Source organism: Nonomuraea sp. NPDC000554 (genome assembly GCF_040300065.1).
GTDB lineage: Bacteria > Actinomycetota > Actinomycetes > Streptosporangiales > Streptosporangiaceae > Nonomuraea.
Genome location: NZ_JBEPDC010000006.1, coordinates 34158 through 90515, shown reverse-complemented (window position 1 = coordinate 90515; position 56358 = coordinate 34158). Strand labels below are relative to the sequence as shown.

At 71.1% G+C, this 56358-nt stretch carries 53 protein-coding genes (1 of these 53 cut by a window edge); 35 read left to right on the top strand and 18 right to left on the bottom strand.

All coding sequences use genetic code 11. The features are described from left to right. Positions 1-2075 carry the 5' portion of a tyrosine-type recombinase/integrase gene (locus ABT294_RS13750; protein ID WP_350805799.1) on the bottom strand. It extends 346 nt beyond the left edge of the window, so the window shows 2075 of its 2421 coding nt (coding positions 1-2075); it begins with the start codon at positions 2073-2075; its stop codon lies beyond the left edge, outside the window. After that, positions 2072-3322: a tyrosine-type recombinase/integrase gene (locus ABT294_RS13745; RefSeq protein ID WP_350805798.1), complete on the bottom strand. Its 1251-nt coding sequence runs from the start codon at positions 3320-3322 to the stop codon at positions 2072-2074. The genes ABT294_RS13750 and ABT294_RS13745 overlap by 4 nt, the downstream gene beginning before the upstream one ends. Before the next feature lie 78 nt (positions 3323-3400). Here ABT294_RS13745 and ABT294_RS13740 point away from each other — a divergent pair, with 78 nt between their 5' ends. Beyond that, entirely contained in the window at positions 3401-3736 is a 336-nt protein-coding gene (locus ABT294_RS13740; protein ID WP_350805797.1) for a DNA polymerase beta superfamily protein, read from the top strand. Positions 3737-3813: 77 nt separating this feature from the next. Here ABT294_RS13740 and ABT294_RS13735 read toward each other — a convergent pair whose 3' ends face one another. Beyond that, entirely contained in the window at positions 3814-4737 is a 924-nt protein-coding gene (locus ABT294_RS13735) for a GNAT family N-acetyltransferase (protein WP_350805796.1), read from the bottom strand. A gap of 128 nt (positions 4738-4865) precedes the next feature. Here ABT294_RS13735 and ABT294_RS13730 point away from each other — a divergent pair, with 128 nt between their 5' ends. Both ABT294_RS13730 and ABT294_RS13725 read left to right on the top strand, forming a co-directional pair. Then, positions 4866-5798: a hypothetical protein gene (locus ABT294_RS13730; protein ID WP_350805795.1), complete on the top strand. Its 933-nt coding sequence runs from the start codon at positions 4866-4868 to the stop codon at positions 5796-5798. Between the two features lie 11 nt (positions 5799-5809). Further along, positions 5810-6328: a hypothetical protein gene (locus ABT294_RS13725; protein WP_350805794.1), complete on the top strand. Its 519-nt coding sequence runs from the start codon at positions 5810-5812 to the stop codon at positions 6326-6328. Positions 6329-6392: 64 nt separating this feature from the next. On the opposite strand, the gene ABT294_RS13720 is transcribed toward ABT294_RS13725, so the two are convergent. Beyond that, on the bottom strand, positions 6393-7190 hold the full coding sequence (locus ABT294_RS13720) for a class I SAM-dependent methyltransferase (RefSeq protein ID WP_350805793.1): 798 nt from the start codon (positions 7188-7190) through the stop codon (positions 6393-6395). Positions 7191-7336: 146 nt separating this feature from the next. Between ABT294_RS13720 and def the strand changes: the two genes are divergently transcribed. The 6 genes from def (at position 7337) to ABT294_RS13690 (ending at position 11803) form a co-directional block, all read left to right on the top strand. Beyond that, a complete protein-coding gene (def, locus tag ABT294_RS13715) occupies positions 7337-7861 on the top strand; it encodes a peptide deformylase (RefSeq protein WP_350805792.1) in 525 nt (174 codons plus the stop codon). A gap of 28 nt (positions 7862-7889) precedes the next feature. Continuing rightward, positions 7890-8537, top strand: coding sequence for a helix-turn-helix domain-containing protein (locus tag ABT294_RS13710; RefSeq protein WP_350805791.1), 648 nt, complete (start codon positions 7890-7892; stop codon positions 8535-8537). After that, the gene (locus ABT294_RS13705) at positions 8537-9964 is read left to right on the top strand and encodes a pyridoxal phosphate-dependent decarboxylase family protein (protein ID WP_350805790.1); all 1428 of its coding nucleotides are present in this window, start codon (positions 8537-8539) and stop codon (positions 9962-9964) included. The genes ABT294_RS13710 and ABT294_RS13705 overlap by 1 nt, the downstream gene beginning before the upstream one ends. 219 nt (positions 9965-10183) lie before the next feature. Beyond that, entirely contained in the window at positions 10184-10600 is a 417-nt protein-coding gene (locus ABT294_RS13700) for a CBS domain-containing protein (protein ID WP_350805789.1), read from the top strand. Positions 10601-10609: 9 nt separating this feature from the next. Then, complete coding sequence (locus ABT294_RS13695) at positions 10610-10960, top strand: MmcQ/YjbR family DNA-binding protein (protein WP_350805788.1); 351 nt, start codon at positions 10610-10612, stop codon at positions 10958-10960. A gap of 225 nt (positions 10961-11185) precedes the next feature. Further along, on the top strand, positions 11186-11803 hold the full coding sequence (locus tag ABT294_RS13690) for a TetR/AcrR family transcriptional regulator (RefSeq protein WP_350805787.1): 618 nt from the start codon (positions 11186-11188) through the stop codon (positions 11801-11803). 67 nt (positions 11804-11870) lie between these two features. Here ABT294_RS13690 and ABT294_RS13685 read toward each other — a convergent pair whose 3' ends face one another. Then, positions 11871-12770 (bottom strand): D-alanyl-D-alanine carboxypeptidase family protein, encoded by a 900-nt coding sequence (locus ABT294_RS13685; protein ID WP_350805786.1) that lies wholly within the window; start codon positions 12768-12770, stop codon positions 11871-11873. A gap of 108 nt (positions 12771-12878) precedes the next feature. Here ABT294_RS13685 and ABT294_RS13680 point away from each other — a divergent pair, with 108 nt between their 5' ends. The 8 genes from ABT294_RS13680 to ptsP all read left to right on the top strand — a co-directional run bounded on the left by ABT294_RS13680 (position 12879) and on the right by ptsP (position 19497). Next, a complete protein-coding gene (locus tag ABT294_RS13680; RefSeq protein WP_350805785.1) occupies positions 12879-13640 on the top strand; it encodes a DeoR/GlpR family DNA-binding transcription regulator in 762 nt (253 codons plus the stop codon). Positions 13641-13677: 37 nt separating this feature from the next. Continuing rightward, positions 13678-14613, top strand: coding sequence for a 1-phosphofructokinase (gene pfkB, locus ABT294_RS13675; protein WP_350805784.1), 936 nt, complete (start codon positions 13678-13680; stop codon positions 14611-14613). A 101-nt stretch (positions 14614-14714) separates the two neighbouring features. Further along, complete coding sequence (mtlA, locus tag ABT294_RS13670) at positions 14715-15902, top strand: mannitol-specific PTS transporter subunit IIC (protein WP_350805783.1); 1188 nt, start codon at positions 14715-14717, stop codon at positions 15900-15902. A gap of 4 nt (positions 15903-15906) precedes the next feature. Further along, positions 15907-16215, top strand: coding sequence for a PTS sugar transporter subunit IIBC family protein (locus ABT294_RS13665; protein ID WP_350805782.1), 309 nt, complete (start codon positions 15907-15909; stop codon positions 16213-16215). Next, positions 16208-16633, top strand: coding sequence for a PTS mannitol transporter subunit IIA (locus ABT294_RS13660; RefSeq protein WP_350805781.1), 426 nt, complete (start codon positions 16208-16210; stop codon positions 16631-16633). The genes ABT294_RS13665 and ABT294_RS13660 overlap by 8 nt, the downstream gene beginning before the upstream one ends. Next, a complete protein-coding gene (locus ABT294_RS13655) occupies positions 16630-17634 on the top strand; it encodes a zinc-dependent dehydrogenase (protein WP_350805779.1) in 1005 nt (334 codons plus the stop codon). Before ABT294_RS13660 ends, ABT294_RS13655 begins: the two co-directional genes overlap by 4 nt. An 11-nt stretch (positions 17635-17645) precedes the next feature. Continuing rightward, positions 17646-17918, top strand: coding sequence for an HPr family phosphocarrier protein (locus tag ABT294_RS13650; protein ID WP_350805778.1), 273 nt, complete (start codon positions 17646-17648; stop codon positions 17916-17918). Next, positions 17911-19497 (top strand): phosphoenolpyruvate--protein phosphotransferase, encoded by a 1587-nt coding sequence (gene ptsP / locus ABT294_RS13645; protein WP_350805777.1) that lies wholly within the window; start codon positions 17911-17913, stop codon positions 19495-19497. Before ABT294_RS13650 ends, ptsP begins: the two co-directional genes overlap by 8 nt. Positions 19498-19520: 23 nt before the next feature. Here ptsP and ABT294_RS13640 read toward each other — a convergent pair whose 3' ends face one another. Next, a complete protein-coding gene (locus tag ABT294_RS13640; protein ID WP_350805776.1) occupies positions 19521-20162 on the bottom strand; it encodes an NAD(P)H-binding protein in 642 nt (213 codons plus the stop codon). 23 nt (positions 20163-20185) lie between these two features. Here ABT294_RS13640 and ABT294_RS13635 point away from each other — a divergent pair, with 23 nt between their 5' ends. Further along, on the top strand, positions 20186-20878 hold the full coding sequence (locus ABT294_RS13635) for an HAD family hydrolase (protein WP_350805775.1): 693 nt from the start codon (positions 20186-20188) through the stop codon (positions 20876-20878). A 69-nt stretch (positions 20879-20947) separates the two neighbouring features. Beyond that, on the top strand, positions 20948-22372 hold the full coding sequence (gnd, locus tag ABT294_RS13630; protein ID WP_350805774.1) for an NADP-dependent phosphogluconate dehydrogenase: 1425 nt from the start codon (positions 20948-20950) through the stop codon (positions 22370-22372). Here the strand turns inward: gnd and ABT294_RS13625 are convergent. After that, positions 22369-23316, bottom strand: coding sequence for a helix-turn-helix transcriptional regulator (locus ABT294_RS13625; RefSeq protein ID WP_350805772.1), 948 nt, complete (start codon positions 23314-23316; stop codon positions 22369-22371). The genes gnd and ABT294_RS13625 overlap by 4 nt on opposite strands. Before the next feature lie 62 nt (positions 23317-23378). On the opposite strand from ABT294_RS13625, the gene ABT294_RS13620 reads away from it, so the two are divergent. Beyond that, positions 23379-24458 (top strand): epoxide hydrolase family protein, encoded by a 1080-nt coding sequence (locus tag ABT294_RS13620; RefSeq protein WP_350805771.1) that lies wholly within the window; start codon positions 23379-23381, stop codon positions 24456-24458. A gap of 83 nt (positions 24459-24541) precedes the next feature. On the opposite strand, the gene ABT294_RS13615 is transcribed toward ABT294_RS13620, so the two are convergent. Beyond that, positions 24542-24889, bottom strand: a complete 348-nt coding sequence (locus tag ABT294_RS13615; protein WP_350805769.1) for a VOC family protein — start codon at positions 24887-24889, stop codon at positions 24542-24544. 270 nt (positions 24890-25159) lie between these two features. Here ABT294_RS13615 and ABT294_RS13610 point away from each other — a divergent pair, with 270 nt between their 5' ends. From ABT294_RS13610 to ABT294_RS13590, 5 genes are all read left to right on the top strand, one after another. Beyond that, entirely contained in the window at positions 25160-25999 is an 840-nt protein-coding gene (locus ABT294_RS13610; RefSeq protein ID WP_350805768.1) for a helix-turn-helix domain-containing protein, read from the top strand. A gap of 81 nt (positions 26000-26080) precedes the next feature. Continuing rightward, complete coding sequence (locus ABT294_RS13605) at positions 26081-26512, top strand: type II toxin-antitoxin system PemK/MazF family toxin (RefSeq protein ID WP_350805767.1); 432 nt, start codon at positions 26081-26083, stop codon at positions 26510-26512. Between the two features lie 327 nt (positions 26513-26839). Continuing rightward, the gene (locus ABT294_RS13600; RefSeq protein ID WP_350805766.1) at positions 26840-28063 is read left to right on the top strand and encodes an NAD(P)/FAD-dependent oxidoreductase; all 1224 of its coding nucleotides are present in this window, start codon (positions 26840-26842) and stop codon (positions 28061-28063) included. 177 nt (positions 28064-28240) lie between these two features. Next, positions 28241-28972 carry a DUF3152 domain-containing protein gene (locus ABT294_RS13595; protein ID WP_350805765.1) on the top strand — a complete coding sequence of 244 codons (732 nt, stop codon included), beginning with the start codon at positions 28241-28243 and terminating at the stop codon, positions 28970-28972. A 13-nt stretch (positions 28973-28985) separates the two neighbouring features. Further along, on the top strand, positions 28986-30416 hold the full coding sequence (locus ABT294_RS13590; RefSeq protein ID WP_350805763.1) for a carboxylesterase/lipase family protein: 1431 nt from the start codon (positions 28986-28988) through the stop codon (positions 30414-30416). 89 nt (positions 30417-30505) lie between these two features. Here the strand turns inward: ABT294_RS13590 and ABT294_RS13585 are convergent, their stop codons facing one another. The 6 genes from ABT294_RS13585 to ABT294_RS13560 form a co-directional block, all read right to left on the bottom strand. Next, the gene (locus ABT294_RS13585; RefSeq protein WP_350805762.1) at positions 30506-31435 is read right to left on the bottom strand and encodes an aldo/keto reductase; all 930 of its coding nucleotides are present in this window, start codon (positions 31433-31435) and stop codon (positions 30506-30508) included. A gap of 40 nt (positions 31436-31475) precedes the next feature. Continuing rightward, entirely contained in the window at positions 31476-32660 is a 1185-nt protein-coding gene (locus ABT294_RS13580) for an MFS transporter (RefSeq protein ID WP_350805761.1), read from the bottom strand. A 68-nt stretch (positions 32661-32728) separates the two neighbouring features. Continuing rightward, on the bottom strand, positions 32729-33742 hold the full coding sequence (locus ABT294_RS13575) for a TauD/TfdA family dioxygenase (protein WP_350805760.1): 1014 nt from the start codon (positions 33740-33742) through the stop codon (positions 32729-32731). Beyond that, complete coding sequence (locus ABT294_RS13570; RefSeq protein WP_350805759.1) at positions 33739-35136, bottom strand: glycosyltransferase family protein; 1398 nt, start codon at positions 35134-35136, stop codon at positions 33739-33741. Before ABT294_RS13570 ends, ABT294_RS13575 begins: the two co-directional genes overlap by 4 nt. Next, entirely contained in the window at positions 35133-36626 is a 1494-nt protein-coding gene (locus ABT294_RS13565) for a hypothetical protein (RefSeq protein ID WP_350805758.1), read from the bottom strand. Before ABT294_RS13565 ends, ABT294_RS13570 begins: the two co-directional genes overlap by 4 nt. Further along, positions 36623-38362: a glycoside hydrolase family 36 protein gene (locus ABT294_RS13560; RefSeq protein ID WP_350805756.1), complete on the bottom strand. Its 1740-nt coding sequence runs from the start codon at positions 38360-38362 to the stop codon at positions 36623-36625. Before ABT294_RS13560 ends, ABT294_RS13565 begins: the two co-directional genes overlap by 4 nt. Positions 38363-38790: 428 nt before the next feature. On the opposite strand from ABT294_RS13560, the gene ABT294_RS13555 reads away from it, so the two are divergent. The 3 genes from ABT294_RS13555 (at position 38791) to ABT294_RS13545 (ending at position 40678) form a co-directional block, all read left to right on the top strand. Further along, positions 38791-39306, top strand: coding sequence for an SDR family oxidoreductase (locus ABT294_RS13555; RefSeq protein WP_350805755.1), 516 nt, complete (start codon positions 38791-38793; stop codon positions 39304-39306). Further along, positions 39233-39466 (top strand): SDR family oxidoreductase, encoded by a 234-nt coding sequence (locus tag ABT294_RS13550; RefSeq protein ID WP_350805754.1) that lies wholly within the window; start codon positions 39233-39235, stop codon positions 39464-39466. The genes ABT294_RS13555 and ABT294_RS13550 overlap by 74 nt, the downstream gene beginning before the upstream one ends. Before the next feature lie 90 nt (positions 39467-39556). Beyond that, positions 39557-40678: an MBL fold metallo-hydrolase gene (locus ABT294_RS13545; RefSeq protein ID WP_350805752.1), complete on the top strand. Its 1122-nt coding sequence runs from the start codon at positions 39557-39559 to the stop codon at positions 40676-40678. A 209-nt stretch (positions 40679-40887) separates the two neighbouring features. Here ABT294_RS13545 and ABT294_RS13540 read toward each other — a convergent pair whose 3' ends face one another. Continuing rightward, entirely contained in the window at positions 40888-41538 is a 651-nt protein-coding gene (locus ABT294_RS13540) for a response regulator (RefSeq protein ID WP_350805751.1), read from the bottom strand. Beyond that, positions 41528-43621, bottom strand: coding sequence for a sensor histidine kinase (locus ABT294_RS13535; RefSeq protein ID WP_350805749.1), 2094 nt, complete (start codon positions 43619-43621; stop codon positions 41528-41530). Before ABT294_RS13535 ends, ABT294_RS13540 begins: the two co-directional genes overlap by 11 nt. A 163-nt stretch (positions 43622-43784) precedes the next feature. Here ABT294_RS13535 and ABT294_RS13530 point away from each other — a divergent pair, with 163 nt between their 5' ends. From ABT294_RS13530 to ABT294_RS13510, 5 genes are all read left to right on the top strand, one after another. Continuing rightward, entirely contained in the window at positions 43785-44447 is a 663-nt protein-coding gene (locus tag ABT294_RS13530) for a hypothetical protein (RefSeq protein ID WP_350805748.1), read from the top strand. A 42-nt stretch (positions 44448-44489) separates the two neighbouring features. Then, positions 44490-46739 carry an ATP-binding protein gene (locus tag ABT294_RS13525; protein ID WP_350805747.1) on the top strand — a complete coding sequence of 750 codons (2250 nt, stop codon included), beginning with the start codon at positions 44490-44492 and terminating at the stop codon, positions 46737-46739. A gap of 326 nt (positions 46740-47065) precedes the next feature. Further along, the gene (locus ABT294_RS13520) at positions 47066-48604 is read left to right on the top strand and encodes a beta-N-acetylhexosaminidase (protein ID WP_350805745.1); all 1539 of its coding nucleotides are present in this window, start codon (positions 47066-47068) and stop codon (positions 48602-48604) included. Beyond that, the gene (locus ABT294_RS13515) at positions 48601-51147 is read left to right on the top strand and encodes a glycoside hydrolase family 2 protein (protein ID WP_350805744.1); all 2547 of its coding nucleotides are present in this window, start codon (positions 48601-48603) and stop codon (positions 51145-51147) included. The genes ABT294_RS13520 and ABT294_RS13515 overlap by 4 nt, the downstream gene beginning before the upstream one ends. A gap of 142 nt (positions 51148-51289) precedes the next feature. Next, positions 51290-51637 (top strand): VOC family protein, encoded by a 348-nt coding sequence (locus ABT294_RS13510; RefSeq protein WP_350805743.1) that lies wholly within the window; start codon positions 51290-51292, stop codon positions 51635-51637. 19 nt (positions 51638-51656) lie between these two features. On the opposite strand, the gene ABT294_RS13505 is transcribed toward ABT294_RS13510, so the two are convergent. Continuing rightward, positions 51657-52610, bottom strand: coding sequence for a zinc-binding dehydrogenase (locus tag ABT294_RS13505; protein ID WP_350805742.1), 954 nt, complete (start codon positions 52608-52610; stop codon positions 51657-51659). Positions 52611-52699: 89 nt separating this feature from the next. Between ABT294_RS13505 and ABT294_RS13500 the strand changes: the two genes are divergently transcribed. Further along, positions 52700-53614, top strand: a complete 915-nt coding sequence (locus tag ABT294_RS13500; protein ID WP_350805741.1) for a pirin family protein — start codon at positions 52700-52702, stop codon at positions 53612-53614. 54 nt (positions 53615-53668) lie between these two features. On the opposite strand, the gene ABT294_RS13495 is transcribed toward ABT294_RS13500, so the two are convergent. Further along, the gene (locus ABT294_RS13495; RefSeq protein ID WP_350805740.1) at positions 53669-55864 is read right to left on the bottom strand and encodes a serine/threonine protein kinase; all 2196 of its coding nucleotides are present in this window, start codon (positions 55862-55864) and stop codon (positions 53669-53671) included. 164 nt (positions 55865-56028) lie between these two features. Between ABT294_RS13495 and ABT294_RS13490 the strand changes: the two genes are divergently transcribed. Next, the coding region (locus tag ABT294_RS13490) for a hypothetical protein (protein WP_350805739.1) at positions 56029-56358 on the top strand (330 nt) is incomplete at its 3' end.

The following is a 56358-nucleotide window of genomic DNA, read 5'->3' as shown; positions in this document are numbered from 1 at the left end:
TCGGTGGGTTCCCGGTATTCGGCCATGGGACGGGAGGCCCGCCGTTTGTCGAGGAAGGTCCGGTAGGACCGGATCAGGTCGTCTTGGAAGACCGCCAGGTAGGCCTGAGTCGTGCTCAGGCTATGGTGACCGAGGATCCGGGCAGCGATGTGGACAGGTAGCCCGCCGGTGACCGCTTCCGTGACGAACATCCGGCGGAAGTCGTGCGGGGTGTAGCGGAGCGGCGCGCCAGCTCGATCTTCGAGTTTGGCTCGCGAGAGCGTGTCGTTGAGGAGCCGGACGACTACCTTTGTGCTGATGATCTCCCGGCGCCAGCCGACTCGGCGTTGGAACAAGTGCGGAAGGAGCGGACCGGTCGTTCGCTCGTGAGCGTCGTAACGAGCCGTCAATGGCACCCGGCCGTCGGCCTCTCTCACTCGGCTGATGACTGCGGCCAAGACACTGGCAAGTTCGGGCGTCACGAGCAGCAGGCGTTCCTCATTGCTCTTGGATGGCACGATCTGCAGCAACGGGACGATCTCCTTGGTGTCGGGCAGACGGTAGGAGATCAGCGCCAGATGAGTCAGCTCCAGTAGTTCTTCGATGCGGATGCCGGTGTGACGCAGCGTCTCGATGATCGCCCAGGCCCAGAAGGCGTCTTCTTCTGCCCGGAGTAGGTTGGTCTCTTCGCTGGTTTCCATGTTCTCGGCCAGCACGGCAGCGGGACCTCGCTGGGTCTCGCTGCGGTGGTTCGCGGTCTTGTGTGCGGTTCGCCGGAAGGTCGTCTCGTTGTGCTCGAAGGTCTCTCCAACCGATACCTGCTGGGCGGCCATCAGCAAGGCGGCTTGATCGTCGCGATGCCGTTCCGCGGCGTCGACCAAGGTCAGTAGATGTGGAAGGCGTTCTCGGACGCGCTGGTGCATCTCCGCGGTCCGAGCCCGGTTGCGCTTGGCGATTCCTTCGAGTTCGGTGCGTTTGATAGGGCAGCGGACGGCCCAGGCAGCCCACTGGGCCGGGTCTTGGTGAGCCCACTCCTGGATATCAAGATAGAAACTGCGGACTCGGCTCAAGATCTCCAGCCGTCCTTTCCTCGGCCGCCCCGCAGCGCCTTTCTTGGTGGTGAAGGCCACGCGTTCTTTCCACGTTGCCGCAATCTCGGGAGGTAGATCGAGGCTGTTGATGCCGGGGTGATGGGCTTCCATGTCGGCCCAAAAGGTGCCGGCCAGGGTGGTGACGAGTTGACGGAAGGAACTGAAGTCCATGCCGGGTCGTCGTTCGTCGAGGTAGCGGATCAGTACCTCACGAACGTCGTCGCATTCGAGCCGGAAGCGCGCGACCAGCTCCCGGGTAGGAGATTGGCCGGTGCGCAGAGCAGCTCGCAGGCTCTCGTCGACATCGAGCACGCCGATATCGCGGAGCACGTCCCATGCACCGTGGATTCCCGAGGTCTGCCGCCCGTAGCGCCCGATATTCCAGGCCCGGTAACCGAGCAGGTCATCGGCTGTCAACTGGTCGAGCTCCTTGCCGGTATAGAGAACCAGCTTGGCGAGCAGGGTGAGAGTCTGAGCGACTTGCCGTCCAACCATGCCGAGCCGCCTGGTGGCGGCCTCGGCTTCCTCGAAGCGTTCGGGTGATATCTCGGTCCGGACGTCGGTGAAGAGCCTGACGGCGTAATAGTCGACCAGGAATCCGTAGCTGGGACGTATGAGGCGCCCCAGCAGCAGCCCGGACAGTCCGTAGACGACCTCGCCCCTGAGCGATGCCGCAGATCGCTGCTTGGCCACAGCGAGGTCGTTGACCCAGCTGAGGGTCTCCCTGCCTGCCTCGCAGAAGCGCCAGCGAGCCTGCCAGCCGTCTCCCGGCTGTTCATTGAGCCAGATCAGCAGGTGTTCGGCGCCACTGAGTCTGCGCCGCAGTTGAGAAGCTGGGAGTGCGCTCCAGGCGCGCAGGAGGGTCAGCGACGACAGGACTTGCTGGATGGGGAGGTGATCGAGCAGCCCGCCGTCGAGCGGGATGGAAGGTGGCTCGGCGGGGAGGAGAAACGCTGGCACCGAAGACGTCGTGCTGTCGGCGATGATCGGTGACGTCGGTGTCATCGAGCGTCCCTTCCGAAGAGAATGTCCAGGTCCGTCGCGTTGTAGCCGATCGCCGGCGAGGCGGCAGTTTGTGGGGGTTGAGCGGTCTGCTGGCGCGTGGACAGGTACTCATGCACCCGGCGAATGACTACCTCCGGCTCCTCTTCGAGGTAGAGCTGAGTGGTTGTGAGGTGTGCGTGACCGAGTACGACTTGGATGTCACGCAAAGACAAGTCGTTGCTGCGCAGCATCCGCAGCGCGCACGTGTGCCGGAAGTCGTGCATGGTCCAGTTGGTGCCGAGCGATTCATTGACGCGGCGCAGAACGGCCCGTAGCGCGTCGTAGGTCAGCGGGCGGTAATGCAGCGGGGGCGTCCCAGGGCTACGACGGCGGAGAGTCCACCAGATTGTCCGGCTGAGATCGCAGCCTCGGAGTTGGTCAAGGTAGAGCCGCAGCCAGATGAAGGCCTCGGCGCTGACGGGAAGCCACTGTTCGGCACCTGTCCCCTTCCGGCGCACCCGCACCAGCTGATCGCCCCAGTCCACGTCAGGGCTGGTGATGCCAAGCAGCTCTCCGGCGCGGATGCCGCTACTGATCATGATGGTCACGATGGCACGATCGCGATCGGAGCGAAAAGCGGTGAACAGATCATCCCACTGCTGGTCGGGCATAGCCCGAGGACGGCGCTTGGGAACCGGCGGGTTGTAACGGAGCCTCCCCTCGGGACGGAACGGTTCCAACGGATTGTGATGAGCGTTTGGTCGCTGGCCTCGTGGGCGCTCTTGTGGCACCGGGTTGACCAGCGGACCCTCACCTCGCTCGATCCAAAATTCGTAGAAGCTGCGCAGCACAGCGTTGCTGTGTCGCACGGTCCGGGGCGCGTACTGATCGCTCGGGTAGTGCTTGCGGGTGATCGGGTTGATCGTCCCTGCGGTCGCGGCCGACGTTGTCCGTGTCGCCTTGGTCGGCTTGGGGGCTCGTTGGAGCCATAAGACGTACTCGCGAACCTCAGCCGAGGTGGCTTTCTCCCAGGCAACGCCGATCGCGTGCAGCCATCGCCACCAGCGCAGGAGAACGTAGGCGTAGCTTCGGACGCTTCCCGCCTTCTGTCCTCGGGCGACGAAATCGCGAAGATAGCGACGGATCGGCTCCACCGGCTGTCCTTCGGGATCGAGGACGTCGTACGGCACGGCATGGGCTGTCGGTACGACCCGTCCCCAATCAGGCAGTCGAATCGCCTCAAGGTCATACTCGTTGTCGTCGGACATCGCCACACGCACCTCCATGAACGAGGGAACGCGCGCTTGTTTACCTTCAAGCAGAGGTATCGAGGGTAGGACACGCCCATGTCGATGCCCGTAGTCCGGTCAATAGGTCTCTACACGTTCAGGGTGCTGGCGACGGGCACGCACCTGATGCGCACCGGCTCGCTCGACGCCGACCTGACGCACCTGTACGCGTACGGCCCGCCGTACCTGCCGGAGCTGGTGGCCGCCAAGCGGGAGGCCGAGCACGGCGAGGCGCCCCCGGTCGCGACCGCGGGCGAGGACGTGGCGCGGCTGACTGCGGCGCTGGAGGCGGCCAGGGACGCCTCGCGGCTGCCCGAGACCGCCTCCGCGCACGAGGGCCTGCACGCGCTGGTCGTCCGCACGCGGCTGCCTCACCTGGACGGTCCTGCCTGACGCCGGGCGAGCCTGGCCGCGGGTCGCCATGGGCGGGCCGCCGTGTGGCGGCGGCCCGCCCGTGCCGGGTGGCGGTGTTACGTGGCCTGTGACAGGACCAGCCTGACGGCGAAGTTGCGGTAGCCCGCCCGTTCGAAGGCCCTGGCCATCGGGACGTTGCCCGCGTCGGTGTCGGCGACGACGCGCTGGACGCCGCGCGCCGCGTGGATGCGGGTGATCTCGCCGAGCAGCTCGTCCACGTACCCGTGGCCGCGCTGCTCGGGCAGCACGCCGAGGTAGCCGACCACCGGCCCGGCGTTGTTGGCGGACGGCAGCGCGACGCCCACCAGGTCGCCGTCCTTCGTGTGCGCGAGCCGCCACCAGGACCGGTCGCCGGGCATCTCCCGGTACCCGGCGACGTCCTGGCGGGCCTGCTCCTGCGGGGGCGTGGTGGCCAGGGCCTGCCGGGTGTGGAAGTCGAGCGTCCCGACGGCCACGCGGCGGAAGGCGTCCACGAAGACCTCGTCGTCGTCCTCGCCGCTGAAGATCAGCCTGCCCGACGGCTCGGGCACCGGCGTGTCGGCCGTCCACTCGTAGCGGAGCCGTTCCAGTTCCTCGGTCAGCCCGGCGCGTCCGGCGGCCTCCCACCGCCAGGCGACGGCCGCCGACGCCTTGGGGTCGTCGCGCCAGCCGTTCGCGACGAACACGTGGTATTCGGGCGCGTCGCCGTACTGCGCGTGGGCGTGCCGGAGCAGCTCTGCCGCGAGGCCGACGCGGTCCTCGACCGAGGGGTGGACGTAGACGCAGTCGAGCGCGAGCGGGTCGCCGCCGGGGAAGCCCCACCAGACGGCGCGGGCCAGGATCTCGCCGTCGCGTTCGGCGACCCAGATGTGGTCGTGGCGGTAGTGGCCGGACTCCAGGAAGGAGAGCAGCCGTTCGGGGTGGGCCCAGCTGATGGACTCGTCGACGACGCAGCCGAGCAGATGGTCGAGGTCAGCCTCGACCGTGGAGCGGAAAAGCACAGGTCCTCCGAAGAGCGGGGATGGACGCGGTGAGCGTCCAGGAACTACGGAACATCTCAGCGCCTCCTTTCTTCCGACTTTTCGGGGCCACGTGCACCTTAGCGTAAATATCGCGACAGGATGGGGCGGTGGGCTCCTATGACGACGACACCCTGCCACTGCAACCGCCGGTCCGCCTGCCCTCCGAGGCGGAGCTGGCGGCGGCCGTCCGTACCGCGCCGCTCGCCGCGGAGCCGCTGGGGGACGGCGGCGAGATCCCGGCCGACGGCGCGGACGTGCTCGAAGCCTGGTTCAAGCGGCTCGGCGACGAGGAGGGCCTGCTGCTGGAGGTGGTCCGGCGGTTCCTGTCGCCCGAGCCGCCCGAAGGGGACGTCCCCGAGCTCCTCACCGGCCTGGGGCTGGTACGGGAGGCGAAGCCGCACGCCCTGACCCCGCTCGGGCTGTGGGCCGGACGGCGGATCATCGCGGAGACCACCGGGCAGCACATCCCGATCACGGGCTCCCTCGCCGACGCCGACGCCGCCACGCTCCTGCACGGCCTGCGCTCCTACCCCGAGCCGGAACGCGCCGAAGAACTGGCGGGCTGGCTGTCCGGCAGGGACCCGGACGAGGCGGCGGCCGCCATCGCGGCCGTCCTGCCCGAGGTGAGCCCGCTGAGCAGGGCCGTCGGCGTCGAGTTGCTGGCGTCCGACCTGGGCGAAGCGGGGCGCCGGAGTCTCGACGCGCTGATCGGCGAGCCCCGCGTGGGTGCGGTGGTGGCCGCCCGGCTGGGCCGCGACGACCGCCTGCCGTCGGCCGACGAGATCGCCTGGGTGCTCGTCGACATGGCGTCCACGCTGCTGGAGTTCGGCGGCGAGACGGACGAGGTGATCGAGTCGGTCGCGAAGGGCATGGAGCCCGAGGACCAGGCGAGCACGATCGCGATCCTCGCCTTCGGCGACCATCCGTGGACCGAGCGGGTGCTGCGCGTCTTCATCGACCACCACCCGGACGAGCGCGTCTCGGCGGCGGCCCGCAAGGCGCTGCGCAGGCTACACGGCCTGGCGGACGTGCGCGGGTAGAGTCGGCTGCGATGACGAAACATACGATCTCCCCGCAGACCGGCATTCTCGGTGACGCGTTCGCCTGCGACTGCGGCGCCGTCCTGGCCGACAGGATGACGGCCGAGCTGCACGCCTCCGAGAACAACCAGTGCACGGTCTGCCTCGGCTCGGCCGAGGAGCAGGTGGTGCCGGGGCTGACGCGCGGCTGCACGGCCTGCGCGGCGACGGGCCGCCGCAAGGAGCAGATCACCTGGCAGCTCGCGCACGCGGAGGCCACGCAGGTGATCACGCTCAGCGTGGTGCGGGGCGTCGTCGCCGAGCTCGACGGGCCGTTCCACCTGTCGGAGATCGCCGACCTGGTCCGGGACGGGCTCGGCCTCCCGGCAGGCCGCCTCCCGGTGGGGCCCCGGGTCCGCGACCTGCTGCTGGACATGCAGGCGGCGGGCGAGATCACCATGCTGTCCGCTCCCGACGAGCTGCTCGACGGCGCGGACGTGGTCCTCTACCGCGACCCCCAGTGGCAACGGGCCCGCACGCTGGGCCTCTAACGAACGGGCCCCCACGCTGGGCCTCTGACCCGAGGCGCGGGGCGCGGGTGGGCGCGGCGTCGGGTCAGTGGACGCGGCAGAGGATCTCGCCGTGCAGGATCGACAGCCAGCCGTCCTCGCAGGCCGCCCATTCCCGCCATCCGTCCGAGATGCGCCGCAGGTCGTCCTGGGTGGCCGCGCCGGTGGCGAGTGCTTGGCGGGCCATGGCGGAGTGCAGGACCCGGTCCGCCCACATGCCGCCCCACCAGGCCCGGTCGTCGGGAGTGGCGAAGCACCAGGTGGACGAGGTCGCGGTGACGTCCTCGAAGCCCGCGGCCCTGGCCCAGGACAGCAGGCGGCGGCCCGCGTCCGGTTCGCCGCCGTTGCCGCGCGCCACCTTCTGGTAGAGCGCCATCCACTCGTCCAGCGCGGGCAGCCGCGGGTACCAGGCGAACGCGTCGTAGTCGCTGTCGCGCACCGCGACCAGGCCGCCCGGCTTCGTCACCCGGCGCATCTCGCGCAGCGCCCGCACCGGGTCGCCGACGTGCTGGAGCACCTGGTGGGCGTGGACGGCGCAGAAGGCGTCGTCGGGGAAGTCCAGCGCGTGCACGTCGGCGACGGCGAAGGAGACGTTGGGCGTCCCTCTGGCCGCCAGCTCCGCCCTGGCCAGTTCCAGCGCCTCCTCGGTCACCTCGGACGCCGTCACGTGGCTCACCCGCTCCGCCAGGTCGGCGGTGATGGTGCCGGGGCCGCTGCCGACGTCCAGGAGCTTCATCTGCGGTTGGAGGTGGGGCAGCAGATAGCCGGCCGAGTTCTCGGCGGTGCGCCAGCGGTGCGACCGCAGCACTGATTCGTGGTGGCCATGCGTGTATACGGCATCCATCGGAAAACTCCCTCGTTTCTCCTCTGATGCCGGAGACCCTACAACGAGTCTCATCATTCAAGAAGAAATGTCTTAAAATATGAGACACTGGCCAAGCTCGGTACACTTTGAGCCGACAAGTCGGGCTTGAGGAAGGGGAGTTGGTCGTGGGAGAGGTCCGGCCGATCACACGCGTGGGCGATCCGGTGCTGCACAACCCGTGCGAGGCGGTCACCAGGTTCGACGGCGACCTGGAGGCGCTGGTCGACGACATGTTCGCGAGCATGTACGCGGCCGAAGGCGTGGGCCTGGCGGCCAACCAGATCGGCGTCCCGCTGCGGGTGTTCGTCTACGACTGCCCCGACGAGAACGGCGAGCACCACAAGGGCGTCGTCGTGAACCCGTCGCTGGAACTGCCCGCCCTGGGCGAGCGCCACCTCGACCCCGGCGACGAGGGCTGCCTGTCGGTGCCCGGCCAGTTCGCGCCGCTCCCCCGCCCCGACCGCGCCGCGGTCCGCGGCTTCGACGTCAAGGGCGACCCGGTCACCGTCGAGGGCACCGGGCTGCTGGCCCGCTGTCTCCAGCACGAGACCGACCACCTCGACGGCCACCTCTACATCGACCGCCTCCCGGCCAAGCGCCGCAAGCAGGTCCTCGCCGCCTACGAGCAGTCTCACGCCGCATCGCTATAGCGGACATTTCACCGCTATAGTGGAGGACATGGACGGAGTTCTCTCCAGCGGCCTGACGATGGCCGAGCTCGGGTCGCGTGTCAGAGCCGAGCGTCGTTCCCGTGGTTTCTCCGTGGAGCGGCTGGCCGAGCTGAGCGGCATCAGCCGCAGCATGGTGTCCGAGGTGGAGCGGGGGGCCAAGACGCCGAGCGTGCTCGTCCTGGACCGGCTCGCGACGGCGCTGGGCACCTCCATCGCCCGACTGCTGGACGAGCCCGCGCACGCGGTCCCGCGGGTGCTGCGCCGCGCGGAGCAGCGCGTGCTGCGCGACCCGTCCGGGTGGGAGCGGCGCGTCCTGTCGCCCGTGCTGGCGGACGTCGAGTTCGAGTTCATGCGCACCACCCTCGGCCCCGGCGTCGACGCCGGGGAGTTCGCCCCGCACGCGCCCGGCTCGCGCGAGTACCTGGCCGTCGAGTCGGGCACCCTGCGCCTCACGATCGACGACAGGCCGCACGAGCTGCGCGCGGGCGACTCCGCCTACTACCCGGGCGACCGCCGCCACGCCTTCGCCAACGACGGCGACACCGACTGCGTGTACTACCTGGCCATGGAGCTGGGCGGCCCCGAGCCGGGCCACCAGGCGCACCCGGCGAAGACCGACGACGAACACCACGTCTCCCGGAAGGAGGCGTCCTGATGGACGAACTGCGGCAGGCCGCCGCGAAGGCGGCCGACCTCATGGCCGACCACCTCGAGCGGGTCGGCGACGGGCCGGTCTGGCAGCCGGTGCCCGACGGCGACCGCGCCTGGCTCACCACGCAGCAGATGCCCGAGCGCGGACGCCCCCTGGACCAGCTGCTCGACGACGCGCGCAGCCGGATCATGACCCACCCCATGGGCAACGGCCATCCCCGCTTCTTCGGCTGGGTGAACTCCCCGCCGTCGCCTGCGGGCGCCGTCTTCGAGCCGCTGGCGGCGGCGCTGAACCCGAGCTGCGCGGGCGGCGACCACGCTGGCCCCCTCCTGGAACGGACGGTCGTGCGCTGGCTGGCCGGCCTCGTCGGCTTCCCCCATCCGCCCGGCGGCGGGCTGCTGACCAGCGGGGCGTCCATGGCGACCATCGTCTGCCTGGCCGGCGCCCGCCAGCGGGCCACGCTCGCCGACGGCTGGGACGCCCGCGAGGACGGCCTGTCAGGGCACCCGCCGCTCATCCTGTACGTCTCGGCCGAGGGGCACAGCTGCCTGCACAAGGCCGCCCAGCTCCTGGGGCTCGGCGCGCGCCAGGTGCGCACGGTCCCGGTGGACTCCCACTACCGGATGGACGTCGCCGCGCTCCGATCGATGATCGCCGCGGACGCCGCCGCCGGGCTGCGCCCGTTCTGCGTGGCCGCCAGCGCCGGCACCGTCAACTCCGGCGCCGTCGACCCCCTGGACGCGATCGCCGACGTGGCCGCCGAACACGGCCTGTGGTTCCACATCGACGGCGCCTACGGAGCGCTGGGCATCCTCGCCGACGGCGCCGCGCCCGCCTTCGCGGGGCTCGACCGGGCCGACTCGCTGGCGCTCGACCCGCACAAGTGGCTGGGCGTCCCGGTCGGCTGCGGGTGCGCGCTCATCGCCGACCCCGCCGCCACCCGTGCCGCGTTCAGCCTGGTGCCGTCCTACCTGGTGGACGAGAACGCCGACGACCTGGGCTGGTTCGCCGAGTACGGGCCGGAGCAGAGCCGTCCGTTCCGGGCGCTGAAGACCTGGGCGACCCTGTCGCACCTCGGCCGCGACGGCGTGGCCCGCCTGGTCGACCACACGACCGGGCTCGCCCGCACGCTGGCGTCCATGGTCGGGGACGCGGGCGACTTCGAGCTGCTCGCCCCGGTCACCACGTCCATCACTGCGTTCCGCTACCGCCCCGAGGGCGCGCAGGCGCGGGACGGCGACGGGCTCGACGCGCTCAACCGCGCCATCCCCGCCGCCGTCCAGAGGCGGGGCAACGCCTTCCTCACCGGTACCCGGCTCGGCGGCACCGACGCGCTGCGCACCTGCATCCTGCACCCGGACACCACCGAGGGCGACCTGGCGGTGCTGCTCGACGAGATCCGCGCGGCGGCCAAGGACCTCAGCCGCTGACCACTCCCCCGACCGGGACGCGCTGAGCGCCCCGGTCGGCCGGGACCTCTCCCGGACGGGCGAGCCCGTCGCACCGGACGCGACGTCAAGGAATGTGCTCGTCCCGCACTCCGACACGCGGGCCGACCGCAAGTGAACGGTGCGGTGAGACGTTTCCAGGTGAGCAACGCCTCCCCCTGGGTAGGGGGTGGGCCGGGTAGCGGCTAGCAGGAGGACTCCATGGCCGAAACCGTGGCAGAGGTCATGACCACGCACCCCGTGCGGGTCGAGGCGGACCAGCCCGTGTCCGTGGCGGCGGCGCTGATGCGTGACCACGACACCGGAGCGCTGATCGTCAACGACAACGGGCGCATGCTCGGCATCGTCACCGACCGCGACATCACCGTGCGCGTGGTCGCCGACGATCGCGGTCCCGACACGCCCGTGCGCGAGGCGGCCAGCTTCGACGTCGAGGCCATCTGTCCCGACACGAGCATCGACCAGGCAGTCCGGCTGATGCGTTCGCACGCCGTACGCCGCCTGCCGGTCGTCGAGGACGGCCGGGCGGTCGGCATCGTCAGCCTCGGCGACCTCGTGAGGGAGAGCGACCCCACCTCCGCGCTCGCCGACATCTCCGCGGCGGAGGGCACCCACTAGATTGGCCCTGTGGTCACAGTCGAGGACGTGCGGCGGCTCGCCGGCACTCTCCCCCGCTCGTCGGAGCACCTCATCAGGGATCGCGTGAAGTTCCGGGTCGGCCCCATCGTTTATGTGGCCTTTTCGCGCGACGAGTCGATGATGGGCTTCGCGTTCCCGAAAGAGGAACGAGCCGCTCTGGTGGCGGCCGAACCCGACAAGTTCCTGATGCCGCAGGATTCGGACCTGCGATACAACTGGCTGCAAGTCCGGCTGGCGGCCATCGACGAGGCAGAGATGCGCGAGCTGGTGCTGGAAGCCTGGCGGATGGTCGTGCCGCAAAAGGTGCGTTTACTCCAAGAACGGCAGGCGGGCCGCTGAAATTGGCGTGCCAGCCGCGAGCCACCACGCCTCCGGCCCGGTGAGCTCGTAGACACGTGGCCCGGCTCGCGCAGAACGGCGGCTGCGACCCCGGCGTTCCCGTCGGGGTCGATGGTCGGCGGCCCAACGTCTCCGAACGGCGCGATCACCGTGCGGCGGGCGGAGTCAGTTGGTTGGCCGACTCAGAAGAGTCCGTAGCAGACCCCGCCGCCTATAGTTAGTCAGGTGACTGACTCGAAAGGCTCCCGGGTGAAGACGGCGACCGCCAAACGGCAGCGACTGATGTCCGCCGCCGCCCAGGTCGTGCACCAGCAGGGCGCGGAGCGCACCACCATCGCCGACATCGCCCGCGCCGCAGATGTCCCGGTGGGCAACGTGTACTACTACTTCAAGACCAAGGACGAGCTCGTCGCGGCCGCGCTCACCGAACACGCCCGCCAGCTGGAGATCCTCACCGACCGGCTGGATCGCCTTCCCGATCCGGGAGCGCGGCTCAAGGGGCTCGTGGAGGCGTGGATCAGCCAGCGCGATCTCGCGGCCCGCTACGGCTGCCCCACGGGAACGCTGGCCACCGAGCTGGACAAGCGCGACGAGGGCGGCCTGGACGTGGAGGCGGGCAAGGTCATCCGGCTGCTGCTGGACTGGGTCGAACGGCAGTTCCGCGAACTCGGGCAGCCCGATCCCGACGAGCTCGCCCTGACACTGGTGGGCGCCTACCAGGGCATGTCACTTCTGGCCAACGCCCTGCGCGACCCCGCCGTCATGACGCGCCAGGGCACCCGCCTGATCAGCTGGCTGGACTCCCTGTCCGGCCCGCAACGCGCCGCGGCCGGCCACGGGTGAGGCCGGCCACGGGTAAAGCCTGCGACGGGTGAGGTCGGCGACGGGAACGCCGAGCGCGGGACCGCGCTCAGGAGGGCAGGCCGCGGTTCAGGTCCTGGGTGAGCCGGGTGACGCGGTCGACCGAGGCGCTCCACGTCCCCCCTGCCGGGTGCGCCGTCAGCACGGCCATGATCAGGCGCTCGTCCTTGCCGAGGAGCCCGGTCGTGTGCAGGACGGGACGGCCGTAGTCGGGCACGCCTGAGCCGCGGGCGCGGAAGGCGACGGCGGAGATCGCCCCGCCCGACGCCGGGTTGGCCTGGCACCTGGCGGGCGGGACCGTCCCGAACCCGGACCAGCCCTGCTTGACCGCCCACGGCCGCGGCACCGCGCCGGGGATGCCGAAGGACTGGTCGAAGCCGTCGGTGCCGCACCGGGTGGACTCACGCAGGTGCCCCAGGATGGTGTCCCTGACCTTGGGGGCGGCCGTGTCGAGCAGGTAGCGGTAGGTCCTGACGATGTCGTACGCGCTGAGCGAGGTGTAGCCCCAGAAGCCGGGCTTGGACGCGGGCGGCGGCGTGGTGTCGGACAGGCCGAGCTTCCGGGCCATCCGCTGGATGATCGCCCCCTTGCCGCGGCGGTTCCAGAACGTGGAGGCGGCGTCGTCGTCGCTGGAGCGCAGCATGACCTTCAGCAGCCCGGCGTCGGCCGGCGGGACGCTCGCGCCGCTCTCCAGGTAGTCGATCGCGATCAGGATCTTGACGACCGACGCCGAGCGGAACTTCCTGTGCGGGTTCCTGGTCGCGACGATCCTGCCCGCCTTCCTGTCGAAGACCAGCCATGCGGCCGTGGTGCCCGCCGGCACACGCGGCGACTGCGCCGCGCGGGCGGGCGCGCTCGACGGGGCGGCGGACGCCGGGCTCGCCGGGGCTCCGGCGAGGCATCCGGCGGCAAGGGGGACGGCTGCCGCCACGGCGGCCCACGGCTTCATTCGCATCCGCCTATAACTACCAGATTCGGATATGCCTCTCTTGACCATCCCATGGAAACGGGTATAAACACAGAGGAAACCACAGCGAAACGGCGGTGAACCAACATCATGTACGCCGAGGAGCGGCAACAGGAGATCCTCACCAGGGCGCGCGCCGCCGGGCGCGTCGATGTGGTGGCCCTGGCCGGCGAGCTCGACGTGACCACCGAGACGATCCGCCGCGACCTCACCGTGCTGGAACGCGCCGGTGTGCTGCGCAGGGTGCACGGCGGCGCGATCCCCGTCGAACGGCTCGGCTTCGAACCGGCCCTGGCCGCCCGCGACGAGGTGCTGACCGCGGAGAAGGAGCGCATCGCCAAGGCGGCGCTGGCCGAGCTGCCGGAGGACGGCTCGGTCATCATCGACGCGGGCAGCACCACGGGGCGGCTGGTGCAGATCCTGCCCGCCGACCGGGAGCTCACGGTCGTGGTGAACTCGCCGCCGCTGGCGACCGTCCTGGCCGCCCGCGCCAACCTGCACGTCATCATGCTCGGCGGACGGCTGCGCGGCCGCACCCTGGCCACCGTGGACGACTGGGCGCTGCAACCCCTGTCGCAGCTCCACGTGGACGTGGCGTTCATGGCCACCAACGGCTGCTCGGCCGCCAAGGGCCTGACCACGCCCGACCCGGCCGAGGCGGCCATCAAGCGGGCCATGGTCAGGGCCGCCCAGCGCAGCGTGCTGCTGGCCGATCACACCAAGTTCACCAACACCTACCTGGCCAGGTTCGCCGCGCTGAGCGAGATCGACCTGGTGATCACCGACACCGGCCTGGACGTGACGCTCGCCGCCGAGTTGTCGGCGGCGGGCCCGGAGGTGGTACGCGCATGACCGGCATCACTACGGCGAGGCGTCCCCGGTGGCGCCGATGATCCTCACCCTGACCCTCAATCCCAGCCTGGACCGCACGATCGAGATCGCGTCGCTCACCAGGGCGGCCGTCATCCGGGCCGCGGCCGCCCGGCTGGACCCCGGCGGCAAGGGCGTGAACGTCTCGCGGGCCCTGCTCGCCAACGCCGTCACCTCGCGGGCCGTGGTGCCGTTCGGCGGCGACGAGGGCAGGCAGCTCGTCCGGCTGCTCACTCTGGAGGGCCTTGACATGGTGACCGTGCCGGTGGCCGGGACGACCAGGTCGAACGTCACGCTCGCCGAGCCCGACGGCACCATCACCAAGATCAACGAACCGGGCACGGCCCTGTCTCCCGCCGAGCTGGACACGATCGCCGACGCGGTGCTGGCCGCCGCGCACGAGGCCGACTGGGTGGTCGCGTCCGGCAGCCTGCCGCCGGAGGTCCCCGCGGACGTGTACGCGAGGCTGTGCCGCAGGTTCGCCGGGGCGGGCATCCACGTCGCGGTCGACACCAGCGGCCCCGCCCTCGCCTGCGCACTCGCCGCGGGCCCCGCGCTGGTCAAGCCGAACCTCGACGAGCTGACCGCCGCCACCGGCATGCCGATCCGCCGCGTCGGCGACGTGGTGGAGGCGGCGGGCAAGCTCAGGGCGGCGGGCGCGCGGGCCGTCCTGGCCAGCCTGGGCGGCGACGGCGCCGTCCTGGTGGAGGAGGACGGCATCTGGTACGGCGAGGCCGCGGTCACCGAGCCGCGCAGCGCGGTCGGCGCGGGGGACGCGATGCTCGCGGGCTTCCTGGCCGCCGGCGGACGCGGCAGGGACGCCCTGCTGGAAGGGCTGGCCTGGGGCGCGGCGGCCGTCCGCCTCCCCGGCAGCCGGATGCCCGGCCCGGCCGACATCAGCCGCGACGCCGTGCGCATCAGCCCGCCCGACCCGTCCCGCCCCGTCCACAGCTGACCCCACGCACCGACCCCCGACGCTCGCCACTCCACGGAGACCCGCACCACGAGGACCCGCACCACGAAGACCCTGCTCATCCCCCCGAAGGAGCACGTCCGATGGCCGACACCTACACTCCCCCGGTCTACGGGACCGGCGTCAAGGCCACAATCCAGCGGCTCGGCGGCCACCTGGCCGGCATGATCATGCCGAACATCGGCGCGTTCATCGCCTGGGGCCTGATAACCGCGCTCTTCATCCCCACCGGCTGGCTGCCGAACGCGGCGCTGGCCGCGATGGTGAACCCGATCATCACTGCCCTGCTGCCGATCCTCATCGCCTACACCGGGGGCCGGATGGTCCACGGGCAGCGCGGCGCGGTGGTGGGGGCGGTCGCGGTGATGGGCATCGTCGTCGGGTCGGACAGCCCGATGTTCCTGGGCGCGATGATCATCGGCCCGCTGGCCGCCTTGATCCTGAAATATGTGGACAAGTTCACTGAGCAGCGGACCAAGGCCGGGTTCGAGATGCTCGTGGACAACTTCTCCGCCGGCATCGTGGGCGGCGCGATGGCCGTCGCGGGCGTGTGGGGCATCGGCCCGATCGTCCGCACCGTGACCACGGCCGCGGGCGGCGCCGTCGAGTGGCTGATCGGGCACGACCTGCTGCCGGTGGCGTCCGTGCTGATCGAACCGGCCAAGGTGCTGTTCCTGAACAACGCCATCAACCACGGCGTGCTGGGCCCGCTCGGGGTCGCGGAGTCCGTGCGGCACGGCAAGTCCATCCTGTTCATGCTGGAGTCGAACCCGGGGCCCGGCCTCGGGCTGCTCCTGGCCTACCTGCTGTTCGGCCCGCGTCCGCTGCGGCCGAGCACGCCCGCCGCGATGATCATCCACTTCTTCGGCGGGATCCACGAGATCTACTTCCCCTACGTCCTGATGAAGCCGCGGCTCATCCTCGCTGTCATCTTGGGCGGCGCGGCCGGGGTGTTCACGTTCATGGTCACCGGGGCGGGCCTGGTCGCCACGCCGTCGCCCGGCAGCATCTTCGCCTACCTGGCGGTGACCCCGCGGGGCGGCTGGCTGGGCGTGATCGCCGGGATCGTCATCGCCACGGCCGTGACGTTCGCCGTCGCCGCCCTGCTGCTCGGCTTCGGCCGCAGTGAGAAGGCAGGCGAGAAGGCCGAGCCGCCCACGGAGGCCGCCCCCGAAGCGACCGCCGTCACCGACGCGCCCGCCGACGAAGTGACCGAGCCCACCCCCATCGGGGACGACCAGCGAGCCCAGCCCGTCGCCAAGGAGGCCTGACGCCATGACCAGCATCGACAGCAAGGACATCCACAAGATCATCGTCGCCTGCGACGCCGGGATGGGCAGCAGCGTGATGCTCGCCAGTCAGCTGCGCAAGCAACTCAAGTCGACCGGAGTCGCGGTCGAGCACACCCCGGTGAACTCCATCCCGGCCGACGCGGACGTGGTCCTCTGCCACGCCGGCCTGGCGGCCAGGGCCAGGGCCGCCGCGCCCGGGAAGGTGCTGGTGTCGTTCCAGATCTTCCTCGGCGACCCCGCGGTGACCAGGCTGGTCGACACGATCAGGAACGGCGGCACGGTCGATGCGTGACGACCTGCTCGACGCCCGCGCCGTGCTGCTGCACGAGGTCGCCGCCGACAAGGCCGAGGCGATCCGGCGGTGCGGGCGCGCGCTGGTCGAGGTGGGCGCGGTGGACGAGCCGTACATCGAGGCCATGCTCGAACGCGAGCGGACGATCTCCACCTACGTCGGCGAGGAGGTGGCCATCCCGCACGGGACGGCCGCCGCCAAGGAGGTCATCAGGCGCGACGCGATCTGCGTGGTGCGCTTCCCCGACGGGGTCGACTGGGACGGCGAGCGGGTCACGCTCTGCGTGGGCATCGCCGCCAGGGACGGCGGCCAGGTGCCGCTGCTGGCCGCGCTCGCGGACATCCTGCTCGATCCGGACCGTGCCAGGGCCCTGCGCGAGGCGACAGAGGTCCACCAGGTAGTGAAGGAGCTCACGTGAAGGTCGCCAGATTCCACGCTCCCGGGGACATCAGGATCGAGGACGCCCCCGAGCCCGTCGCGGGTCCCGGCGAGCTGAAGATCAGGGTGCGCAACTGCTCGACCTGCGGCACCGACGCGAAGATCTTCCGCTTCGGCCACCACCACATCAGGCCGCCACGGGTGATGGGGCACGAGATCGCGGGCGAGGTGGCCGAGACCGGCGAACGGGTGCAGGTGATCGCGGCGATCCCGTGCGGGACGTGCGAGGAGTGCCGCCGCGGCCGGATGACCGTCTGCCCGCGCCAGGAGTCGATGGGCTACCACTACGACGGCGGCTTCGCCGAGTACCTGGTGGTCCCGGCCAAGGTGCTGGCGGTGAACGGGGTGAACGCCGTCCCCGACGGGGTGGGGTTCGCCGAGGCGTCGGTGGCGGAGCCGCTGGCGTGCGTGCTCAACGGGCAGTCGCTGGCGCGCGTGGGCGCGGGCGACGACGTGGTCGTGATGGGCGCGGGCCCGATCGGCTGCCTGCACGTCCGCATGGCGCGGGCGCGCGGCGCGGCGCGGGTCTTCCTCGTGGACGTCAACGCCGACCGGCTGGCGATGGCCGCCGAGCTGGTGCGTCCCGACACGGTGATCGACGGCGACCCGGTGGAGCAGGTGCTCAAACTGACGGGCGGCAGGGGCGCGGACGTCGTCGTCACGGCGGCGGCCTCGGGCGCGGCGCAGGAGCAGGCGGTGCTGATGGCGGCGAGGCAGGGCCGCATCAGCTTCTTCGGCGGCCTCCCCAAGGACTCTCCGGTCATCCGCCTGGACTCCAACCTCGTGCACTACCGCGAGCTGACGATCGTCGGCGCGAACGGGTCGAGCCCCGCGCACAACGCCGAGGCGCTGCGGCTGATCGCCGAGGGCGCCGTCCCGGTGGCCGACCTGATCACTCACCGGCTGCCGCTGTCCCGGGTGCTCGACGGGATCGACCTCGTCAGCCGGGGCGAGGCCATCAAGGTCACGATCGAGCCGTGAGGAGGGTTTCGATGGCGCGGAGAACGGTGGCCGTCGCGTCGGCCAGCGGGTTGCACGCCCGTGCGGCGAAGCTGTTCGTGCAGGAGGCGTCCCGGCTGGGGGTGCCGGTGCGGGTGCGGGCCGGGGAGCGGTCGGTTCCGGCGAACAGCATGCTGGGGGTGCTGTCGCTGGGCGCCGTCCGCGGCACGGAGGTGACGCTGGAGGCGGACGGGCCGGGCGCCGAGGAGGCCGTGGACACGCTGGCGGCGCTGCTGGCCCGGGATCTGGACGCCGAAGATGGCTGACACGCTGTCGGGGCTGGGCGTCAGCCAGGGCCGGTCGGCGGGCCCCCTGGTGCGGATGGCGCCGCCGCCGGTGCTTCCCGCGCCGCGCCGCGGCCCTGACCTGGCCGAGGAGCTGCCCGCCGTCGCCCGCGCGCTGGAGGCGGTGGCGGCCGATCTCCGCCGCCGCGCCTCCGCCGCCGCGGCGACGGCAGAGGAGGCGGACATCCTGGAGGCCCTGGCGATGATGGCCGCCGACCCGATGCTGCACGAGGACGCCGAGCAGCGCGTCCGTGACGGGATGGACGCCGCGCACGCGCTCGACGCGGCGTTCGCGCAGCACCGCGACGCCCTGGCGGCGCTCGGCGGCTACCTCGCCGAGCGGGCGCCCGACCTGGACGACCTCCGGCACCGGGCGGTCGCCGCCGCCCTGGGCCTGCCGATGCCCGGGATCCCGTCGCCGGGCCACCCGTTCGTGCTGGTCGCGCCGGACCTCTCACCCGCCGACACCTCCGCCCTCGGCCCGGACGTGCTGGCGCTGGTCACCGAGCGGGGCGGCCCCACCAGCCACACGGCGATCCTGGCCCGCGCCCGCGGCCTGCCGGCCGTGGTGGCCTGCGCGGGCGTCACCGCTCTCGCCGACGGCACGATCATCTCGGTGGACGGCGGGAGCGGCGAGGTCGCCGTCGGCCTCACCGCGGAGGCGGCCGAGCGCGTCCGCGACGGCGACCGCGAGGAGCGGGCCCGCCTGGCCGGAAGCAGAGGCCCCGGCAGAACGGCCGACGGCCACCGGATCAGGCTCATGCACAACATCGGCTCCGCCGCCGACCTGCGGCCGGGCGCCGAGGGGGTCGGCCTGTTCCGCACCGAGTTCCTGTTCCTCGACCGTGCCCGGCCGCCGAGCTTCGAGGAGCAGGTCGCCGCCTACGCCGAGGTGTTCGCCCAGGCGGAGACGGTCGTCCTGCGCACCCTGGACGCGGGCACCGACAAGCCGCTGCCGTTCCTCGGGCTGCCGGAGGAGCCCAACCCCGCCCTGGGCATCCGCGGCCTGCGGGTGGACCGCCTGCTGCCGTCCGTGCTCGACACCCAGCTGGACGCCGTCGCCGAGGCCGCCCGCGCCGCCACCGCCGACGTCTGGGTGATGGCGCCCATGGTCACGACGGCCGCGGAGGCGGCGGACTTCGCGGCCCGCGCCCGCACCAGGGGCCTGGCCAGGGTGGGCGTCATGATCGAGGTGCCGGCCGCCGCGCTGCAGGCGAACCGTCTCCTGCGAGAGGTGGACTTCCTCAGCGTCGGCACCAACGACCTCAGCCAGTACGCCTTCGCCGCCGACCGCCAGCACCCCGCGCTGGCGGACCTCCTGGACCCCTGGCAGCCCGCGCTGCTGCGCCTGGTGGCCGAGTGCGCGCAGGCCGGGGCGACCGCCGGGAAGCCGGTGGGGGTGTGCGGCGAGGCGGCGGGCGACCCCCGGCTCGCCCCGGTGCTCGCCGGGCTCGGCGTGACGAGCCTGTCCATGGCCCCGGTCTGTGTGCCGGCCGTCCGCGAGGCCCTGGCGGGGCACACCCTGGAGCAGTGCCGCGAGCTGGCCCGCTCCAGCCTCTAGGGTGGCCCGTCAGCGTGGTGCGGTCACGGGATGGCGCGGATCGCGTCCGGGATCGGGGTGTCGCCCGACACCAGCTCCAGCACCCGGCGGGCACCGGCTCCCTGGAGCAGGGCCGCGATGACGGCCGCCACGTCGTCGCGGGGCACGCTGCCGCGCGGCGCCTCGGGCGCCAGCAACACCCTGCCGCTGCCGGGCTCGTCGGTCAGCGAGCCGGGACGCAGGATGGTCCAGTCGAGGTCGCGGCGGCGCAGGTCCTCCTCGGCCTCGGTCTTGGCCTTGAGGTAGGCGGCCCACACCTCGTCGCTGCCAGGGCTGGGAGGCTTCCCGGCGCCCATGGAGGAGATCTGCACGAACCGCCGCACCCTGGCGCGCTCGGCCGCGTCGGCCATCAGCGCCGAGGCGGCCCGGTCCACGGTGTCCTTGCGCGCGGCTCCGCTGCCGGGGCCGGCGCCCGCGGCGAAGACGACGGCGTCGGCGCCCTCCAGGAGCTCGGCCACCTCCTCGACGTCGGCCCGCTCCAGGTCGCACAGGGCGGCCCGGGCTCCGGTCGCCTGGACGTCGGCGAGGTGCGCGGGATTGCGCACCAGACCGAGCGCCTGCCCCCCGAGCAGCCGCTCCAGCCGCAGGGCGACTTTCCCGTGCCCGCCCGCGATGATGATCCGCATGCTCGTCATGGTGTCATGGACGCATGACCGACTTCGCTGAAGCTCCCACCCCGGCGTTTCTCTTCGACCTCGACGGAACCCTGATCGACAGCGTCTACCAGCACGTCGTCGCCTGGCGGCAGGCCCTGTCGGGAATGGGCATCGACCTGTCGGTGTGGCGGATCCACCGGCGCATCGGGATGAGCGGCGGCCTGTTCGTCAGCGCGCTGCTGCGGGAGACCGGGCTGAAGCTGAGTCAGGAGCAGATCGACGAGCTGCAGACCACCCACGCCGACGCCTACGCCGAGCAGATCGACTCGGTCAGGCCGCTGCCCGGCTCGACCGAGCTGCTGACGGAGTTGACGGCGCGCGGCGTGCCGTGGGCGATCGCCACCAGCGGCTACTCGCGCACGGCCAGGCTCGCGCTGGGCATGCTGGGCCTGCCGGAGGACACTCCGATGGTGACGCGCGACATGGTCCGCCGGGCCAAGCCGGACCCGGATCTGTTCCTTGCCGGCGCCGCGCTGCTGGACGTCGACCCTCGCCATGCGATGGTGGTGGGTGACAGCATTTGGGACCTGCTCGCCGCCCGCCGGGCGGGCGCGCTCGGCATCGGGCTGCTGTCCGGCGGGTACGGCAGAGACGAGCTCGAACGGTCCGGCGCCTTCCGCGTCTACGCCGACCCGGCGGACATGCTGGCCAGGATCGACGAGCTCGGCGTCCGGCTCGGCGACTGACTCCGGGGGAATACCCGGCCGAACCGCCAGGCTTCATCGTGCGTATCCCTCACAGAGGAGAGGCTAGAGATGGATTTGGCAGACATCGGCGTCACGGGGCTGGCCACGATGGGCCGCAACCTGGCCCGCAACCTGGCCAGGCACGGGTACGCGGTGGCCGTGCACAACCGGACGCCCAGCCGCACCCAGCAACTCGTCAAGGAGTTCGGCGGGGAGGGGACGTTCGTGCCCGCTGAGGAGCTCGCGACGTTCGTGGCGTCGTTGAAGCGGCCCCGGCGGGCGATCATCATGGTGAAGGCGGGGGCGGGCACCGACGCGGTGATCGACCAGCTCGCCGACCTGATGGAGCCCGGCGACATGATCGTCGACGGTGGCAACGCGCACTTCGCCGACACGCGGCGGCGCGAGGCGGCGCTGCGCGAGAGGGGGATCCACTTCGTCGGCACCGGCATCTCCGGTGGCGAGGAGGGCGCGTTGAACGGCCCGAGCATCATGCCCGGCGGCTCGGCGGAGTCGTGGGAGGCGCTGGGCCCGATCCTGCAGGACATCTCCGCCAAGGTCGACGGCGTTCCGTGCGCGGTCCACGTGGGCCCCGACGGCTCCGGGCACTTCGTGAAGATGGTGCACAACGGCATCGAGTACTCGGACATGCAGCTCATCGCCGAGTCCTACGACCTGCTGCGCCAGGCGCTCGGCGCCACGCCCGCCGAATTGGCCGAGGTGTTCCGCGAGTGGAACCGGGGCGAGCTGGACTCGTACCTGATCGAGATCACCGCCGAGGTGCTCGACCATGTCGACGCGGCCACCGGCAAACCGTTCCTGGACGTCGTCGTCGACCAGGCCGAGCAGAAGGGCACCGGTCGCTGGACCGTGCAGAGCGCGCTCGACCTGGGCGTGCCCGTCACCGGCATCGCCGAGGCGGTCTTCGCCCGCGCCCTGTCGGGCCACCCGGAGCAGCGCGCGGCGGCCAGGTCGCTGGAGGGGCCGCAGCTGTCGGCCGTGGGCGGGCGCGAGCTGATCGAGGACGTGCGGCAGGCGCTGTACGCGTCCAAGATCGTCGCCTACGCGCAGGGCTTCGACCAGATGGCCGCCGCGTCCAAGGAGTACGGCTGGGACCTCGAGCTGGGGGCGATGGCCACGATCTGGCGCGGCGGCTGCATCATCAGGGCCAAGTTCCTCGACCGGATCCGCGCCGCCTACGACGCCGACCCGAACCTGCCGACGCTGCTGGCCGACCCGACGTTCGCCGACGCGCTGAACACGGCCCAGGACGCGTGGCGCCGGGTGGTCACCACGGCCGTCCAGATCGGCGTGCCCACGCCGGGCTTCTCCTCGGCGCTGGCCTACTACGACGGGCTGCGGCGTGACCGGCTGCCCGCCGCGCTGGTGCAGGGGCTGCGCGACTACTTCGGCGCGCACACCTACCACCGCGTCGACCGGGACGGCGCCTTCCACACCGACTGGTCGGGCGACCGGGTCGAGCGGCCCGCCTAGCCCTTTCTGGAGGAGCGGAGGCGGCGGCCCAGCCTGTCGAGCCACTCCTCCAGCTCCACCGGCTCCAGCACCTCGAAGTCCACGTCCAGGAACGCCACCGTGATCGCGATGAGCCGGAGTTCGTCGCCGCGCAGGGTGAGCACGCAGGTGCCGTCGCTCACCGGTTCGACGACGCCCGTCACGCTGCCGGGGATCTGCTCAGCGGGCGCGTGCAGGAGGACGCGGGCCTGGATCGGCCACATGTCGTAGCCGAGACGCCGCTGGACGAACGCGGCGATGTCGCCTTCCGGGGGCTCGCGCGGGGTGAAGCGGGGGCCGTTCGGGGTGCGCAGCCGGATGCGGTCGGCGCGGTAGGTGCGCCAGCCCTGGCGGTCGGCGTCCCAGCCGACCAGGTACCAGCGGCGGCCCCAGCCGACCAGGCCGTAGGGCTCGGCCTTCCTGGACGTGGTCGCGCCCTCGTGCCCGGTGTAGTCGAAGCGGAGCTGCTCCTGGTCTCGGCAGGCGGCGGTGATGCGGGTCAGCACGTCGGCGTCGACGGTAGGGCCCTCGCGAGTGATCGGCACAGTGTGCGCCTGCAGGGCGTTGACGCGGTGGCGCAGCCGTGACGGCAGGACCTGCTCCAGTTTGGCCAGGGCGCGCAGCGACGTCTCCTCGATGCCGGTCACCGTGCCGCCCGCGGCCGTCCGCAGGCTCACCGCGACCGCGACGGCCTCCTCGTCGTCCAGCAGCAGCGGCGGCAGCTCGGCGCCCGCGCCGAGCCGGTAGCCGCCCGACACGCCGGGCGTGGAGTCCACCGGGTAGCCGAGCAGGCGCAGCCGGTCGATGTCGCGCCGCACCGTGCGCCTGGCCACGCCGAGGCGTTCCGCCAGGTCGGCACCGGCCCAGTCGCGCCGCGTCTGCAGCAGTGACAGGAGGCGTAGCAGTCGCGCGGACGTGTCGAGCATGCGTCCATTGTGGCTCCGATCGCGGCCCGGAACTGGCCGCGATCCTTCCTAGTGTCGCGGGCATGGAGAGATTCGTCATCGACATCCCCCAGGCCCAGCTCGACGACCTGCGCGAGCGGCTGGCCCGTACCCGCTGGCCCGACGCCCTGGAAGGGGTCGGCTGGTCATACGGCGTCCCGCCGGAGACCGTGCGCGAGCTGGCCGCGTACTGGCTGGACGGCTACTCGTGGCGCGAGCACGAGGCCAGGCTGAACGAGCTGCCGCAGTACACGACCGAGATCGACGGACAGCGGGTGCACTTCGCGCACGTCCGCTCGGCCAGGCCCGGCGCGCTGCCGCTGCTGCTGACGCACGGCTGGCCCAGCACGTTCGCCGACTTCTCGCACGTCGCCGGGCCGCTCAGCCAGGACTTCCACCTGGTCATCCCGTCCATCCCCGGGTTCGCCTTCTCCGGGCCCACCACCGCAACCGGCTGGGGCGTGGAGCGGATCGCCGCCGCGTGGGCCGAGCTGATGCGCAGGCTCGGCTACGCCCGCTACGGCGCACAGGGCGGCGACTTCGGCTCGCTGATCTCCCCCGCGGTGGCCAGGCTCGACCCCGATCGCGTCGTCGGCGTGCACCTGAACGCGCTCACCACGATCCCCTCCGACGACCTGGCCGACCTGGCCGACCTGACGCCGGTCGAGAAGGAGCGGGCCGCCAAGATGGACCGCTGGCGAGGCGCGTACTCCGGGTACGCGATGATCCAGGGCACCCGGCCGCAGACGCTCGCCTACGGCCTGGCCGACTCGCCCGCCGGGCAGCTCGCCTGGAACCTCGACGGGTTCGCCTCGTGGGGCGAGGACGTCGGCGGGGTGGCCCGCGACGACGTCCTGACCGACGTGACCATCTCCTGGCTGACCGGCACCGCGGGCTCCTCCGGACGCCTCTACCGCGAGGGCGCCTCCTCCTGGGGGCTGCCGGCCGAGCCCGGCACCACGCCCACCGCCGTGGCGGTCTTCCCCGGCGACAGCAGCGTGCGCAGGTACGCCGAGCGGGTGCACAACGTGGTGCGCTGGACGGAGCTTCCCGAGGGCGGCCACTACGCCGCCCTCCAGGCGCCCTCGCTGCTGGTGGACGACATCCGGGCGTTCTTCCTCTGACCGGTCCGGCCCTCGTCACGTGACGATGCGCCGGCGCGGGCGAGCCGTCCACCACCGTGCATCCGGGGCGGGCGGGCCTGCGGTCAGCCCGCCGCGATACAGAACGGGTGACCTTCCGGGTCGGTGAGCACGATCCAGGAGCCGTCGCCCGGCTGGAAGTCCGGAACGCCCGCGCCCAGCTCGGCCAGTTCCTTCCTGGCGGTGTCGAGGTCCTCGACGCGCAGGTCGAGGTGGACGTGCTTGGCGGCGTCCGGCCAGCCGGGGCCGCGGTAGCCGTCCACCCGCTGGAAGGCGAGCTGGACGGGGCCGCCGTCGACGGTGGCGAAGTCGGCGTCGCTGTGGGAGACCTGCCCGCCGGTGGCCCTGGCGTAGAAGGCGGCCAGCGCGGCGGGGTCGGCGCAGTCGAAGATGATCGAGGAAATCGTTGTCATGCGCCCCAGCCTGCTCCGGGTGGGGCGCCGAGGTCTTGAACATCCTTGCACGCACCGGACACGCTCCTGAGACGGCCGCCGAACAGCCCTTGCCGTCCTGGACCTCCTCACGCCTTCGGGACACACCCTCCCGCCCCCTTGCGCGTGATGGGGATGCCGTTCCGGATCGAACCTTTCGCGCGGTCGGGACGCCCCCCTTGGGGAAAGCCCGTCCGCCGGCCCTCGGTCGGGGCGCGTGGATTGTCGTACCCGGCGCGTAGCGTTCGGCGGGTGCGTTCCGCTGTACGTCTCGGCGCTGGGCCGGGGTTCGCCGTCGACGAGGTGACCTGCGTCGACGACCATCGTGACTGGTCCGCCACGGAGGTGAACTCCGGCTACCGCGTGGTGCTCGTCCAGCGCGGGCGGTTCCGTCGCATGGCCGACGGGCGTCCCGCCGACGTCGACGCGACGGCGGCGTATCTCGGCGTGCCGGGCGAGGAGGAGCATTTCGCCCACCCGTCGGGCGGCGACGTGTGCACGTCCCTGGGCCTGTCGGGCACGCTGTGGCGGGCCTTGGCCGGAGAGTCCCGCCCCACCCGTCCGACCGTCTACGTCGACGCCCGTCTCGACCTGGCCCACCGCCGATTCCTCGCCGCCGCGAGGAGCGGCGATCCGGCCTTCGCGCTGACCGAGTCCCTGCTGCCGCTCATCGGCCTCACCCTCACCCGGTCGTCGCCCACCGAGGGCGCCTCCGGCGGGCCCGCCCCCACGAGGCCCCGCCACCGGTCGCGGACGTCCGCGCCGCACGCGATCGTCGACGCGGCCCGCGAGGCCATCGCCGCCGACCACCCGGCCGCCGACGGGCTGCTGTCCCTGGCCGAGCTCCTGGGCGTCTCGCCGTACCAGCTGAGCAGGGCGTTCACCCGTGAGCTCGGCGTCTCCCTGACGCACTTCCGCAACCGGGTGCGGGTCGGCAGGGCCCTCGACCGCCTGGAATCGGGCGAGCCGAGCCTGGCCACGCTCGCCGCCGACCTGGGCTTCGCCGACCAGGCCCACCTGACCCGGACGGTCCGCCACCACCTCGGCCACACCCCCACCGCGCTCCGCCGCCTGCTCGCCACGGCCACCTGACGCGCGGTCGGCGTCGGACTCCACGGACGGGCGCGCGGTCGGCGGTGGATTTCGCGGGGCCGGGCACCGTAAGCTCCACGGATGCGCGATCTAGGTGAGGACCCCCGGCCCGCTCGGGGCGCGGTACGTGAGATCCACTCGCTCGACGGGGCCGCGACGCTGGCCTACTCTCCCGACCTCGACGGACTCGCCGACCCCGGAGAGATCGTCTGGGCGTGGGTGCCGTACGAGGAGGACCCGGAGCGGGGCAAGGACCGCCCGCTGCTGATCGTCGGCCGCACGGGGCGGAAGCTGCTGGGCATGATGCTGTCCAGCAAAGGCGACGACGGGCCCGACTGGCTGGAGCTCGGCGCGTGGGGCCGCGACGGCAAGGCGTCGTACCTCCGGCTGGACCGCGTGTTCGTCCTGGACGAGGACGACATCAGGCGCGAGGGCGCGATCCTCGACCCCGACCGCTTCGCCCGCGTGGCCGCCCGCCTGATGAAGACCCACGGCTGGGAAGTCGGCCGCTGACCGGTCAACCGAAGACCCGCGGCCGAGGCACCCACCACCGGCCCGCCTGCTGAAGACCCGCGGCCGGGCCACCCACCACCGGCCTGCCTGCTGAAGACCGGCGACCGGGCCACCCACCGCCGGCGCGTCTGACGAAGACGCACGACCGGCCCACCGGTCGGCCCCGGCCGAGGGCGCGACACGCCGGGGACCGGCGGTGCCCGTGCCGATCAGTGCGGGGCACGGCCCAGGTCCGCAGGTGCGGTACGGGCGGGTCTTGTGGCGCGGGCGGCGGTCAGCAGTGGGGCCATCACGCTCCGGTACGGCCACGGCTGCGATCATTGCCTTATGCACGTTGTAGTGATCGGAAGCGGGATAGTCGGAGCCGGTGCCGCCTACCATCTGAGCAGCCGCGGCGTGGCCGTCACCGTGATCGACGGGGCGTATCAGGGGCAGGCGACGTACGCGGGCGCGGGCATCGTCTGCCCGTGGGTGGACCACCCCGACGACGCCGCCTGGTACCGGCTGAACCAGGCGGGCGGCTGTTACTACCCGGAGCTCATCGAGGCCCTGGGCGAGGACATCGGGTACGCCCAGGTGGGCGCGCTGCTGGTGGCCGAGGACCCCGCGGACCTGGAGCCGGTCCGAGCCCTGCTGAACCGCCGCAAGCCCGACGCGCCCGAAATGGGCGAAATAACCGACGTGCACACCCCGTCGGCGCTGTTCCCGCCGCTCGCCGACGACCTGAGCGCCATCCTCGTCCCCGGAGCCGCCCGCGTCGACGGCCTCTCGGTCAGGGACGCCCTCCTCCAAGCCGCCCTCCGCCACGGCGCCGACCTGCGCACCGGCGTCGCGACGCTCACCCCTGACGGCCACGTGCTGCTGGCCTCCGACGCTGCCGCGACCGCTCCCACCGCCGTCCCCCAGACGGAACCACTGGCGCAACCGCAGGCGGGCGACGCGTCGTGGCGCCAGGCGGCCCCCACCGCGGCGGGCGCGGAGCCGCCCCCGCCGCAGCAGGCCCCGCGACCGACCCCTGAGGCCGGCGGCGAGCCAGTCGAGGCGGATCTGGTCGTCGTGGCCGCCGGTGCCTGGGCGGGAGAGGTCTGTCGGCCCCTCGGCGTCGACCTGCCGGTCTTCCCCCGGCGCGGGCAGATCGTGCATGCCACGCTCGACGGCGTCGACACCGGGTTCTGGCCGATCGTGCTGCCCAGGAGCGGCCCGTACCTGCTGGGCTTCCCCGACTCGCGGGTGGTCATCGGGGCGACCGTCGAGGACGTGGGGTTCGCGCCGCGCGTCACCATGGGCGGCCTGAACGAGGTGCTGGGAGCCGGGCTGCGGGTGGCGCCCGGCCTGGCCAACGCGACCGTGACCGAGACCAGGGTCGGGCTGAGGCCCGTGTACGCGCCCGGCCCTGCGGTGCTCGACCGTCTCACCGACCGGGTCCTGGTGGCGACGGGGCTGAGCGCGTACGGGCTGACGGCGGGGCCGTTCGCCGGGAAGGTGGTGGCCGCGATGGCCATGGGCGAGACGCCGCCCATCGACATCGCCCCCTACGCGGTCACGACCTAGCGAACCGCCACAACGTGAAGGGGTCCAGCACGCTCGGCGCCCGTCCCGGCCGCATCCGGCGGGGCGGGGCCTGTCCGACAGCTCGAACAGGCCCGCCACCCGCACCCCTGCGTGGCTGATCTGCTCGACGAGCGTATGATCGATTCCTCCCCACCGTGACCGAGTGGGGGAGGCTCGTTGCGTCCGTCAGTGGTGCTGGTGTCGTTGCTGGTGACGGCCGGGTGCGGCGTGGCGAGAGGGCCCGTGCCCTCACCACCCTCCCCGACCCCGTCGGCCACGTCCCCGCCGCCGTCGGCGGCCCCGGCAGGCCACCCGCCCTCCGGCGCGGCGCGGAAGCCGGAGCACGTGGTGGCGGTGCCGTACGCGGCGTCGGGAGAGTACGAGGTCGTGCCGGGCGACGCCCCTGCCCGGCCCGGCGGCGGCGAGGTGGTGCGGTACCTGGTCGAGGTGGAGCGCGGGCTGCCGTTCGACGGGCAGCGGTTCGCGGCCGCGGTGCACCGTGCGCTGAACGACCCGCGCGGCTGGGCGCGCTTCGAGCGCGTCGACCACGACCCGGTGTGGGTGCGCGTCGCCCTGTCGAGCCCGAGCCTGACGAACCAGCAGTGCCGTCCGCTGAACACCGGTGACGAGCTGTCGTGCTGGAACGGCACCCGCTCGATCATCAACGCGCGGCGCTGGGCGAAGGGGGTTCCCGGGTACGGGCACGACCTGGCGGGCTACCGCGACTACGTGGTCAATCATGAGGTCGGCCACAGCCTGGGGCACGAGCACACCGTCTGCCCCGGCCCCGGGCAGCCGGCGCCGGTGATGGTGCAACAGTCGAAGTCGCTCGGCGGGTGCCTGCCGAATCCGTGGCCGTTTCCGTCACAGGGCCAGGAAAGGAGCGAGACTGAAGATCGTCCACAGTGAAGAGAGGTGCACCATGACGACGATCACCACCGGCAGGATCAGCGGCCTGGACGACGGCGGCATCGCGGTCTTCAAAGGCATCCCGTTCGCGCGCAGCCCGTTCGGTGAGCATCGCTTCGCCGCGCCCGTGCCCCCTGCCCGCTGGGACGGCACCCTGGAGGCGACCGCGTACGGCCCGCGCCCGCCGCAGCCCGAGTTGCCAGGGCTGCAGCTCGGGCCCGGGGCGTCGCCCGCCGACGGGCTCGACATCCTCACGGTCAACGTCTGGACTCCCGACCCCGGCGGCTCCGGCCTGCCGGTGCTCGTGTGGATCTACGGCGGCGCGTACTGGATGGGCTCGGCCGACTGGCCGGAGTACGACGGGGCCAGGCTGGCCCGCCACGGCGTGGTCGTGGTGACGTTCAACCACCGGGTCGGCATGGAAGGCTACGGCCACATCGACGGCGCTCCGCCCAACCGGGCGCTGCTGGACCAGGTGGCGGCGCTGCGCTGGGTCCAGGAGAACGCGGCGGCGTTCGGCGGCGACCCGAGCAACGTGACGATCTTCGGCGAGTCGGCGGGCGCGGGAGCGGTGGCGATGCTGCTGGCGATGCCGTCGGCGGCGGGCCTGTTCAGGCGCGCGATCGCGCAGAGCGTGCCGTGCATGTTCTTCTCCCCCGGCTACGCCGCCCGCGTCACCGATTCGATCATGCGCAGGCTCGGCGGCGGCTCGCCGTACGACAGGTCGCCGGAGGAACTGGTGGCGGCGGCGGGCGAGGTCGCCTACCAGGAGATCGCGGGCGACCCCGGACGCTGGGGGCCGATGGCGTACTCGCCGATGCCGTTCGCGCCGGTGGTCGACGGCGAGGTGCTGCCGGACACGCCGTGGAACGCGCTGGCTGCCGGCGCCGGACGCGACGTGGAGCTGGTCGTGGGGTTCAACAGGGACGAGTTCCGGCTGTTCCACGCGATGCGCGGCGGCCGGCGGTACGACCTGGACACGGCCTTGAAGACGCTCGCCCCCGAGGGCGCCGAGGCCGTGTACCGGTCGGGGGCGTCCGACGAGGAGGGGTACGTGCGGCTGATGTCCGACTGGCTGTTCCGGATGCCCAGCACGCTGCTCGCCGACGCGCACACCGGCAGGACCTACGCCTACGAGCTGACCTGGGCGCCCACCCCGCAGTTCGGCGCCTGCCACGGCCTGGACGTGCCGCTCACGTTCGGCACCACCTCCGGTCAGATGTCGGCGATGATGACGGGCGGCTCGCCGGACATCGAGGGCCTGTCGGAGCAGTTCCGCACGGCCTGGACGCGGTTCGCCGCCACCGGCTCACCCGGCTGGCCGGAGTACGAGCGGCCCACCGCGACCACCCACCTGTTCGACGTCGAGCCCTCCGACGTGGACGACCCCGAGGCCGCCTCCCATGCGCTCTGGTCGGAGCGCGGCTTCCCGGTGATCAGCTGACCGTTGCGACCGGCCGCCTCCCCGGGAGGCGGCCGGCCGAGCCCCTTTCGGTGCCGACGCCAGCCCGTTCTTGCTCTCGATCGGAGCCGCTACAGCAGTCCACGGCGTCGCAGATCGGTCCAGAGGCCGTCTGGGATGGGATGATCGAACATCACGATGTTGTCATCGACCTGTTCGGGAGAGCGGGCCCCGACGATCACCGCCGTAACCGCGGGATGAGTCAGCGGAAACTGGAGTGCGGCGGCGCGCAGCGGCACTCCGTGGCGTTCGCACACGTCGCGAAGGGCCAGTGCCCGGGTAAGCATCGCTTGGGACGGCGGCGCGTAGTCGTAGTGCGAGCCGGGCGTCGGGTTACTCAAGAGCCCGGAGTTGTACACGCCCGCGGCCAGAACGGCAATGCCTCGTTCGAGGCAGAGCGGCAGGAGGCTGTCCAGCCCAGATTGGTCGAGGAGCGTGTAGCGTCCGGCGAGCATGACGCAGTCGAAGCCCGGGCCGTCCACCTCGCGGAGAAAGCGCTCCAACATGGGCGCCTGGCACATGCCCACACTGATCGCGCCGACTACGCCCGCCGCACGCAGTTCGGTGAGCGCTCGATAGCTCCCGGACACCGCCTGCTCGAAGTGGTGATCGGGGTCGTGTATGTGCAGCAGATCCACCTTGTGCAGGCCGAGCCTGGAAAGGCTGTCCTCCAGGGAGCGGTAGGTGCCGGCGTAGGAGAAGTCGAATCTCGGTGTGAGCCCGACATTGTCGCCTTCCGGCCAGCCGTCTTGACCGTCGGGACCATCCGGCTCCAGGACGTACCCGACCTTGGTGGAGAGAACGAACTGGTCCCGGGGACGCGCGGCCAGTGCTCTGCCCGCCCGCTGTTCCGACAGCCCGTAGCCGTAGAGTGGTGCGGTATCGAAGAGCCTCAGGCCTCGCTGCCAGGCCGCGTCGATCGTCGCGACCGCCTGCTGCTCGCCCGTCGTCCGGTAGAGGCCACCGGCCTGCGCCAGGCCCAGGCCCAGGCGGGTGATCATCAGATCGGTCCGTCCCAATCTGGCCGGCGCGCTCGCATTCTCACTCGGCATGAGCACCTACCTTGGCGGGTTCAGGTCTTCGGACGGACGGATTCAACAGTGCGGGCATGGCGGCCATGATCGCCAGGAACGCGCAGAGTCCTACGAGCGCGAATGTGGCGCCCGATCCATAGGCGGTCGCGATGTATCCGCCCAAGGTCACTCCCGCCGCGTGGCCCCCGGTGTTGGCCACCGCGCCCCAGCTCTGCATGCGCATCCAGATCCCTGGCGGGCTCAACAGGTCGAGCATGTGGAAGCAGATGCTCGCCAGCGGCACCGTGCACAGTGCCGCCAGCGTGAGCCCCGTCCAGACGACTCCTAGGGACGGCAGGACCGCCACCACGGTGATCGCCGCCCCTTGACCGAGTACGAGGACGACGAACCGTCTCGCCGGTCCCGTTCGCCATCGGACCGTCCCATAGGCCAGCCCTCCAGCGATGCTTCCCAGGCCGGTGACCGAGAGGATCAGCCCTGTCAGCGAGAGCCCCGTCCCTTGCTCCGTGCCGAACTGCGTCAGGGCGCACTCGATCAGGCCGAACGGCGCGGCGAGGAGCGCCATGGCCAGGACGAAACCACCGGCGGGCAGCCAATGGCGCGAATCGTGCGGGCGAGGTCGGAGGTCCTCCTTGTCCGGGGCCCGCTCAGCTTGGCCGGGATCGGGGCCGAGCCATCGGGCTCCGGTGACCCTGACGAAGAAGATCGTGCCGGCGGCCACGAGCACCGCGCATCCCAGGAACAGCCCCTGCGGCCCCCACGTGGCCGTCACCCCCGCGGCGATCGCCGGACCGGACACGTAGATGACTTCCATGAGGGTGGTGTCCAGAGCGAAGGCCGCGTCCACCTCACCGGCGGAGACCGCCCGTTTGAGTACGAGCCGGGTGCATGACGGGAGCGAGGGGATGGTCATGCCCTGGCACAGGGCGAGGACGGCCAGCGTCCAGGTGGCTGAACCGCCGTTCACCGCCACGGCCAGCGCGACGAAGGTGGCGACCTGCAGGACGGTGAAGCAGACGATCACGACAGGTTTCGCGAACCGGTCCAGCAGCTGACCTTGCAGCGGAGCGCCCGCCGCCATACCGATCATGGCGGCGGCGGAGACCGTGCTGGCCGTCTCCAGCGAGCCCGTGGTCGCCTGCGTGCCGAAGAAGAGCGCCAGCGTCGTGACCCCGAGTGGAAGGCGTCCCACGAAGGACCAGATCAGAGCATGTCGGAGCGTCGGCCTGGCAGCGATCACCCGGACCATCGCAGGGGCGGTCACGAGAACGGGGAGATCGCGCGAACGTCGGCCCCGGCTCGCCGGCCGCGAGAACGACGAAGATCGCGGACCGTCGTCATCTTGCGCAACCAGCGGTCGGTTCCGTCGTAGCGAGCCTGGAAGCGGCGCCGTCCATGCACGGCACGGTGATTGTCGATCAGTAGCAGATCGCCTCTCTCCAGCACGACATCCACCAGGTTGCGGTTGAGCTGGGCGCAGAGTTCCGTGAAGGCTTGCCGTGCTCTCAGGTCGCCGGGCAGCGTCTCGGTGAACGTCGGGTCGACCCGCAGGTAGGGGCTTTCCCTGTGGCCGTAGAGCACGGGCCTGATCCGATCGGCTTCGTCCGCTGAGGGGACGTGATCCCGCACATGTTCCGGGTCCGGATGGATCCGGAACCTCGCCTCGAACAGCACATCGAGGTCAAGAGTGCTCAGGTCCAGCGAGGCGGCCGTCGACACCGTGGTCGGAATCGCGTCGTCGTTGCGCAGGGCCAGCAACGCAAGGGTGTCGCAGCGATCGTCATGGAAGGCGTCCTCGACATGGAACTCCAGCTCGGCTTCGCTTCCGTGCCCCGTCTGCTGGTCCTCCTCACCCTTGATCGGAAGAACGTCAGTGAGCAGCCGGCCATCCTGGAGGCTGGACCAGCAGACCGCATCCCCCAACTGCGCGGAGACCAGCGCCAGCCAGAAATCCTCGATCACAGAGCCGTACGGCGGGCGCTCGCTCCAATGGGCGGGGGTGGCCTGCGGGGCTCCGCTGAGCGGGCCGCCTCTGACGACCAGCACGGAGGCCGATTCGAGGTAGCGCATGTCCCGCACCTGGTCGCATACCTCCGTAGGAAGGAGGTGACCGAGCCCCGCTGCTCGCCTGACGAAATCAGGATTGTCCGCCGAGCCGTACTCGGCTGCCAACCGGCCGAGAACTGCCTCAATCCCGCTCCGTGCGCTGCCGGAAACGATCACCTCGGCGATCTCGTCACGTGTTGATCGCAGGGCTGGCTGGGCGCGCGTCATCGTGTCTCCTGTGTCATCAGTCGGAGCAACTCTCGCCAGGGAGCGGGGGAAAACCGGTGCAGCACTCGCCGGTGGTTGGCCGCCAGCAGGTCCAGGAGCATGGGGTCGCGCCGTCCGAGGGCAGCGAGTTGCCCGGCGAACTCCTGTGCGGCCCCGTTCAGGTCGTCGACAGTCACCTGGACCTGGCCGAAGTCGTCGCCGTACACCTCGTCGAACACCCGATAGGCAGTGGTGGCGCACGGCACTCCGGCCACGGCGGCGAGCGCGGGACCGAGACCGACCGTCTCCACGTCGGGGCGGTTCGGGGTGAAGAAGACGCCACCACCACTCGCCGCGCAGACACGTAGCAAATCGATCTCGTCGAGGTGCCATTGTCCCGATGAGTCCGGGTAGCTGCTCAGCGGCACTCCGTCGAGGAACCTGACAGCGTTGGAGACACCTTCACGTGCCGCGGTGCCGAGCACGTCGCCGGTGTACTCCGGGTCCTCACCGAGGCTGCCGAACACCAACAGATAGGGCGCCGGTTCCCCGCGTTGTTCGGTCACCCTGCTGAGCTCGGCCAGCAGTGACACCGCGATCTCGACGCCCTTCACGCGGAACACCCGAACCGGGCACAGCACGATCGGCCTGCCGGGCTCGAGTCCTTGCTGGGCGAGGAACTCGTGATGCCGCTCTGCCAAGCCGGCCGGAACCTCGGGCAGGATGTTCGGCACCAGATCAGGAACGAGGGTGGTGGGGTACGTGGCCGCGTCCTTGGCCAAGCCCTCGGCCACGACCGCCCAGCGTTGTCCGGCATAGGCGCCAGGGACAGGAGTGAACTCATTGGGTGCCAAGGGATATACGCGCAAGTCGCCCTCGTAGACGGAGGAGCTGGCGAACAGGTCGTGATCCCAGAACAGCAGACCACCTGGGCGCTCACCCGACCAGCGGCGGGCGGCGGCCCGGTGCAGTGCGAGGGTCACGGGCACCGCGTCCGACAGGGTCATGTTGACCGCGCACACCCAATCGACATCATGCTCGTCGAACCATCGGGAGAAGTGATCCTCGTAGGGGCCGCTGACGGCCTCGATCCGGTCACGAAGGGCGGCCCGTTCCTCATCCGAGAGCTTCTCGGCCGTGGCCACCAGGTTCCTGATCTCGGTGATCTCTGCGGCGAACCACTCCGGATCTCCGGCAGGGACGGCGTCCACAACGGAAAGCCATTCCGGGTAGATCTGGCCTTCTCCTCCCGAGGGATAGAACGCCGGTTTGTCGGGGCGCCAGGAGTAGCCCAGATCCGCCGGCACGGGCAGCTCGATCAGCCCCTCTCTGCGCCCGAGATCCACCACGTTGCGGAAAATCGTCAGCAGACCGCTCACGGGCAGGCCGTCGCCCGAGACCAGCGCCATCTTCATGAGCCGTGCTCCTTAACTGCCGTTGTTCTCCTTGCCAGGTGCGCGGCCAACCGCCGAGCCAGCGCGAAGCTCGTCAAGGAGGGATTGGCCGCGCCAGGGCGCGGGAAGGTTGCGGGGCCTGCCGCATAGAGGTTCGAGACGCCGATGAGCTCGTGCTCGGCGGTGAGTCTGGTGCCGAGGGGAAGGGTGGACGCCTCGTGGTATTCCGTCCCGAGCGGGCGGGTCCAGCTCACCGGACGTCCATCCGGTGCCGCGTCAGCCAAGCTGGGCAGGACTTCCTCCAAGATCCGCTCGCAGCTCTCGAAGTGCGGGAACTCGATCACAGATGTGGTGATGCCGACCTCGCCGCAGAACGCGTCCCACAGGCTCTGGAGTTCGGCGCGTTGCGCTGCGACGACCTCGAGATCGGCTTCGGACAGGCCGGCCCGGATGGACACCGACCACCGACTGCTCTCACGAGGGCGGCACATGACCGCGTTGTCCGAGCCAGGCAGCTGCTCCCCCATCGTCCACACGTCCAGGACCACCGAGTCTTTGAGATTGCGGTAGAGCCGCAGGAACAGGTTGGTCCGGGTTGTGGAGTCTCCGACAGAGTGGAAGAAGGAGTCCCGATCCGCCAACTCAATCAGTCGCGCGGGAAGCACGGCAGGATCGAACGGGACGAAGAAGCCTTGGGCGAGATGATCGACGAGCCCGTCGAGCTCCTTGTGAGCGGTGACACCCGCGGCGTGCATGGCTTGGGTGGCCAGCCGTGCGTTCTCGACGGCGCCTGCGGCGAGCACGACGGTCACGCACTCGATCTCGCGCGTCTCCCCCGAGGGGTCACAGACGAGCACACCCGTGACCCGGCCGTCCGTCACGACCACGCTCAGCACGTCGACCCCCATCCGGATCACCGTGGAGCGTGCGTCCAGACCTTCGGCCCAGTGACTGAGCGGGCTGTAGGCTTCCCAGTTCTCTGCTGACCCCCGTGTGGCCTGCGGCGTTTCCTCGAGCTCGTAACGGCCGATCCGCAGCGGCCGAAGCGGGTCTGAGGTCGCTCCCTCTGCCCGCCACACCGCCAAGTCAGCCTGAACCCGGTCGTACAAGGACGCTCCTCCTTGCCAGGATCGGGTGAGATCATGCACGATCTGCTCCGGCCACCAGGGGGCCCGCAGCGCCCACGGCTCCAGCGGTAAGGTCACTCCCTGCCAGTACAGGGATCTGCCGCCCAGCCTCTTCCGCAGTCCTGCCACACCCTCGTAGTGCGGTGCGGACAGCGACGTCCACGGTCGCCAGAAGTACCGATCTCGCTCCGGCTCGAGCCACAGCCGCATGGCTTCGTCCGCGCTGTTCGCCGCATTGACGTGGCGCAAGTCGTCACCAGGGCCGGCTTCCAGGACGAGAACGTCCCGAACGTCGCGCAGGTCGAGCTCCTTGGCCAGCTCCAAGCCCACCAGACCCCCGCCGACAACGACGACGTCAGCCCGCGCGGGCAGCAGGTCACTCATGCGCACTCCTGAAGGACGGCCAGTCCGGAGGGTGGGACGGGCAGGCTGAACAGTCCCGGCCTGAGGGTGAGGAGTCGCTGTTCGACGACCTCGCCGGTCGCGCAGTGAACAGTCAGCTCGGTCGTCCGTTCCGCTCCCGTGACGTCGAGCACCACCCTGCCCACGGCACTCGCGTTGACCACGAAGATCCTGCGATGGGAGGCGACCCGTGCGACCCGCTCGCCGTACATGGAGATCACCGCATCCTCATCCAGCGTGGCGCTGACGGTCGCGTAGAGCTCATCGGGTCGACCCGGTTCGAGTTCACCGTCACGCAGGATCGGGTAGAGCCGCCGATGCTGGTCCAGCCAGAATCGCAGCATGCGCAGATGGCTCTCGGGCAGCATCGTCAGCCGGGTGGAGAGCTGCGGCACCGTGTGGAGCACAGCGAGCAACTGCCGTGCCGCCGTGGCCGGTGTCGCCGCCAGATCCCACATCAGCATGTCGGAGTGAACGGCTCCGCCCGTCGCCATCAGGGAGACGTCAATCGTTCGCACCCTGTTGTCGGTCGCGTCGGCAGGACAGTCGTCGGCCCTGAGCATGTTTCCGAAGCTCGCCATGCCGGGCCCGGTGTAGGGCTGGCGTAGTTCGATGAGAACGTCGGGATGGATCCGTTCCAAGGCGGCGCGCAGTTCTGCCATGAGCAACCGCATGGCCTCACCGACGTCCAAGACATCGACCCGCTCGTCGGATACGTCCCCCGCGTACACCATGGCCTCGTTGAGGAAATCGAACTTCAGTCCGTCCAGCCCGTAGTGCGCTACCAACCGGGCGCAGGTCCGCACGATGTGGGCGCGCACTTCAGGCAGCCGGGGATCCAGCGCGAACGCGCCGGGAGCTCCGGCAGCCTTGCGGGCGTAGGGCGCGAGTTCGGCGAAGCACTCGGCATCCGGCCCTAGGAGCAGCGGCGCGACCCACGCCACGTACTTCAAGCCCAGCGATCTGACCCGTGCCACGTGCGCCGCGAAGTCGGGGAACTTTCGCAGGTCCGGCCGCCAGTCACCGATTCCGGCGTAGCCTCGGCCTGAACCCAGTTCTTGCCACCCGTCGTCCAGCAGCAGGACACCGCAGCCGATTTCGGCTGCCAGCGCCGCCTCGGCCTCGACCGGTCCCGCCTCGACGTCCTGGTTGAAGGCGTACCAGGTGGAATAGACGACCCGGTGCGCCGCTTCGGGAGTCGGCGCGGGCGGTACTTCCACAGCCAGCCGCGCCCGCAGCCGCCGCATCGCCACGGCCACGCTCGGCGCCGACTCGGCGAAGAGCAAACGGTACGGCTCCTGGCCTGCCACGACGTGCAGGTGCACCACATAGTCCTTGTTCTCCTCCGACACCCCGAAGACCGCATGGGTCTCGGCCGCCTGGTTGACGGAGGCGAAGGCCAACATCGTGCGCCCCACGCTGTCGAAGAGACACCCCGCGACAGCGCCGCCAACCAGGGAGGACGTGAACCGCCCAGCCCAGTCGGCGACGATGGTGCGTTCCCAGTGGCCTTCCGGGTGCCAGAAGCCCACCGCGTCCCCGAGGGGAACCGCCAGCCGGATTTCCAGTGCGCCTCCAGGTGGCAGTGAGAGCACCCTGAGCCCGTCTCGTTCAGGAGAAAGGTCCCAGGGCGTTTCGGCACCATTGCGCAGTACGGCAAGCCGAATGCCGTCGAAGAGAGGTTGCATTGACGTGGGGGCCAACCCTGCGGTCACCACAGACACTGTTCACCCTATTTCAATAAAATGTGAAATAGCAGTTACGATTGTGGATCTTGGCGCTCGAGAGTCCATCGTGATATGAACGTTCATATCTGTCAAGATCTTCTGTAGGCAGCAGGATGGCCGAAACGCGCGTACTGCTTTCGCAGCATCACGTAGGACCTGACCTGGCGGCGGCGGGGCGCCTGCGCAAGGGCGCTTGCTGAAGCCGGTCCAGCGGAAGCACGACTACCCGCTCGCCACGGAGACCCGTGATGGACGATCATGGTCGTCGCCCAACACAGGGCGCTCACCGTGGACGTACCCGCCTCGAGCCGAGCGAGCCTTGCCGGCTGGGCTCCCGCATGGTGCTACTCAGCCAGCAGGAAGAGATCGGGAGGCGACCATGCACGCGCGCAGGGAAGCATCGCCGTCGGCCCTCAGCCTTGCGCCTGAGGGCCGGAGCCGCCCTGATCACGGTACCGACGGGCGGATTCCTGCAACCAGCGCTGACCACCGTGCGGCCGCCGCTGCGCCGCATCGCGGACGTGCTCATCCAGCGCCTGCAACGGACCGTCGAGAACGATGCCGTCCCGTCCGCAGGCGTGCCGCTGCCCGGCGAGAGTGTCGTACGCAGCAGATCCGGCGGGCGACCGCGCTGCCCCTTGCTTGCATATGAACGTTCATATATTGCCCCTCCATACCTGACGCTCAGCGCCGTCCGCGCCACCAGGGCCGCCCTGCCCAGCCTGGTCGGGCAGCGCGGGGTCGTCATCTCCCCCCAGAGCGCGCGCATGCCGCACAGCGGGCCGGTCACGTACACCACGGCCAAGTCGGCGCTGACCGTGTTCGGCAAGGCGCTGTCCGAGGAGTTCGAGCCGCAGGGGGGTGCGGGGCAACACGGTCTCGGTGTGCACGTCCCTATGGGAGGGCCCGGACAGTTACGGCCCCGCAGGGGCTGATCTGTTGGCGGGGGTGCCGTCGAGCACCGGGATGACGACGGGTAAGTTCGTCGCACCGGAGGAGGTCGCCCCGTTGGTGACGTATCTGGCCTCGCCGCACGCCGCGAGCGTGACCGGCGCCGACAACGTCATCGACGGCGGGTCGATCAAGACCGTCTGAGTCTATCGCGATATATCGTAGACAAACGAGAGCAACGGGGACATTGCGCTCGTTGAGCTGGATGCTCGGATTTCCAGGGGAGTGTGAGTGATGGCAGCAATGCGGACGGCACGACGGATCCTCGTCGGCGGGGCGGCCCTGGCAGCGGCCGGCTGGGCCCTGCGGAACGTCCCGGCCGAACTGGGCGTACGGCCCTTGACCTCGGGCCCGGCCCGGGCCGACAGGATTCGGCAGTCACCGCAGTTCAGGGACGGCACCTTCGTCAACCCGATGCCGGAACCCACCACCCTGATGAGCGCGCCGCCACCTAAACTGCTGCGCGAGCTGGCCAAAGACAAGGAGCAACGCCGCCCGGCCGGCCCGGTGCCGCTGCGCGTCCCGCCGTCCGACGCCCCCTCACCCGACGGACTGCGCGCCGTCTGGTACGGGCACGCGTCCACGCTGGTCGAGATCGAGGGCAAGCGGGTGCTGTTCGACCCGGTGTGGAGCATGCGGCCCTCGCCGTCCCAGCTCGTCGGGCCGAAGCGGCACCACCCGCTGCCGGTGCAACTGAACCGGCTGCCGCAGGTCGACGCCATCGCGATCTCGCACGACCACTACGACCACCTCGACATGGCGACCGTCCGGTCGCTGACCGCCACGCAGAAGGCACCGTTCCTGGTGCCGCTGGGCATCGGCGCGCACCTGGAACGGTGGGGCGTCCCCACCTACCGGATCATCGAACTCGACTGGAACGAGGAGGTCATGGTCGCCGGGCTGCGGTTCGTCGCGACCGCGGCCCGCCACTTCTCCGGACGCGCGTTCACCCGCAACGACACGCTGTGGGGCTCCTGGGTGGTGGCGGGCAGCACCAAGCGGGTGTTCTACGCGGGCGACTCCGGCTACTTCGAGGGCTACCGGGGCATCGGCTCGGCGCACGGCCCGTTCGACCTGACGCTGATGCCGATCGGCGCCTACAGCCCGGCCTGGCCGGACATCCACATGGACCCGGAGCAGGCCGTCAACGCCCACCTCGACCTGGGCGGCGAGCTCCTGCTGCCGGTGCACTGGGCGACGTTCACGCTGGCGCTGCATCCGTGGGCGGAGCCGGTGGAGCGGCTGTGGCGGGAGGCGAAGGCGCGCGACGTGAAGATCGTGGTGCCGCGTCCCGGCGAGGGGGTCGACACGGCGGCCGCCCCGGCGGTCGACGGCTGGTGGGAGACGCTCGGCTAGGTGTTCCGTCGTGTGAGGTCGGGCACGCGGCTGGCGGGTGGTGCGGTGTGCGCGGCGCAGCGGCCGGCCCTCCTCGACGACGCAGCGGGCCAGGCGCAGACGTCCGAGCTCGGTCAGCGGCGCGCTGCGGTGGGCATGAGGGCCTTTCTGGTTCGGTGCAGATGGCGCAATCCACACCAACCGAAGGCCCTCACCGTCGGCGCCGGGCGTCAGCGGCTGAGGCCGGCGTCGCGGGCGCGCATCATGGCCTCCGTGCGGTCGGCGACGTGCAGCTTGGCGAAGATGTTGGAGACGTTGTTGCGCACCGTCTTCGGCGACAGGAAGAGCTCTGCGGCGATCTGCGGATTCGACCGCCCGGCCGCGATCAACGTGAGGATCTCCCGCTCCCGCAGCGTGAGCTGTGGAAACGCCGTGTGGTCGGAGGGCGGCGGCGCGGTGAAGAACTCGGTCACGCGCCGCGCGATCGACGGCCCGAAGATGGCCTCCCCGTGGGCGACCGCCTGGATGGCGCGGACGATCTCGCCCTGGTTGGCGCCCTTGAGCAGGTAGCCGCGTGCCCCGGCCCGCATCGCCGCGAACAGGGTGGCGTCCTCCTCCGACATGGTCAGCATGACCACCCCGATGTGCGGGCTGTCGGCCACGACCCGGCGAGTGGCCTCGATGCCGTCCATCTCCGGCATGGAGACGTCCATGACGACGATGTCCGGCTGCAGGTCGGCGGCCAGCTCGACGGCCTGCAGCCCGTCCGCGGCGGTGCCCACGACCTCGATGCCGGCGAGGGAGGAGAGGAGCGCCGCCAGCCCGTCCCGGTAGACCGGATGGTCGTCGGCGAGCAGCACGCGGATGGACTCATCGGACACCTGCGACCTCCGTGGCCTGTTCGAGGGGGGTCTGTTCGAGGGGGGTCTGTTCGAGGGGCAGTCTGGCGCGCACGAGCGTCCCGCCGTCGGGCGGGCAGGTGACCTGGCAGTCGCCGCCGAGCTCGGCCGCCCGCTCGCGCAGGGACAACATGCCGACCCCGGCCTCGACGTCCTGGCCGATGCCGCGGCCGTCGTCGCGTACGGTGATCTCGAGCGCCCGCCCGCGCACGCCGAGCGCGATGGTGCAGCGCCCTGCCTGGGCGTGCCGCACCACGTTGGCCAGCGCCTCCGACACGATCCGGTACGCGGCCACCTCCACCGCGGCCGGCAGCGAGCCGAGCGCCTCGTCTCCGGATACGACGACCTCCAAGTCGCCGGAGCGGACGCGGTCGGCCTGCTGCTCCACGGCGCGGAGCACGCCGAGCTCGTCGAGGGCAGGCGGCCGCAGGTCGTGCACCAGGCGGCGGACGTCGGCCAGCACGGCGGCGACCTCCGCCGCGGTCTGCTCCAGGATCCGGTCCGACTCGGCGGGCGCGGTGGCGGCCAGGTTGCGGGCGGTTTCGATGCGTAACGCGACCGCGCCGAGGCTGGGCCCCAGCCCGTCGTGCAGGTCCCGCCGGAGCCTGCGGCGCTCCTCCTCGCGCGCGGTCACCAGCTGGGCGCGGATGCGCTGCAGGTCGGCGCTGAGCTCACTGGCGCGCGCCGCCTGGGCGGCCTGGCGGACGAGGTCGCCGAGCAGGTGCTGGTCGCGCTCGCTCAGGTCGGCCCGGCACAGGACCAGGCGGCCCACGGGCTCGTCGCGGTAGGCGACCGGCAGCGACACATGCGGCCCACGCGGGGTCCCGTGCTCGACCACGGTACGCACCCCGACCGGCCGTTCGATCTCCACCCGCACGTACGGCAGCCGGAACGCCTCGGCCACGGTGTGCGCCAGCGCGGCGAGCTGCTCGCCGGGCTCGGTGGCGAGCTCCAGCCGTTCGGCGAGCGTCGAGACCATCGCGTACGGGTCGTCGCGCGCCCCGCGCACCAGCCGCCGCGCCGCCCGCCACAACCAGGTCCGCAGCGGCGCGTAGGCCACCGCGACGATCGCGATCGCGGCCAGCGCCGACTCGCGCTCGCCGAGCACGCTGCCCGCGACGGTGAACACGGCGACGTCGATCGCAACCACCAGGGCCGCGAACATGCCGTACAGGACGGTCGCCGGCAGGAGCCGGTCGATGTCGTACAGGCGGTATCCGGTCACCGCGATCAGCACCGCGGCGGAGGTGAGCGCGATCCCGATGCACAGGAGCAGCGACGACACCTGCGCCGGCACGATCAGCGGCGGCACCAGGAGCACGAACATGTCGGCCAGCGCGGCCCAGGTCAGCCAGCGGATCTGGGCCCGCCGCCCCGCGTCGGCCCGCCGGTAGCGATGTACCGTGACCGCGAACGGCACCACCAGGCTCACTGCCGCGCCCACGCCCGCGAAGCGGAGCAGCGCCGCCCACACCTCGTAGGGCAGAGCGACGCTGAACGCGTCGATGCCGAGCCGGAGGACCTCGGGCGGGAGCGGGCTGCCCTCGAACCGTGTCAGCGCGGACACCGGCACGAAGACCCACACCAGTGGCAGCAGCCCGGTCAGCGCGAGGCCGGCGACCGACAGCCGCCGCCAGCCCTTGGCGGCAGGGAGCCGCCCGTCGGGGAACAGCAAGATCAACAGCGGCAGTCCGACCAGCAGCGCCGCGCCGAACCGGGCGTAGAACCAGTAGGCGGGCGCCGCTCCGACGGCACCAGGCGAGACGTAGAGCGCGTACACCGACCAGGCGCCGGCGAAGCCGTTCATCGCCCAGTGCACCCCGGACAGGGTCAGCACCCAGGCGACGGGATGGCGGGGCAGCCGCCACAGCAGCAGCGCGCCGGGCACCGCCTGGGCCAGGCCGGACAGCGCGGCCGGCCAACTGGTGGCGTCGATGCCCGCGTTGGGCGGCATGGGAGCCCCGGCGTTGCGGACGTCCAGCAGCACCGTGCCGACCGTGAACACGACCGTGAGCACGACCGCGAGCGCCGCCGGGACCACGGACAGTCGGCTGGCTTTGGTCACCAGAGCATTGTCGCCAGATTTGTGTCCCGTTGTCCCGGGACAGGCTGTCCCGGGACAACGGGACGGCGGTTCGGGACCGGATCAGGGACCGGCGACTCTGCCGGCCCGGGACGCCCGGCCGGGATCGTCGGGGCAGCGCAAGAAGCGAACCGGAAGGCACCCCATGGACGCGCACATCACCAACGAACCGGCTCGGGCCCGCACGGACACCGCCCAGATGCTCGGCTCCTCCCCCACCGGCCCCGCGCCAGTGAACGAGAGCGCGATCCGCCGCGCCGGCACCGGGCTGACAGTCGGCGCCCTGACCTGGGCGACGGCCATCTTCTTCCTCGGCACGCAGGGGGTCGGCACCGGCGAGCGGATCGTCGACCTGACCGGGCTGGTGTTCCAGCTCGGCATCGTCTGCCTGCTCTGGGTGCAGATGAAGACGCAGGCGATCGGCACGTCGCGGGCCGCCACCGTGGCGCTCAGGATCGAGGCGGTGGTCCTCGGCATCGCCGGCGTCTGGTCGCTGCTGCACGGGGTCCTGCCGGACGGCGTCAAAGACGCGACCTGGCTGGCCTTCCTCGACATCTGCTGGCCGCTGTCGATGCTGGGCATGGCCGCGATCAGCGTCAAGCTCGCCTTCACCGCGAGGTGGCGCGGAGCGCTGCGCTGGTGGCCTCTGATCGCGGAGAGCTGGGCGGTCGTGACCGTCCCCTGCTACATCCTGGTCGGCGAGCAGCTGGCGCGGTGGGTCGGCGGCACTCACCTGGTCGTCGGATACGCCGTGCTCGGGCTGCTGCTGGCCCTGCGACCTGCGGATTCGGTCGTCAAGTCGGCTTGAGCAAGCTCGGACGCGTTTACCGCGGGAAGGGTAGGGCTGGCAGTGCAATTTCGAGTTCTCGGGCCCCTGGAGGCCCGCGCCGGCGGCGGGGAGCCCGTCGTCCTGGGCGGAGCGCGCCCGCGCGCGGTGCTGGCGCGGCTCCTCGTCGCACGGGGAGCCGTGGTCTCCACCGACGCCCTGATCCACGACCTGTACGGGGACAGCCCGCCGCCCAGCGCGCTGTCGTCGCTGCACTCCTACGTGTCCAACCTGCGCCGCGCGATCGAGCCGGAGCGCGGCCCGCGAGCCAAGGCCGGCGTGCTGATCACCCGGCCGCCGGGCTACCTGGTCTCCGCCGAGAACGTGGACGCGTTGCGGTTCGAGGAGCTGGTGAGCGGTTCGGAGTTCCGGGCGCCGGAAGAAACCTTGGCCCGCCTGGATGAGGCTCTGACGCTGTGGCGCGGAGCGCCGTACGAGGAGTTCGGCGCGGAGCACTGGGTCGTCACCGAGGCCGGCCGACTGTGCGAGCTGCGGCTGGTCGCCGTCGAGCGGCGCGCCCGCGCGCTGCTCGACCTGGGCCGCCCGCACGTCGTGATCGCGGACCTGGATGCCGAGACGGTCGCCCACCCGCTGCGCGAGCGGCTGTGGTGGCTGCTCGCGCTGTCCCTCTACCGGACGGGCCGGCAGGCGGAGGCGCTGGCGGTGCTCCGCCGCGCGGCCCAGCTGCTGGCCGAACAGCTCGGCCTCGATCTCAGTCCCGAGCTGCGCTCTCTGGAACGTGACATCCTCCACCAATCCGACTCCCTCGAAGCGCCCGCCTCCCCGGCCTCCCTCGTCGTATCGCCTTCGCCCGAGCCTGAGCGCGAGCCTGCGCCCGAGCCTGCGCGGCACGGCCGGGAGGCCGAGCTCGCCGAGCTCATGGCGCTGCCCGCCAGGGCCACGCGGGCCGGGCTGGCGCTGGCCGCGGTGAGCGGCGAGCCGGGGATCGGCAAGACGTTCCTGCTGGAGGCGTTCGGCGAGTGCTGCTCGGCCCGGCTCGGCCAGCTCGTGCTCTGGGGCCGCTGCCCCGACGCCGAGGCGACGCCGCCGCTGTGGCCGTGGGCCCAGGTGCTGCGGGCGCTCGAACACCACTGCCCGCCTCCTGACCGCCAGGCGCTGTCCGGGCTGCTCGACGCGGACCGCCCGGCCGACGCGCGTGCCGTGGCCCGATGGCTGACCGCGGCGGCGCGCACCCAGCCGCTGGTGATCGTCCTGGACGACCTACAGTGGGCCGACCCCGCCTCGCTCATCCTGCTCAGGGAGCTGCTCGTGCTGGTGCGGGAGGCGGCCCTGACGCTGGTGACAGCGTTCCGCACCGGCTTCGACGGCCCGCCGGCCCGCTACGACCTGACGCACCTGCGCATCTCCGGCCTGGAGCCGGAGGCGGTGCAGGCCATGGCGGCCGGCCTGGGGGTGGAGCTGGACGCGGAGGCCGCGCGACGCCTCACCGGCCGGACGGGCGGCAACCCGTTCTTCGTGCGGGAGTGCGTGCGGCAGCATGGGCGCCCCGCGGGCACTGTTCCGTCGGCGGTCGCCGAGTTGGTGCGGTCGCGGCTCGACGCCGAGCTCGCGGAGGCGCTGGCTGTCGCGGCGCTGATCGGGGAGGAGTTCGACCCTGAGGTCGTCGCCCAGGTCGCGGGGCGCGAGGCGTACGACTTGCTGGACCGGGCGGCCCGGGCGGGGCTGCTCGTGTCCCGAGACGGACGGCCGGCGTTCGCCTGCGAGCTGGTCCGCGAGGCGCTGATCGGTGACCTCCCGCCGCTGCGCAGGGCCGCGCTGCACGGCGGCCTGGCCGCCGCACTGGCCGCCCGCCCGTCCACCGACGTGGCCGTCATCGCCCACCACGCCGTGCAGGCCGGTCCACACGGCGAGGCCGTACAGGCGGGTCCACAGGGCGAGGCCGTACAGGCGGGTCCGCGCGGCGAGGCAGTGCGCTGGGCCACCGCAGCGGCCGAGCAGGCCGGCCGGCGCCTGGCATACCGGGAGGCGGCCACCTGGTGGGGCCACGCGGTGGCCGCGCACGACGCCTCCGGCGGCGACCCGGCCGAGCACGTCGAGCTGCTACTGCGCCACACCCGCGCGCTGCTGGCCGCCGGCGACCACCACGCCGCCAGCCAGGCCAGGGCCGCCGCCCTGCGCACCGCCTACCGCGCCGACGCGGACGCCGGTCTGGTGGCAGGTGCCATGACCGCCCTCCACACCCCGGCCGACGCGGTGACGCGCGACCGCGCCGCCGCCACCCGCAGGCCCCTCCGGCTCGTCGCCGAAGCCTGAGCGAGAAGGCGGGCCTCCAGCGCGGCGACGCTCGTCGCGGGGCGCAGGCCCGCTCGCGTCCGGGTCAGGGGCCGGCCGAGCAGGCGGCGGCCCTCGTCCCGGACTCCACGTTTGCCGTGGAAGCCGAAGAGATGGCTCACATCCTGGCCGTCGGGGGCGAGGGCCGGCCGAGCAGGCGGCGGCCCTCGTCGCGGACTCCACGTTTGCCGTGGAAGCCAAGGAGATGGCTCACGTGCTGGCCGTTGGGGGCTCCGATTTGTTAGGAAGGTTATTTACTACTATCTGCCGCGTTCGTATGGTGAAATCAGCTGATCTCGGAGGCCGCCATGCGCATTCGGTTCGCGATCGTGTCCCTCGCCCTGGTCACCTGCGGGATATCCGCTCCCGCCCAAGCCGCTCCCGCCCAAGCCGCTTCCTCCTTCGCCTCGGTGGTGCCCGTCCCGGTGAGCGCGGCGCCCACGTCCGGGGTCACCTACCAGATCACCGCCTCGACCAGCGTCTACTCCGACGTTCCCACGACCGGAAACCTCCTGGCGCAGCAGCTGCGCCGCGCCACCGGCTACCCGGTGCCGATCGCCTCAACCCCGCCCGCCGACGGGATCTCGCTCCGCCTGACCGGCGCGCCCGGCGGTGAGGAGGCCTACCAGCTGGACGTGACCGCCTCGGCGATCACCGTCAGCGCCAACCAGCCCGCCGGGCTCTTCTACGGCGTGCAGACGCTGCGCCAGTTGCTGCCCCCGGCGGCCGACAGCCCGACCGTCCAGCCCGGTCCCTGGCCCGTTCCCGGCGGGCGCATCGTGGACCAGCCCCGCTACGCCTACCGGGGCGCGATGCTGGACGTGGCCCGGCACTTCTTCCCGGTGGCCGCCGTTGAGCGCTACCTCGACCAGATCTCCCTCTACAAGATCAACGTCCTGCATCTGCACCTGTCGGACGACCAGGGCTGGCGCATCGTGATCGACAGCTGGCCGCGCCTTGCCACCTACGGCGGGAGCACCGCGGTCGGCGGCGATCCCGGCGGGTCCTACACCAAGGCCCAGTACCAGGAGATCGTGGCCTACGCCGCGGCCAGGAACGTGACGATCATCCCGGAGATCGACATGCCCGGCCACACCAACGCGGCGCTGGCCTCCTACGCCGACCTCAACTGCGACGGCGTCGCCCCGCCCCTGTACACCGGCACCGACGTGGGCTTCAGCTCGCTGTGCGTGTCCAAGGAGCTCACCTACACCTTCGTGGACCAAGTGCTGGGCGAGCTGGCCGCGATGACGCCCGGGCCGTACCTGCACCTGGGCGGCGACGAGGCGAGCTCCACCTCGGCCACCGACTACAGGACGTTCATGAACAGGGCGCAGGACCTGGCGCACGGCAAGACCGTGATCGGCTGGCACGACATCGTCAACGCCACCCCGCTGCCCGCCACGATCGCCCAGTACTGGGGGACGTCGACCCGCAATACCGCCGTGGCCAACGCCGGGCGAAAAGTCATCATGTCCCCGGCAAGCCGGACGTATCTCGACATGAAATACAACCGGAAGACGCCGCTCGGGCAGACCTGGGCGGGCATCATCGAGGTCCGCGACGCCTACAACTGGAACCCGGCGACGTTCCTGAGCGGGCTGCCCGCCTCGCAGGTGATGGGGGTCGAGGCGCCGCTGTGGACCGAGACGATCCGCACCAGCGCCGACATCGAGTACATGGCCTTCCCCCGGCTGCCGGCGATCGCCGAGCTGGGATGGTCACCGCAGAGCACACACGACTGGACCGCGTTCACGTCACGACTGGCCGCGCAGGGGCCGCGCTGGCACGTCATGGGGGTCAACTACTACCACTCCACCCAGATCTCCTGGCCGGCAGGTTCATGATGAAGAGGCTGATCACCGCGTTACTCCTGCTGATCGCCGTCACGGCCGTCCCTGCCCACACGGCCGCCGCGGCCACGGGTTGGGCGCTCAGGTCCGCGACGGGGCTGTCCGACACCGGCGCCGCCATCTCCCAGGTGGGGTACGCCACGTCCGGGTGGCACCCCGTGGAACTGCCCTCGACGGTGCTCGCCGGGCTCGTCAGGAACAACGTCTACCAGGACATCTACTTCGGGCGGAACCTGCAGAACGTCCCCGACCTGACGGGGCAGGACTGGTGGTACCGGGGCGAGTTCACCGCGGGAAGCGGCCCGGCGTTCTGGCTGCGCTTCAAGGGCATCAGCTACCGGGCCCAGGTCTGGGTCAACGGCGCCCAGGTCGACGCGAACGCGGTCGGCACGCTGGTCCGCCACGAGTACAACGTCACCCCGCTGATCAAGCCCGGCCAGGTCAACGCGATCGCCGTCAAGGTGACGCCGCCCGCGCACGACTGCAAGGACCTGTCGATCTGCACGGTCGACTGGAACCCCGAGGCGCCCGACATGAACGCGGGCATCTGGAACACCATGTCGGTCGACCCCACCGGCACGGTGGCGCTGCGCGACCCCTACGTCAGGACGACGCTCTCGGGCACGACCGCCGACCTCAACGTCTACGTCGACGCGATCAACGCCACGAACGCCCCGGTCACCACAACGATCACCGGGACGATCGCCAAGGCGGGGCAGGCAACCCTCAGCCTCAGCCAGGGTGTCACCCTCGCGGCAGGTGAGCGGCGTGAGGTGGCCTTCGCCCCGATCCACGTGACCGACCCGGTGCTGTGGTGGCCCTACCAGTTCGGCAGTCCCGAGCTCTACAAGCTCACCCTGAACGCGGGCGCCTCGGACACCACGTCGATCGACTTCGGGATCCGGCAGGTCACCGACTACCGCACCACGGTCAAGGGCACGTCATTCGTCGGCTACAAGATCAACGGCAGGCCGATCCTGCTGCGCGGCGGCGGCTACGTCTGGGACCTGCTCCAGCGCTGGGACACCAAGACCAACGCCGCCCACATCGCCTACGTCAAGGGCATGGGCCTGAACACCATCCGCCTGGAGGGCACGCTCGGCAACGAGGAGCTCTACGACATGGCCGACAGAGCCGGGATCCTCATCATGCCCGGCTTCGTTTGCTGTAGCGCCTGGGAGAACGACAGCTCCTGGAACACCGAGCAGACGCAGGTCGCCCAGCAGTCGCTCGACAGCCAGCTGCGCAGCCTGCGCCACCACGCCTCGGTCTTCGTCTGGACCTACGGCAGCGACCAGCCGCCCACGTCCGCCCACCTGACCGCCTACAAGAACATCGCGACCGCCCTGCACTGGCAGAACCCCACCCTCGACAACGTCGCCACCTGGTCCAGCCCCGACGCCGGCGTCAAGATGGACGGGCCGTACGTCTGGGAGCCCCCGGTGCTGTGGTGGGACCAGTCACGCGCGGGCAGCGCCTTCGGCACGACCGCCGAGGAGGGCACCGAGTCGCCTCCGCCGCTGGAGTCGCTCCAGCGCTTCCTCGCCCCCGGCGACATCTGGCCGATCGGCACCACGTTCAACTACCACGGCGGCAAGCCGCGCAGCGTCTTCGACAACATCAACCCCTTCACCGAAGGCATCACCAAGCGGTACGGCACGGCCTCCTCGGCGGACGACTACTCCCGCAAGGCGGAGCTGCAGAGCTACGAGAACGCCCGCGCCTTCTTCGAGGCGTGGAGCGCCAGGCAGCACACCCAGACGTTCGGCACCATCTTCTGGATGCTGAACAACGCCTGGCCCTCGGTCCACTGGAACCTCTACGACTACTACTTCAAGCCCGGCGGCGGCTACTTCGGCACCCGCAAGGCCACCGAGCCGGTGCACATCAGCTACGACTACGCCACCCGCAACGCGTACGTGGTCAACTCCACTCTCACCGACCGCCCCGGCCTGACGGCCACTGCGACGGTCTACAACGTGCCGGACTTATCCGTGAAATACACGACATCGGCCCCCGTTTCAGCGACCGCCAACACGAGCGTCCAGCCCCTGACGCTTCCCGCTGTTTCCGGACTCTCCACGACCTACCTCATCCGCCTGCAGCTGAAGGACTCGGCGGGCGCCCAGGTGAGCAACAACGTGTACTGGTACTCCACCGCTCCCGACACCCTCAGCAACAAGTCGAACTGGTACAGCACGACCCCGAAGGCCTACGCCAACCTGACGGGCCTCAACGGCCTCCAGGCCGACAACGCGGTCACGGCCTCCGCGACCCGCACCACCACGGGCGCCACGATCACCCTCACCAACACCAGCCCGTCGGCGCTGGCCTTCTTCGCCCGCCCGGAGATCACGGCCGGGAACGGCGGACGGGAGGTCGTCCCCATCACCTACTCCGACAACTACGTCACCCTCTGGCCCGGAGAGTCCACCACGATCACCGCCGCCTACGACACGGCCGACCTCGGCGGCCAGCCGCCCTACCTCCGCTTGCGCGGCTACAACCTCCCCACCACCTCCACCCCGGTCTCATGACGGCGTGCGGCTCAGCAGGTCCGGCACCTGCTGAGCCGCTCCTGTCCCCACGCTCAGTCGTCTCCCCCAAAGGGGCGGGGCCGCCGCTCGCCTGTCTGGGAGAATCGGGACACGTGCTCGCAGCTGTGCAGAGGAGTCATCGATGGCCGTTCGCCGTGTCGTCCCCAACATCCCGTCAACGGCCATGCAGGAGAACCGGGAGTTCTACGGTCTGCTGGGCTTCGAAGAGGTGATGAACCACGGCTGGATCATGACCCTCGCCTCACCGTCGAACCCGGCGGCCCAGGCCAGCTTCATGAGCAGCGACAAGACCGCGCCGGTGATGCCCGACATGAGCGTTGAGGTCGATGACGTCGACGCGGCCTACGCGGCGGTGCGTGCCGGCGGCGCGGAGATCGTCCACCCCTTGCAGGACGAGGAGTGGGGGGTGCGCCGGTTCTTCGTCCGCGACCCCAACGGCCGGGTGATCAACGTCCTCGGCCACCGGTGACCGCCGTGTCGTCGGGAGGCTACAGGCGGACCACGACCTTGCCGGTCGCCTGGTTCGCCTCCATGTAGCGGTGCGCGTCGGCGATCTCGTCCAGGGTGAACACGCGGTCGAGGTTGGCGTCGTAGCGGCCTTCCGCGACGCCGTCCACGATCTGCTGGAGAGCCTTGGCTCCAGCCGGTCCGTTGAGGTCGTCGCTGTGGAAGGCGGTCAGCTTCGTCCCCGACGGGATCATGGCGACCGGCTCGAAGTCGGGAATGGTCCACGCGCCGCCGAGCGTGCCGGTGACGCAGACGGTGCCGCCGGGCGCGACCAGCCGCAGCGACTCGGCGACCGTGGACGCGCCGACCAGGTCCAGGATGTAGTCGGGCCTGACAGGCAGCCGGTCCTGGCCGACGACGACGTGGCCGGCGCCCCTTTCGAGCAGCAGCTCCGCCTTGGCCGGGTTTCGGGTGGTGGCGATGGTCCGCAGCCCGTGGTCCCGGGCCAGCGACAGCGCCGCCAGCCCGACCGACGAGCTGCCGCCGCGCACCAGCAGCACGCCACCGTCGGCCGGGGCGAGCGCGGCCAGTGAGCCGAGCGCTGTCAGGTACGCCTGGGGGATCGCGCCGAGCGTGGCCCAGTCGAGGGTGGTGGTCAGCGGGGTCAGCAGCGAGTCGGGCAGCAGTGCGTACTCCGCGTAGCCGCCGTCGAACGCCCGCCCCATCTCCCCCATGACCGCCGCCACCGTGGTTCCCGGACGCAGCGCCACGCTCTCCGCCACGATCCCGACGCACTCGACGCCGAGAATCCTCGGGAAGCGCACACCGGGCGAGTGGCCCTGCCGGGTCATCAGCTCCGAACGGTTCAAGCCGAACGACCTGACCTGCACCAACGTCCACCCCGGGCGCAACCGCGGGAGCGGGACGTCCATGACCCGCAACACCTCGGGCGGCCCGGGACGTTCGGCGACGGCCGCCCTCATCGTGGTGTCCATGAGGGCATTGTTCACCGGCGGTCCCGGCCGTCGCCAGGCTCGCCCTCGCCGGGCCCCGGCCGATGGGCAAGAAGACATACAGTCAGGGGGTGAGCAACCTGGAGCAGGACCCCCGCGAGATTCACTGCCGCTCCGACGCCGGCGCCGACGGCGAACTGCTGACCGGGCGCGAGGTGCCGCTCGGCGGGCCCCGCGCGATGAAGGTCACCCGCACCCTGCCCAACGTACGCCGCCGCATGATCGGCGCGTGGTGCTTCGTCGACGCCTACGGCCCCGAGACCGCGACGATGCGGGTGCCGCCGCATCCGCACACCGGGCTGCAGACCGTGAGCTGGCTGGTGTCGGGCGAGGTGCTGCACCGCGACAGCCTGGGCAGCCTCCAGGCGGTACGGCCCGGCCAGCTCAACCTGATGACGGCGGGGCGCGGCATCTCCCACTCGGAGGAGTCGCGGGAGGGCGTGCTGCACGGCGTGCAGCTCTGGGTGGCGCTGCCCGGCGAGCACCGGCAGACCGGGCCCGGCTTCGAACACCACGCGTCGCTGCCGGTGCTGTCGGGGCCCGGCTTCCACGCCACGGTGATCATGGGCGCGCTTGGCGGGGTGGCGTCGTCCGCGACGGCGTACACCCCGCTGGTGGGGGCGGAGGTGACCGTCGACGGGGACGCCGAACTGCCGCTGGACGAGCGCTTCGAGCACGGCGTGCTGCTGCTCGACGGGACGATCGAGCCGTTGCCACCGGGGCCGCTGCGCTACCTTCCGCCGGGGCGTGCCGGGCTGCGGGTGTCGGGGCGCGGCCGGCTGCTGCTGATCGGCGGCGAGCCGTTCGGCGAGGAGATCGTCATGTGGTGGAACTTCGTCGGACGCAGCCACGACGACATCGTCGCGTACCGCAAGGAGTGGATGGAGGGTGAGGGCTTCGGCACCGTCCAGGGCTTCGACGGCGACCCGCTCCCGGCCCCGATCCTCCCCACCACCCGCCTGCGCCCCCGCGGCCGAACCCGCTGACCCACCCACCACCCACCCACCACCCGCCCGCGCCCCGACGCTCGGGCGGGGGCGCTAGTCGGAGTGCGTGTACGTGTAGAGCAGGTCGATGTTCGCCCCGTTGGACGGCACCTCGGCCAGCAACCGCACCATCGCCCCCGTGAAGTCGAGCACCTGGATCTGCTGCCGCTCCTCGCCGTCGTCCGGTCTGACCCAGCAGACGACGTGGCTGTCGTCGTACCAGGTGGCCAGCCCGGTGCACGGCGACTCGAAGCGGTTGAGCTCGGCGCCCGACTCCGAGTCGTACACGCAGTTGTTGCCGCTCTCCAGCCCGGGACAGTTGGTGAGGAACTTCCCGCCCGACGGCGAGAACAACGACTCCGCGATGCCCGCGCCCACGTTCGGGACGCGGCGGACCCGCTGGCCGGTGTCGGTGAAGAAGCGCAGCGCCTGCTGCTTGGTGTCGTTGGCCAGGGCCACCACGCCCGTGCCCGTGCGGTCGAAGCCGTAGCGGACGCCGCGCAGCGCCCCCTCCCGTAGCGAGGAGACCGTGGCCTGCCGGGTGGCCACGGTCACGACGGCGAACCCGGTCGACTGCCAGACGCCCTTGACCGGGTTGCCGACGTTGAGCAGGATGCGGCTGCTGTCGCGTGACCAGCCCTGGATGTAGGAGCTGAGCGGCTGCTGGGACGTCCGCACCGCGAAGCTCTCACCGGTCACCTTGTCGGTGATCCTGACTTCGTCGTACCCGTTGACGAACTTCTTGCCGCGCCCGGCCAGGTACCTGCCGTCGGGCGACAGCATGCTCTCCCACAGGTCCGGATATTTCCGAAACGGTCCGGACAGTGAGTCGCGAGCGTAGTAGACCCACTCCTGCGTCTTGGGGTCGCGCACCATGTACGTGGTGAGCCTGACCGGGTCGGCCGGGTTCTCATAGAGGGTGGCACCGGCCCCCGGCAGCGTGGACGTAGACAGGTTGCTCGTGGGCACCACCTGGGACGACGACGTCCGCGCGGAGACGTCCACCGAAGGCGAGGCGACGGCGAGCTGCCTGCCGGGCAGGTCCGCGACCGCGACCACGACCACGGTCACCGTCGCGACGATCGCCACCCCCACGGCGATCGCGGCGATCACGTACCCCTTCTTGCCGCGCCGGGGAGGCTGCTGGGAGTACGGCCCGGCCTGCGCGTACGGCCCGCCACCCTGATACCCCACCGGATACCCCGGCCCCACCTGAGCCCCGACCTGCCCGTACGAAGACCCGGCCCGCTCAAACGGACCGGCCTGCCCCACCGGAAACCCTGCCTGCCCGTACGAAGACCCAGCCCGCTCAAACAGACCGGCCTGCCCGGACGGAATCCCGGGCTGCCCGGCCCGAGGCGCAGACTGAGGCTCCGGCGGGAGATCCGCCTGGAGGCCGCTCACCACTGCCGCGGCCTGCTGGAGCTCGGGCGGATTGGAGGTCGGATGCTCCAGCAGGCGGAGGATCACCTGCTCGGCGGTCGGCCGCCTGGCCGGGTCCTTCGACAGGCAGGCCGCCACCAGGTCGCGCAACGTCCCGGTCAGCCGGGTCAGGTCAGGTTCGGCGTAGAGCACCCGCTGGGTGATCTCGGGCACCGATTCGGCCTCGAACGGGCTCGCGCCGCTGGCGGCGAAGATGATGGTGCTCGCCCAGGCGAACAGGTCGGCGGGCGGCCCGGCCGGATGGGCGAGGATCTGCTCGGGAGCCATGAAGGCGGGCGTGCCGATCGGCGTCGAAGTGATCGTCGAGGTGGCGTCGAGCGCCCTGGCGATGCCGAAGTCGATCACCCGAGGGCCCTCGGCGGCGAGCAGCACGTTGTTGGGGCTGAAGTCGCGGTGCACGATCCCCGCCTGGTGGATGGCGGCCAGCGCGGTCACCGTGCCGATGGCCAGCCGGTGCAGCGCCGACTCCGCGCGCGCACCCTCCTCGGCCACCACCTGCTGCAGCGACGGGCCCTCGACGTACTCGCTGACGATGAACGGACGCTCCTCGTGCACGCCGGTGGCCAGCACCTTCGCCGTGCAGAACGGCGCCACCCGCTGGGCTGCCGCCGCCTCCCTGGCGAACCGCTCGGCCGCCACCACGTCACCGGCGAGGTGCGGCCGCAGCCACTTCACCGCGGCGAGAGTCCCGTGCTCGTCGGCGCCCAGATAGACGACGCCCTGCCCGCCCTCTCCCAGCCGTCCCCGGATCTCGTGACCCCCGATGCTCGCGGGATCTCCTGCTCTCAGCTCAGTAATCGGCGGCATAACCGATTATGCTCACCACTTCCTTGCAGGCCGCTTACAGTTGGCGAGGTTCTTTCCACGCGTGGACGCGGCCGATCCGTGGCGTCTCTTCTACGGAGAAGACAGGTCCCCACGTCCCCTGCCAACACGCCGCGTAACCGCGCGTGTACGGTTAGACTCCTCGCATGCCACGAACCGGTAGCGACCTGGAACTCCGCGTCGCGCGCCTCGAGTTCCGCATGGACAACCAGCGCGAAGACATCAAGGCGATCAGCTCAGACGTATGCAAGGTCCTGGAAGTCCAGGAACGCCACTCTGAATTGTTCAGCAGGGTGCTCGACACACAAGAGCAGCACTCAAAGGCCATCGACGCCCTCGTCACCACACAACAGCAGCACTCAAAGGCCATCGACGTCCTCCTCACCACACAACAGCAGCACTCAAAGGCCATCGACGTCCTCCTCACCACACAACAGCAGCACTCAAAGGCCATCGACGTCCTCCTCACCACACAA

Coding starts and splice junctions, on each gene's coding strand:
- ABT294_RS13745 (WP_350805798.1), bottom strand. CDS start 3,322: ATGTCCGACGACAACGAGTATGACCTTGAGGCGATTCGACTGCCTGAT.
- ABT294_RS13740 (WP_350805797.1), top strand. CDS start 3,401: ATGTCGATGCCCGTAGTCCGGTCAATAGGTCTCTACACGTTCAGGGTG.
- ABT294_RS13725 (WP_350805794.1), top strand. CDS start 5,810: ATGACGAAACATACGATCTCCCCGCAGACCGGCATTCTCGGTGACGCG.
- ABT294_RS13720 (WP_350805793.1), bottom strand. CDS start 7,190: ATGGATGCCGTATACACGCATGGCCACCACGAATCAGTGCTGCGGTCG.
- ABT294_RS13710 (WP_350805791.1), top strand. CDS start 7,890: ATGGACGGAGTTCTCTCCAGCGGCCTGACGATGGCCGAGCTCGGGTCG.
- ABT294_RS13705 (WP_350805790.1), top strand. CDS start 8,537: ATGGACGAACTGCGGCAGGCCGCCGCGAAGGCGGCCGACCTCATGGCC.
- ABT294_RS13700 (WP_350805789.1), top strand. CDS start 10,184: ATGGCCGAAACCGTGGCAGAGGTCATGACCACGCACCCCGTGCGGGTC.
- ABT294_RS13685 (WP_350805786.1), bottom strand. CDS start 12,770: ATGAAGCCGTGGGCCGCCGTGGCGGCAGCCGTCCCCCTTGCCGCCGGA.
- ABT294_RS13680 (WP_350805785.1), top strand. CDS start 12,879: ATGTACGCCGAGGAGCGGCAACAGGAGATCCTCACCAGGGCGCGCGCC.
- pfkB (WP_350805784.1), top strand. CDS start 13,678: ATGATCCTCACCCTGACCCTCAATCCCAGCCTGGACCGCACGATCGAG.
- mtlA (WP_350805783.1), top strand. CDS start 14,715: ATGGCCGACACCTACACTCCCCCGGTCTACGGGACCGGCGTCAAGGCC.
- ABT294_RS13665 (WP_350805782.1), top strand. CDS start 15,907: ATGACCAGCATCGACAGCAAGGACATCCACAAGATCATCGTCGCCTGC.
- ABT294_RS13660 (WP_350805781.1), top strand. CDS start 16,208: ATGCGTGACGACCTGCTCGACGCCCGCGCCGTGCTGCTGCACGAGGTC.
- ABT294_RS13650 (WP_350805778.1), top strand. CDS start 17,646: ATGGCGCGGAGAACGGTGGCCGTCGCGTCGGCCAGCGGGTTGCACGCC.
- ptsP (WP_350805777.1), top strand. CDS start 17,911: ATGGCTGACACGCTGTCGGGGCTGGGCGTCAGCCAGGGCCGGTCGGCG.
- ABT294_RS13640 (WP_350805776.1), bottom strand. CDS start 20,162: ATGCGGATCATCATCGCGGGCGGGCACGGGAAAGTCGCCCTGCGGCTG.
- ABT294_RS13635 (WP_350805775.1), top strand. CDS start 20,186: ATGACCGACTTCGCTGAAGCTCCCACCCCGGCGTTTCTCTTCGACCTC.
- gnd (WP_350805774.1), top strand. CDS start 20,948: ATGGATTTGGCAGACATCGGCGTCACGGGGCTGGCCACGATGGGCCGC.
- ABT294_RS13625 (WP_350805772.1), bottom strand. CDS start 23,316: ATGCTCGACACGTCCGCGCGACTGCTACGCCTCCTGTCACTGCTGCAG.
- ABT294_RS13620 (WP_350805771.1), top strand. CDS start 23,379: ATGGAGAGATTCGTCATCGACATCCCCCAGGCCCAGCTCGACGACCTG.
- ABT294_RS13615 (WP_350805769.1), bottom strand. CDS start 24,889: ATGACAACGATTTCCTCGATCATCTTCGACTGCGCCGACCCCGCCGCG.
- ABT294_RS13605 (WP_350805767.1), top strand. CDS start 26,081: ATGCGCGATCTAGGTGAGGACCCCCGGCCCGCTCGGGGCGCGGTACGT.
- ABT294_RS13600 (WP_350805766.1), top strand. CDS start 26,840: ATGCACGTTGTAGTGATCGGAAGCGGGATAGTCGGAGCCGGTGCCGCC.
- ABT294_RS13590 (WP_350805763.1), top strand. CDS start 28,986: ATGACGACGATCACCACCGGCAGGATCAGCGGCCTGGACGACGGCGGC.
- ABT294_RS13585 (WP_350805762.1), bottom strand. CDS start 31,435: ATGATCACCCGCCTGGGCCTGGGCCTGGCGCAGGCCGGTGGCCTCTAC.
- ABT294_RS13575 (WP_350805760.1), bottom strand. CDS start 33,742: ATGACGCGCGCCCAGCCAGCCCTGCGATCAACACGTGACGAGATCGCC.
- ABT294_RS13570 (WP_350805759.1), bottom strand. CDS start 35,136: ATGAAGATGGCGCTGGTCTCGGGCGACGGCCTGCCCGTGAGCGGTCTG.
- ABT294_RS13565 (WP_350805758.1), bottom strand. CDS start 36,626: ATGAGTGACCTGCTGCCCGCGCGGGCTGACGTCGTCGTTGTCGGCGGG.
- ABT294_RS13545 (WP_350805752.1), top strand. CDS start 39,557: ATGGCAGCAATGCGGACGGCACGACGGATCCTCGTCGGCGGGGCGGCC.
- ABT294_RS13530 (WP_350805748.1), top strand. CDS start 43,785: ATGGACGCGCACATCACCAACGAACCGGCTCGGGCCCGCACGGACACC.
- ABT294_RS13520 (WP_350805745.1), top strand. CDS start 47,066: ATGCGCATTCGGTTCGCGATCGTGTCCCTCGCCCTGGTCACCTGCGGG.
- ABT294_RS13515 (WP_350805744.1), top strand. CDS start 48,601: ATGATGAAGAGGCTGATCACCGCGTTACTCCTGCTGATCGCCGTCACG.
- ABT294_RS13510 (WP_350805743.1), top strand. CDS start 51,290: ATGGCCGTTCGCCGTGTCGTCCCCAACATCCCGTCAACGGCCATGCAG.
- ABT294_RS13505 (WP_350805742.1), bottom strand. CDS start 52,610: ATGGACACCACGATGAGGGCGGCCGTCGCCGAACGTCCCGGGCCGCCC.
- ABT294_RS13495 (WP_350805740.1), bottom strand. CDS start 55,864: ATGCCGCCGATTACTGAGCTGAGAGCAGGAGATCCCGCGAGCATCGGG.